The following is a 56,395-nucleotide window of genomic DNA, read 5'->3' on the forward strand; positions in this document are numbered from 1 at the left end:
TAACGAAAACGCGTGTTCATTGAATGAACGCAGCGCTCTTGAGTCCATCGCGAGCGAGCTCGCTCCTACAGGTGAGCTGCGTCAATTGGCGAAGACCATGGCGAAGTAGCCGAGGACCGTAAGCAGGATTCCCGAGACTGCAAACGCCACGGGAAAACCGACCCACGGTACGTTGCTGCCGATCTCTGTCGCGGCCTCTTGGCACGGTCCGGAATGACTGCGGGCGCCGGCCATGCCGCCCATCAGTACCGCCGGATTGATTTTCATCAAGTGATAGCCAACCACCCAGACGGCGAACGGCGGCAGCATGCAGGCGACGAAGCCCACGAGGAATATCTGCACGGCAAGCGTTCCCGTCAGTTGAGCGAGCAGGGTGGCGCCGGCATTGATCCCGACAATGGCAACGAACACCAGCAGGCCCATGTCCTCAAGGATGTTACGCGCTGCGTTTGGCGTATTGCCGAAGAAGCGCAGGCGCGAGGACAGTGACGAGACGATGATTCCCGACACCATCAGGCCGCCGGCGCTACCCAGGCCGACCGAAGCGCCAAAGGCAGGGAACTGGATCAAACCGATCAGCAGCCCCAGGGTCATTCCGGCAAACAGCGTCAACAAATCAGTCAGGCTGCTGGGCCGGGCGATGACGCCAAACAACTCGCCCGCGCGTTGCACCGCGCCGGACAGGCCGGTGACGAAAAGCACATCGCGGCGTTGCAACGTGGTCTCCGGCCCTGCGGGCAGTGGTACACCGCCGCGCTGGATGCGAGTCAGCTGAACCTGCCCGGCCAGGTCCAGTCCGCGGAACTCCTTGAGCTTCTTGCCGATGACGGCTTTCTCGGTCACCAGGATCTCCGCATGATCCAGTGTTACCGCGAGCGCCTTGGCGTCATCGACTTCCGGGCCGATCAGGCCGATGTTGGCGGTGAGTCCCGTACGCGTGCCTCCAAGGGTAATCACATCCCCCAACTGCAACCGGATATCAGCATCTGCCCCGATCGACTCATTGCCGCGATGCACATTGACGACACGATATTCAGGGAATCGAGCGAGCAGCTGGCGGATGGTGAAGCCGGCAGTCGTGCGGTTATCCAGGCGATAGGCACGCAATCCGAAGGCCTTGTCAGCGGTGAGGCCGTCGTCCTCGAGATCATGCATCCCATGCTGTTCCTCATAACGACGGGCTGCCGCCTTGGCATCGACACCCCACCAGCGCGGCATGTATTTGCACATCAGTACGATGCCGACGGTGCCCCAGATGTAAGTAATGCCATAGGACAGGGTAATCATCGCGGACACCCCCTCGACCGTGTCACCCGGTGCGAGGTGGACGGCACCTGAGGCCACCGCCTGTTCGGCCGAGCCGATGGCGGAGGACATGGTCGTGGCCCCGGCGAGTATTCCGCCGGCCGCGCCTGTCGGCAAGTTCAAGAGACGAGTGCCCACAACCACCACGGCCAGGCTGAACACACTGCAAATGACCGCCAGGAGGGTGAACTTCAGCCCGTCATCCTTCAGGCTATTGAAGAAGGAGGGACCGACGCGCAAGCCGACTCCATACATGAACAGGTAGTAGAAGAGGTTCATGGTGAACGTGTCGAGCTTGAACGTGATGCCATAGAGGGATGCGGCAATGGCGATGCCACAGCCAACCACGATGGCGCCGCCGACTGTACCCAACCCATAACCCTTGATGGTGAAGCGGCCAATCAGCACCGCCAGGCTCACCACCAGGAACAGCAGCATGTAGGGGTTGGCATTGAGAAACGCAAAGAGTGCCTGCACGGGCTGATTCCCCCTTTTTCGCTACGTTAATGCCTGATGTCCGGAAACCTCAGGCAGTAGCGTAGCGTGTGAATCCGGGGCGGTTGACCCGCAACGCCATTTTCAGGCCGCAGCGCTCACGCTTGCGCCTTTCTCCTGCGACGCAACGTCATGCAGGGAAATCCTTGAAGTCTCCGGTAATGCCAGCCCGCCCGCCAGCGCGAGCAATGCGACCGCGATCAGGTAGAACGCCGGCGACAGGTTGCTGCCGGTGGTGCTGATCAGCCATGTCGCCACCAGCGGAGCGGTGCCGCCGAAAATGGTATAGGACATGTTGTAGGTAATCGCCGAGGCGGTGTAGCGGGTACGGGTAGGGAAGGTTTCCGAGAGCAGGGCCGCAGTCACCACGCCACACAACACCGCGCCGATCGCCAGCAGCATGACGCCGACGATGGAGGCTGCGAACGAGCCCGAACTGGCCATCAGGAACGATGGATACACGACCACGATCAACAGTGCGCAAGCCGTCACCACTGTCATTCGACGTCCGACCCGGTCCGAATACAGCCCGGCCAACGGGCAGATCGCCGCAGCGAACAGCAATGCAATCAGTGACACCAGCAACGCCGTGGCGCGACTCAGGCCACCGGCGACTTGCAGGTAGGTCGCGAAATAGGTGGTGAACATATAAAACGACAGGGCCGTCAGTGACACAAAGGCGCCCAGGCAGCAGATGGCCGCACCATGGTTGCGCAAGGTTTCCTTGAGAGGGGAGTGTGCGACCGCATGTTCCTGGGTCACCGCCTGGAATGCCGGCGTCTCATCGAGCTTCCAGCGCAAGTAAAGACCTACCAGGCCAAGGGGCGCGGCAATCAGGAACGGCAGACGCCACCCCCAACTGCCCATCGCCTCGGCCGACAACGACGCCTCGAGCGCGTAGGCCACCACGGCTGCCGCGGCAAAGGCGGAAAATGTCGACACCGGGATGAAGCTGCCGTACCAGGCGCGTTTGTCACTCGGTGCGTGCTCCATCAGGTAGGCGCAGGCACCGGCGTACTCGCCACCGGCGGAAAAGCCCTGGGCGCAACGGATCAGGGACAGAAGAATCGGCGCCATGACTCCGATCGCCGCATAAGTGGGCAGCAGACCGATCAAGGTCGTCGCCCCGGCCATCAGCAGTATGGTCATCGCCAGGGTTCGTTTGCGGCCGATCCGGTCGCCGAGCATGCCGAAGAAAATCCCGCCCAGGGGCCGAAACGCAAAGGCCACGGCGAATACCGCAAAGGTCTTGAGCAGCGCGGCACTGGCATCGCCGCTGGGGAAAAATTGCTGGGCAATGGTCGTGGCCAGAAAGCCATAGACGGCGAAGTCGAACCACTCGACGAAATTGCCGATGCCGGCGGCCACAATCACTCTTCTCAGCGTTTGCGGGCTGACTTGTTCCATCGTTGCGTTCGTCATGCTTGACCTCGACAATTCGTCAGTAAGCTATCGATTATCGGGGCAGACACTGAGGTGGCTCACTTCAAAAGTGTCATCCACATAGTCAGCACCGACTTCATGCCACTGAATGACGCATGATTCGCGCCAGATTGGCCGAAGGAGAGCAAAGGGCAATGTCTTCTCGAATTTGAAAAGCACCGAGGGTATTGTCGGTCGCCGGGACCCGTTCGATTTTTAAGGAATGAAAATGACATTGACTGTCGAAAGCCTCGTCAGGATCGCAATGACCAACCCGGTAAACGCAGAAATTTCCGCTCGCTTGCCTGAGCTCGGTTTGAGCCAATGCATGCTCACTGCCGGTTGCCTGTTCCAGGCCGTGTGGAATCATCAGTCTCAGCGACCGCCAGAGTGGGGCGTGAAAGACTACGATGTCTTTTACTTCGATGACGACCTGTCGTGGGAAGCCGAAAATGAGGTCATCCAGTCAGGTCAGCATCTGTTCCGGGACCTCGACGTGAACATTGAGATCAAGAATCAGTCTCGCGTTCACCTGTGGTATGGCCAGCGGTTTGGTGGGGATTATCCAAAGCTTGAGTCGGCCAGGGACGGGATTGATCGCTACCTGATTGCCGGCACCTGCATCGGTCTGGATGTTGAAACGGGCGAGGTCTATGCGCCCAACGGCCTGGCCGACACAGAGCACGGGCTGCTGCGTATCAATCCAGGGAACCCCAAGCCAGTCCTGTTCGATCAGAAGGCGAAAAGTTATCAGGCTCGCTGGCCCTGGCTCAGGATCATCGAGCCGCAAAGTTGAATCGGTTGAATGTCTCAAGCTGATATCATTCAAGAATTACAGGCTGAGTAGAACAACATGAACCGTCAAAAGAAACTGAAGCAGCTGTTCAAGGAGAAGGCCAAAAAGGCCAGTGCCAAACTGGCACCGAAGAACAAGCCTAAATACATTTGTAAAGCCGACCGATTGAAACTGGCGGCTGAAGCCAGTCACGAGCCAGTCAATTCCTCTGAGAGCTGATCCTTGTAGCTCGCGCACCACTCGAACACTCAAGCCCCTGGTTCTCGCGAGCCGGGGGCTTTTTTATGCATCATCGATGCGTTGCATCACCGCAGACCTAGCGAATACCGGTACCCGCCATCGACTCTGGCACCCACTGCGCCGTCGATAGCGGCTCGATGTAGCGGATGCCACCATGGGGACCGACCACGCCGTTGATGTTATAGGTGCCACGCGACAGGTCGTAGGTCATGAACGGGGTGGCATCCGGGACTTGCTGGTCATAGCTCTGGCTGAAGAACGCGAAGGAACCACGGTATAGCTGGCCACTGGTGTCGTACTGATCGGAGGCCAACGCGGCCCAGGTATCTTCATCCAGGTAAAAGCGGCGCTTCTGGTAGATGTGCGTCGCACCGGGCTTGAGGTTGCCCTCCACGACGTAGACCCGGTGTTTTTCCCAGCGTACGAAATCCGGGGAAACGAAATTGGGGGTGGTCAGCGATTTGGCGCTGCGCGCGTAAGTGAGTTTGTAGGTGTTGTAAGGCACGATCATTTCCTGCTTGCCGACCAGCGTCCAGTCATACAGTTCGAGCGCACGGGCGGTGCCGGGGTTGGGTGTGTCGTAGGCCAGGATCGAAATCTGTTTGACCCGGCGCTGGGCAGGCATGTACTGCCAGGCGCGGCCAGGAAACTCTGTGGCATTGGTGGCGTTCTTGAGCATGATCGACTCGCCGGCTCGGCGCGCAGGCCCGGTGTAGGACAGTTTCAACTGATAATAAATGTCCGAGCTGCTGAACGGCTTCGACAGGTTCTCGTAAATCGGGAAGGACACGTATGCCTCGCCGGTGACAGCCAGGCTCGGCACACCCGCCGTGTCGACGCTCCAGGAGTCGTACTTGGAGTGGATGTTGACGCCCTGGTAGCGCAGCAGGAAATTCCACATCGCTTCGGCGCCGGATTGCGGGATCGGGAAGGGCACTCCCGGCATCACATTGTCGATGGCGATCCCGCCGTTCAGGGACCTGGCGTTGGTGGCATTTGTGCGGCTGTTGTCCAGGATCGCCTGTGGTAGCGATGCGGTGCGGTGGGTCGGGTACACGTCGATGCGAAAGCCGGGGTAGCGCCTGGCCAACGCTACGGTGGTGGCGGTCAGCAGGCCTTTGTACGAATCGACGTTCCTGCCGTTGATCACCAGCAGTGGTTTTTCGTCCGCAAAGGGGTCCGGGCGCATGCTGTCGCCGGTCTTGAAACTGGATGGGGCCGTGGTCAGGCCACCGTTGTAGGGCGGGATGGAGCCATCGGCATTGCCGGCCTTTTCGGCACCCACCCAGGTCAGGCTGGTGCCCAGTCGCTCGGCTTCATGACCTGATACGTAGGCATGAGCATCGATGGCCAGCGCCATCAGGGGGAGGCCAGCCAGAAGACTTTTCACGAATTTCATATTGTTATTCTCCTGCCTGGCGTACCAGGCAACTCGTGACTCAGGCGCCGCGGATAAATCCGTCGGCTCAATCGCCAGAGGCTTTTTTCAGAACCTCCATTAAAGAGCCCACGATTAGGGGGCGCTTTTCATTTGACGACAGTCCCTTGGCTATTCATGACAGCCCCGGACGTTTGTCGAGGGGGGCGAGCAGAAACGGTTGTACCGGGCAGCCGGTAGCGAATAACTTGTGGTCCGTCTCAAAGTTGGCTTTAAAGTGAACAAAATCATTAAAAAACCCTTTATAAGTTATTGACGGGAGGCTCATGGCACATTGCTATCTATCAGCAAGTGAGTTTCGGCAGTTTTGGCTCAGGGAGCGCTGATGAGTTTTCGTACATTGACCGATTACCCGCAGCAAACGAGCCATTGCAACGTTGCCGCACTGCAGCCACCAGGGAACCCGGATACTGTCAGCATGGCTTACGCCGGCAACGACGACACGATCGAACACTTGCTGGATTCAGCACGCAATTGGGCCCATACCACCGCCTGGGCGTTTTATCGCGCCGGTGAACAAATGCATTGGGTCGGGCAGGGCGACCCGCGGGCGCAATGGCCTTCAAGCGTTGCGAATGAAGAGTTTGAAGCCTTTTGCCTGACCTCGAACCTGCACCGTTGGCCGGCCGGCAGAGGCGAAAGTGTGCTGGGTTGGCTGCTCGCGCCAGTCAAAGATGCTGCGGAGACTGCGTTCGCCGAGTTTGCCCAGCGCCTGGGCATTGAGCTGCAGACCAATACCCTTGCCCGCGCGCAGATCACTCAGCGAGTGCTGTATGAAATTACCTATCTGGCCAGTTCGACCCGTGACCGGTCGGTGTTTCTGGTGGGGGTTCACCGGCTGCTGGCCAGCCTGATCGACGCCGAAAACTTCTATCTGGCGCTGTATAACCCGCACACGGGCAAGATCGACTACCCGTATTACGTGGACATCATCGACGTTGATGCCCTGGAATCCGAAAACTACGAATACCTTGACCGTTCGCGCCTGTCGCTGACCGGGCAGGTGTTGACCACTGGCCAGCCGTTGTTGATCGACGCTGCTGGCATTCTCGCGGCCCAGGCCGAAAAGCGATTCTACTGCGTGGGCGATCGTCCCGAGTTCTGGATGGGCGCACCGCTGAAAAATGCCTCGGATGAGGTGTTTGGCATGCTGGCGATGCAGGTCTATGACGTTTCCCGTATCTACAGCGCTGAAGACCGCGCGCTGTTTCTGGTGGTAGCCCGCCACGTGGCCATGGCGCTGGACCGGATTCTGCACCGAGAGGACCTGGAAGAAACGGTGATGCGTCGTACCCTGGAACTTTCGGCACTCAACGACGCATTGCGCCAGGAAGTGGCAGACCGGGAGCGTGCCGAACATCTGCAGGGCGCGTTGTTCCAGATTGCAGAACTGTCCAGCCAGCCTGGCGATATGGCTGAGTTGTTTCAAACCTTGCATGGCATCGTCGGTGATCTGCTGTTCGCGCAGAACTTCTACATTGCACTGTTCGACGACGCGACCGGTGAAGTGACCTTTCCCTATTACGTGGATGAACGGCAGACGACCATCCCGGCGGCACGGCGTGGGCGCAGGGGCTTGACTGAATATGTGATTCGTCAGCGTCGACCTTGCCTGATTGATGCCGGCGAGGCCGAGCGGCTGTCCGCGCAGGGTGAAATCGAAATTGCCCACGAGTCTGTACGCTCCTACTCCTGGCTGGGCATCCCGTTGTTCGAAGACGACGTGGTGCGTGGCGTGCTGGCGGTGCAAAGCTATACCTCGCAGGTGCGCTATACCCTGCGTGACCAGGAACTGCTGACTTTCGTATCGCGGCACATTGACACTGCGTTGTCCCGACGCACCGCGGCCGAAGCGATCCATGCCGCCAACCTTCAGCTGGAAGCCCGGGTGCAGAGCCGCACCCGCGAGCTCGATCACGCCAATGCCAAGTTGCAGCACGAAAACGCTCACGATGCGCTGACCGGGTTGCCGAATCGCACCTATCTGCAACAGCGCCTCAATCTGGCCTGGTCACGGTTCGGCAGCGAAGGCGGGCACCTGGCGGTGATGTTCATCGATCTCGACCGCTTCAAGATGGTCAACGACAGCCTCGGCCACCATTTTGGCGACCTGCTGTTGATGCAGGCGGCCCAGCGTCTGCGCGGTTGCCTGCGTGACACCGACATGCTGGCGCGCCTGGGGGGCGACGAGTTTTCGGTGCTGGCCCCCGAGGCCCCGCTGGAGGTGATGATCGAAATCGCCGAGCGGATCCTGGTGGCGTTCGACCTGCCGTTTTTCATCAACGGCCATGAAGTTTTCTCCTCGTGCAGCATCGGTATTGTCAGCGCCGACAGTCAGTTCCACCACGAGCCCGCCGACTTGTTGCGCGATGCCGATGCAGCGATGTACCGGGTCAAGAGTGCGGGGCGCGACAGCTACGCGGTGTTCAACCAGGAAGTGCGCCGTGAAGTCTCGGACCAGGTCGAGCGTGAAGGCGCCTTGCGCAACGCGCTCAAGCGTACTGACGAACTGCTGCCGTATTTCCAGCCGATAGTCAGCGTCGAAACGGGTGAGCTGTTGGCCCTTGAAGCGCTGATCCGCTGGCATCAGCCGGGTGGCCGGGTGATCGCGCCGGGCGAGTTCTTGCCGGATGTCGAGGGTTTGCGCCTGATCGGTCGACTGGACCTGTACATGCTGGGCAGCATTGCAGCGATTCTCGCACAGCCCGAACATGCCAATTGGCCTGCGGTGCACGTCAATTGCTCCAGCTACAGCATGACGCGTCCCGACTTTGCCAGTGAGGTGCTGGCACTGTTGGCGCAGCACCAGGTCTCGCCATCGCGAATCTGCCTGGAATTGACCGAAGGGGCACTGGTCGCCGAGCCGGCGATTGCCCGCCAGACCATGCAGCAACTGGCTGACAATGGCATGTCGGTGGTGCTCGATGACTTCGGTGCAGGGTTTTCCTCCCTGAGCTATGTGCATCAATACCGTTTCAGCGGCTTGAAAATCGACAAGTCGTTCATCCTCGAACTGACCACCAGTTCCCGCAGTCGCGCGATCGTCCGGGCGATTGTGCGGATGGCCGAATCGCTGGACCTGAGTGTGGTGGCCGAAGGTGTCGAGGATGAAGCGACGCTGGATCTGCTGCGTGAGATCGGGGCAGGGCAGGCCCAGGGTTATCATTTCGCCAGGCCGATGGCGTTGAAGGCACTGTTGGCGAGTTCACTGCTCGATCGCCAGGATTGTTGATGTTTCGAGGCACAGGCATTGACGCCATGCCATGGTATGAACAACGCTCGGAAAAATCTGGAGCGCCCAATGCCGCCCATCACCACGCGCCTGTTGGCATTGTCTGTTCTTTGCCTGGCACTTGAAGTCCCGGCCCAGAGCAACGGCTGCCCGGCTGGCGAGAAACAAGTGTGCCTGGACGGCTGCATCTGCCTGCCGGACCTGGTGCCTGATGACGTCTACCAGATCGCGGCACCTGCCCTGGCCCTGTGGCTGACCCAGGCCCGCGCCGAAGCCGCCAGCGCCGGCCTTCAACCCGTTCCAGCGCACATCCGCGAGCAGCTGCTGCACTGGTACGACCCCGGTGTCCTCGATACCGCGCGCTACAAAATCAGCGACAACGGCCAACTCACCGCCGCCAATGCCATGCTGCAAAACCCCGATGTCGGTGCCGTGACGCTGATCGATGTCATCCTCTTCCGGGACGCTCAATCCGCCGAACAGGACATCGCGCTCTGGGCTCACGAACTGAAACATGTGCAGCAGTATCAGGAGTGGGGAGTGCAGGGATTTGCCCAACGCTATACCCAGGATTTCAATGCCGTGGAGGCGCCGGCTTATGCCATACAGGCTGAGGTCAGGCGCTCGCTGCGCAAAGAAACTTACTGAAGGGCAGCGTATTTCCCCGTCATTTCCGTGTACTACCCCTTTGGGAGTACTCACTCCGCGTGATAGGAAGTTTTTCCACGATACGCATACTTGTCGGGCCTTTGACAAAGTCATCCGCTTCCTGGCCAGGACGCTTTTTACCCGAAAGGTCTGACAATGAAACTTGAACTCTTACAGTTGGCGGGTCGCGATGGCGATGTCGCTTACAACCTGGAACGCATTCTACGGGCGATTGCCGAAAGTGTGCCTGGCACCGATATCCTGATGTTCCCCGAGTCGTTTATCACCGGCTTTCTCGACCACGGTAATATTGCCCGGCTCGCCGAACCCGTTTCCGGTCCCAGCGTCCAGGCAATCTGCGCTGCTGCCCGGCAGAGAGATGTCGCGGTAGTTGTGGGTTTGATCGAGCGCGATGGCGAGCGCTTTTACAACACCACGTTGTTCATTACCCCGGAAGGCGTGGCGCTCAGTTATCGCAAGACTCATCTGTGGGTCGGTGAACCTGGCCTCGTGCTGCCTGGCGACCGTTTTTCCACCGTGCAATGGCGCGGGGTGCGTATCGGTTTGTTGGTCTGCTACGACATTGAGTTCCCGGAAGGCGCGTGCGCATTGGCGGCACTCGGCGCGGAGCTGATTCTGATCACTGACGGCAACATGGAACCTTACGGCCACGTTCACCATACCGCCGTTGCCGCCAGAGCCCAGGAAAATCAGGTCTTCGCCGCCATGGTGAACCGCGTCGGCGAGGGTGCAGGCGAAGTCTTCGCAGGGGGCAGCAGCGTAGTCGATCCGTTCGGCAAGCGACTGTTTGAAGCCGGATCCCAGGAGTGCCGGCATGTCGTCGAACTGGACATGACGCAGATCGCACCGGCACGCGCGCTCTATGACTATCGCGCGCAGAAGCGCTTGCAATTGCACGGTGCGCTCAATGAGCAGGCGGACGGTCGCCGTGAGTTATTGATCCCCTGAGCGACGAACCCTGTTTCGCTTCCCAACAAGAACAATATCGCGGCGGACCGCCAATCGATGGCCGATTCGCCAGGAGCACCCCATGAAAGCAATGCGATTGCTGCACCTTGGCTTGTTCACTTTTTGCGGGCTGGGCACAGCCGCCAGTTGGGCGCAGGCCCCCAGCGTGAACTTGTACAACTGGTATGACTTCATTGCCCCGCAGGCGCCGAAGGAATTCGAGCAGGAGACCGGCACACCTATGGTGCTGGATACTTTTGATAGCTCTGAAGTCATGCAGAGCAAGTTGATGGTCGGACGTAGCGGATACGACGTAGTGGTGGTGACCAACAGTGCGCTGCCCAACCTGATCAAGGCCGGCGTACTCCAGGAGCTCGATGGCAGCCAATTGAGCAACCGCTCGAACCTTGATCCCGAGATTCTCGCCAAGGTCGCGCAGAACGATCCCGGTAATCGCTATGCAATCCCCTACATGTGGGGCACCACGGGTATCGGCTATGACGTGGATCAGGTGACCAAGGTACTGGGGGCGGCTGCCCCGGTGGACTCCTGGGATCTGATCTTCAAAGAAGAAAATATCGCCAGGCTCAGCCAATGCGGCGTCGCGATGCTCGACTCCCCCAGCGAGATCATTCCGATCGCCTTGCACTATCTCGGCTTGCCGCCCGACAGTAAAAATCCCGATGACTATGCAAAAGCCGAAGCGTTACTGCTGAAAATTCGTCCCTACATCACCTATTTTGATTCGTCACGGTTCATCACTGACCTGGCCAACGGCAATATTTGCGCTGTAGTGGCCTGGTCAGGTGGGGTGTACGACGCAAAGATCAACGCCGAACGCGCCAATAACGGTCGCCACCTGGCCTATCGGATTCCGCGCGAGGGCTCGTCGGTCTGGATGGAAACGCTGGTGTTGCTCAAGGATGCCCCTCATCCGCGGCAAGGCTTGAGCTTTATCAACTACATGATGCGCCCCGACATCATCGCTAAAAGCTCCAACTACCTGGGTTATCCCAACGGCAACAAGAGCGCCATGGCGTATGTCGATGAAGGGTTGAAGAACAATCCTGACGTCTATCCCCCGGCGGCAACACTGGCCACGCTGTTTCCCGACCAGCCACTGCCGCTCAAAATCGAACGCATTCGGACCCGGGTCTGGAGCAAGGTTAAAAGCGGGACCTGAATCCGTACATCAAGGGTGAACCGCAGCCGCGGTCCGGAAAAGAAACCGCGGCGACGGATCAATCAGGCGGCAGGGAGCAGGCCTTTCTGTCTGGCGACATGAGTCGCCATTGCGTCCATCAAATCCGGGGACAGGCAGTCATAGGGTTCCAGGCCGATCGAGCGCAGGCGCTCGCGAATAGCCTTCATTTGCGCTGGCGGTGTGCCGGTTTCGATGATGGAGGACACGAACGCCGCGAATCCCGGCGCAGCCCATCCGCTCTGTGGCGAAAGCTCGGTGTGGACGAAGTCCAGACCATAGAACGCATGGTTCTTGTTCTCGATGCGCCCAAAGAGATGGGCGTGACACTGCTTGCAGGCGTGGCGCTGGATGGTGGCGGTTTCGTCGACAATCGCCAGTTTTTCGCCGTGGGCAATGACGCTGACCTTATCCCGAGGCACTACGGCGATGACGGCGAATATCGCGTTTTTCGGTTTCCAGCATTTGCTGCAACCGCAGGCGTGGTTATACAGGGTTTGCGCGTCGATCCTGACCTCGACCTTGTCGGTCGCACACAGGCATTGCAGGGTGCCACCGGTGAAATTCGCGGCGGCGGGCTGGATGCCATTGTCCAGTACAGGGTGAAGTTGCAAGGTGCTCATGCTGGCTTCTCCGTTTCAGGGTGTCAGACAAAAGTGCCCGGGGCCGTGCCCCAGACTGGTAGTTCATCGGATTTCGAAAAGGACACAGTGCATAAACGGGTGACCTCCTTCGGTGCGACCGGTCGGTTCTCAATGCTCATGGGCATGTGAATGGATGGAAAGGGCCCCCGGTACCTTGGTGCGTTCGAGCCCTCCGCGTTCCAGCCACCGCAGGGTCTGCACATAGGCGCGCTGCAGCAAGGACTCGGTCTGGTCAAAGTTGAACACCGAGACATCCACGGGGCACAAGGGCGGGACGATGTGCAGGCTGGTGAGCGTGCGGAAGTGTTCGATGTCGTTCACCAGTTGGCGCATGCTCATCAGATTGACGGTGTGCAGGGCCAAGGCGACCAGGCCTCGGGGCGGTTGTGTCAGGGCGCAACTTATGCCGGTGGGGATGACCACGACGTTGGTGGCTCCCAAGGCGACGGCAGTCGAAATGGGTGTATTGCTTGCCACACCGCCGTCAACCAGGAACCGGTCGGCGATTTGTACGCAGGGGAACACCAGCGGGATGGCTGCGCTGGCCAGTAACGCCTGCTCGAGTTCGCCACTGGACAGAACGGTCTCGGCACCACTGAGCAGGTCGGTGGTGACGATGTGCAGGGGCAGCGCCGCCTCCTCAATGCGATGAATGGGCAGTGCCTGACCCAGCAATCGGTTCAAGGCCGCCGGTTGCAACAGAAAGCCGCGCCGCTTGATCAGTCCTCGACAGGTATCGAGCCAGGAGAGGGGAAAGATGTCGGTTTTACTCAGCCCCCGCCAGAATCCGGCGAGCGCCTCAACGCCATCGGAATCGGGCCTTGCGGCAAAGTAGGCACCGTTGATGGCGCCTACCGAAGCGCCAACCACCATGTCGAATCGAACATTGGCCTCGACCAGGGCCCGCAACATGCCGACCTGCACCGCACCCAGGCTGCCGCCACCAGCGAATACGATTGCGGTTTTGGTCGCCATGGCCGAAGTCTCGGTGCAGAAATGTATCGAGTCAGTGTAGCTGAGGGATAACTGTTACTTGCAGTGCTCGCCGTTGAGGCGGTTTTCAGCGCTTGCTTATGGCCAACCGAGCTGCGAACAGCACAAAGACCAGGCCTGTTGTGCGATCCATCCAGGTGATGACCTTCTCACGCCGCAGAACGCCGGCGAGTTGTTGAGTTGCGCCAATCAACGTCGACGACCACAACAAGCCGAGCACTACGTGAATGCTCACCAAACCGAATGTCCAGGCAATCAGGTTGTGCCCTTGGGGAATGAACTGAGGGAGAAAGGAAACGTAGAAAATCCCGATCTTGGGATTGAGGACGTTGCCCATCATGCCCTTCAGGAACCAGTTTGCATTCGGCCTTGCGTCCGCTTCGACGGGCGATAATGAGTTGCGCGGGCGCAGCAACATGTTCAGTCCGAGCCACGCCAGGTAAGCGGCGCCGCAGTACTTCAACAGGCTGTACGCCAGCCCCGATACTGCAATCAGAGCACCCAGGCCAAAGGCGACGGCAGCGCCCCACAACAAGCAGCCGGCATTGATACCCAGGGCTGCGCGAAACGCCTGCTGTTTGCCTTCCACCGTTGCGGTTCGCAAGACCAGGGCGGTATCGAGGCCCGGTGTCAGCGTCAGCAGGGTGGCGGCAAAGGTAAAGGCAAGGAGGTTGTCGGCAATGGACATCGGCGTATGACTTTAAAGTGATGAAGCCCGAACGTTAGCACATGGCTGGCAGGCTTCAGATTTCGTTGAGTGCTCTAAACGCCGCTCTTGCGTCCAGAGTCAAGAGCGTGCTGACGCGGCCAGACCTGTCCCGCTGGCTCAACCGGGTGGTGGGATCGACCTTCATCTGCTTCGGCGCCGCCATCCTGACCATGCGTCGACAGGCTGTATAAGAGGAGGGCGGCTACCAGCACAGTGCAGCCGATCAGCAGAAACTGAACCGGGTGCACTCCAATGTGTTTTTCCGCTTGTCAGCCGACGTGGCCGGTCACCTGAGCGCATAGCCTTGTCAACTGTTCGGCCAGATCGATCACTCGGCGTGGTGCGTCGGGGCGCAGGTGGAGCGCGATTTCCAGTGGCGCCAGTTCGGCGAAGGACTCGGCCACGCCCAACCGTCGGTGGCCGGGCAGTGCAAGTCGCGAGGGGAGCACGCTGACGCCGAGACCATCGGCGACTGCCGAGCGGACACTCGCGAGGCTCGCACTGCTGTAGCCGATGCGCCAGCGTCGGCCGGCGCTCTCCAGTGCGTGGATCATTTCATCGCGATACAAGCCGCCGACCGGAAACACCACCAGTGGCAGCGGGTCGCGCTCGTATGTCGGTTCGTTGAGGCTGTCGAACCAGGCGAGCGGTTCGGGCCAGGCGGCATGTCCCACAACCTGTCCAGGGCGCTGCTTGATCAGCACCAGGTCGTAGTCGCCGGCACAAAACTGTTGCCATAGCGTGTTGCTCAGCCCACTGCTGATCTCAAGCCTTATCGACGGGTGCGCGCGTGCGAAGGCGCCAAGCGTTGGCGTCAGCAAGTCCGAGGCGAAGTCTTCTGGCACGCCGATGTGCACCTCGCCCTGTGCGTGGCCCTTGCGTAACTCCTCCACTACCTCTTCCATCAGCCCCAGAACCCGGCGCGCATAGCCGAGCAAGCGCTCGCCGTCCTCGGTGGTGACGACGTAGCGCCCGCTGCGGTTGAGCAACTCACAGTCGAGTTGCTCCTCGAGGCGCTTCAACTGTTGGCTGATGGTCGACTGGCTCAAGTGCACGCGTTCACCGGCGCGCGTGAAACTGCCGCTCTCTACCACCGCGACGAAACTCTTGAGCAGCAACGGATCGATCAGCGTCGAAGTCATTACATTCCCCACTAATTGCCATTCGAACATTTAATTTCCGAATGATAGCACCTGCTCTTAATCTTGCAGCACAGCCTCTGACGCGGCCTGTTGACCAGAATCTCCAAGGTAAATGTGATGACAAGTGACGTGACGCTGATGCAAGAGATGCTGCCGAACCGGCATTCGCACCGGCCGCAAAGAAGTGCCCGCCATGACTGACCATGAATCGGCTTGCATCGCTACGAGCGTGTCGCGCGCAGGTGAAGTATCACTGACGGCACTGGTGCTCATGGTGCTGCTGGGCTTGAATTTGCGGCCATTCCTGACTTCGGTGGGCCCGGTGCTCGATCTGGTGCGCGCTGATATTGGCCTCGATTTTCGCGCCGCCGCGATGTTGACCACCTTGCCGTTCGTGCTGATGGGCCTGATTGCCTTCATTGGCATCGGTGTCGCACGCCGCTTCGGCGAAAGGCGGGCGCTGGCCGGCGCATTGGTGCTCTTGATGCTCGGGTGCGCGTCACGTGCCGTGGTCAAGGACGGCGCGCAGTTGATTATCGGCGCCGGTATCGCCGGCACCGGTGTGGCGGTGATCCAGGCCTTGATACCGGGTGTCGTCAAACGCTGGTTTCCTGAACGGATAGCGATGGCGATGGGGCTCTACTCGGCGGCATTGGTCGGTGGCGGGGCGCTGGGCTCGCTGGCCAGCACGTGGCTGAATACGTATGGCGGCTGGAGGCTGGGGCTTTCCATGTGGGCGTTGCCAGCGCTTGCCGTGCTCTTGCTTTGGCTGGTGTGCGCGCCACGCACGCCGCCGATAGAAGCTCGCGGACCTGTACCGGCCTTGACCGGCAGCTTTTTCAAGAATCGGCGTGCCTGGCAGTTGGCCGCCTACTTTGGGCTTACCAACAGCGGTTACTCGAGTCTGGTGGCATGGCTGCCTTCCTTCTACCAGCAGCAGAACATGGGCCTGCAGGCCTCGGGCAACTTGCTCGCGTGGCTGGCGATGTTCCAGGCGACGGCGGCGTTCGCCATGCCGATGCTCGCCCGCCGCAGCGCTGACCGGCGCGGAGCCTTATGGCTGACGATCGCGCTGCAGGCCGTAGGCTTCGCCGGTTTCGCGCTTGCCCCCAACGCAGCGCCGTGGTTGTGGGTCGCACTGGCCGGTTTCGGCCTCGGCGGGTTCTTCTCGCTCAGTCTGATTGTCAGCCTCGACCACTTGCCCAATGCACAAGCGGCCGGGACCTTGGCGGCCTTCGTTCAGGGCATCGGTTTCCTGCTCGCATCGAGTGCTCCCTGGTTGATCGGCTGGCTACGCGACTCCGGCGGCAGCTTCATCACCGGTTGGTGGTTGCACATTGGGGTGCTCGCGGCGATGGCGGTGCTGACGATCAAGTTCTCCCCGGCGAGCTACCGACGCAGCATGCAAGCGGTGTGATGAATACTTGTAGGAGCGAGCTCTGCTCGCGATGGTCGTTAACGATTACGCGTGTTTACTGATTAAACGCGGCGCTCTCAAGTACATCGTGAGCGAGCTCGCTCCTACAGGGAGCGGTATTACATACAGGATCAGCCATTTTTTATAACCGCAATACCCATGTGCTTACGGAGAATAATATGAAGAAGTTCGCAGTTTCAGTTGTTCTGGCCTTGGCCGCCAGCGGCGTCTACGCGAAAGACTTGCAAGTCATTCGCTTCGGTGTTGACCCCACTTACGCCCCGTTCGAGTCGAAGGCGCCCGATGGCAGCCTTGTGGGCTTCGATATCGATCTTGGCAACGCGATCTGCGAACAGCTGAAGGTCAAGTGCGTATGGGTCGAGAACTCCTTCGACGGCATCATCCCGGCGCTCAAAGCCAAGAAGTTCGATGGCATTCTTTCCTCCATGAGCGTGACCGAGAAACGTCAGGCGCAGATAGCCTTCTCCGACAAGATCAGTAATGTCCTGCCTCGTCTCATCGCAAAAAAAGGCTCCGTTCTGCTGCCAACGGCCGAATCCCTCCAAGGCAAGCGTGTCGGAATCGAGCAGGGCTCCACGCAGGAAACCTATGCCAGGACTTACTGGGCGCCGAAAGGCGTCACCGTAACGACCTACCAGAACCAGGATCTTGTTTACCAGGACTTGATCGCCGGCCGCCTGGATGCAGCGCTGCAGTCTTCAGTCCAGGCCGACCTGGGTTTTTTGAAAACCGAGAGCGGACGTGATTTCGCTTTTGCCGGCCCGGAATTGCGCGACCCGAAAACGCTCGGTGTGGGAGCGGGAATCGGCTTGCGCAAGGAAGACAATGAACTACGCGAACAGATCAATGGGGCGCTTGCCGAGATTATCAAGGACGGCACTTACCAGAAAATCTCCGATAAATATTTCTCCTTTGATATCTACAACTAATCGATTGCAACGTCAGCCCGCGATGGAGTCATTCGGCCTGAATGTATTCGAATCAATTACGAATCCATATTTTTTGCGGCATTCAAAAACAAGAAAAACACGATTGAACAAGACAGGCAGCATCGGCTGACCTTTCGAGTTCAAGGAGAATGTAATGTCCTTGGCAGACTATGGGCCGCTGATCGCGAGTGGCACCTGGATGACACTGAAGCTGGCCACATTATCGCTGCTGGCCTCGGTACTGATTGGATTGGCGGGCGCCAGTTCCAAGTTGTCGGGTAATCGGTGGCTGCGCAATATCGCCACCCTCTATACCACGATGATACGCAGTGTCCCCGACCTGGTGACCATGCTGTTGCTGTTCTACAGCATTCAGATCCTCCTCAACCAGATCACCGAAGGGCTTGGAATGGATCAGATTGATATTGATCCTTTTCTCGCGGGAGTAGCGACGCTTGCGTTTATCTACGGTGCTTATTTTACCGAGACGTTCCGCGGTGCTTTCCAGGCAGTCCCACGCGGTCAGACAGAGGCGGCCATGGCCTATGGCCTCAGTCGATGGCAGGCGTTCTATCGGGTCCTGTTCCCGCAAATGATGCGTTTTGCCTTGCCCGGTATTGCCAACAACTGGCAGGTCATGATCAAGGCAACCGCACTGGTGTCCATCATTGGCCTGTCCGATATCGTCAGGGCCACCCAGGACGCCGGCAAGAGTTCCATGCAGCTGTTTTACTTTACCGTGATCGGTGCACTGATTTATCTCGTCATTACCACGGTCTCAAACGGCGTCTTGATATGGCTCAAGCATCATTACTCCGTCGGTGTTCGGGAGGCTGAACTGTGATCGCGATTATCCAGGAATATTGGCAAGCGTATTTGTGGTCGGACGGCGCCAACTTTTCCGGCCTGGCAATCACCTTGTGGCTGCTGGTGCTGTCGATCGCGATCGGATTCGTGCTGTCGGTGCCGCTGGCCGTGGCTCGGGTTTCAAAAAACAAGTTCGTCCGACTTCCCGTCTGGTTCTACACCTATGTGTTTCGTGGCACGCCGCTCTATATACAACTGTTGATCATCTACACCGGTGTCTACAGCCTGAGCGTGGTGCGCGAGCATGAATTCCTCGACATGTTCTTTCGCGAAGGCTTCAACTGCACGGTGCTGGCGTTCGCGCTCAATACCTGCGCTTACACCACGGAAGTCTTCGCTGGCGCGATCAAGTCGGTGCCGTACGGCGAGGTAGAAGCGGCCCGGGCCTTCGGCATGTCGAAGTTCAACCTGTACCGCCGCATCATCCTGCCCTCGGCGCTGCGTCGCGCACTGCCGTACTACAGCAACGAGGTGATCATGATGCTGCATTCGACCTCGGTGGCGTTCACCGCCACGGTGCCCGACATCCTGAAGGTCGCCCGCGACGTCAACTCGGCCACCTATGCAGCGTTCGAGGCTTTCTTCATCGCCGCACTGTTGTACGCAGTGATAGCGCTGTCACTTGTCTGGCTATTTCGTCGCGGTGAAACCCGCTGGCTGGCCTTCCTGAAACCCCAGGCCGCCTGAAGGCCGCATACGCAGGGTCAACACCATGTACAAACTGACCGTAGACGATCTGTACAAGAAATATGGCAATCACGAGGTGCTCAAGGGCGTGTCGATCAAGGCCAAGGCAGGCGACGTGATCAGCATCATCGGCTCCTCAGGTTCAGGCAAGAGTACCTTCTTGCGCTGCATCAACTTCCTCGAACAACCGTGCGCCGGCCGAATCACGGTGAACGCCGAGGAAATCCGCACCGAGAAGGACCGGAACGGCGGGCTGCGCGTGGCCAGCCAGAAGCAGCTGCAAAGCATGCGCACCAAGCTGTCCATGGTGTTTCAGCACTTCAACCTGTGGGCGCACATGTCTGTGCTGGAAAACGTGATCGAGGCGCCGATGCATGCGCTTGGCCTCAGCCGCGATGAGGCGGTGGCTCGCGCACGCAAGTACCTGGCCAAGGTCGGCCTGCCGGCCAGCATGGAGGCAAAGTACCCGTCGCATTTGTCCGGCGGTCAGCAGCAGCGAGTGGCGATCGCCCGGGCCCTGGCGATGGAGCCGCAAGTGATGCTGTTCGACGAGCCGACCTCGGCGCTCGACCCCGAGCTGGTCGGTGAGGTGCTGAAGGTGATGCAGGCCCTGGCCGAAGAGGGCAGGACCATGGTGGTGGTCACGCACGAGATGGCCTTTGCCCGCGAGGTGTCCAACCACGTGATCTTCCTGCACCAGGGCAAAATCGAGGAAGAAGGCAGCCCGGAGCAACTGTTCAGGCACACCAGGAGTGAGCGACTCAAGCAGTTCCTTGCCGGCAACTTGAAGTAGCCCTTTGGGTAACCCCTTAAAGAGTGCCCCGTTGGCCATCTGGCGGCGGGGGCACGCTCAAACCGTGATGAGGTTCAAATGACGTTCTGGTTGCGTAATGTCCGCCCCTATGGCGGCGAAATCGAAGATGTACAGATTGTCGAGGGGCGTATCGGCGATCGTCGGCCAGCCAGTGGCAATCCAGTCGCCGGTCCTGACCTTGACGGACAGGGTCAACTACTCGTTCCGTCACTGGTAGAAAGCCATATCCATCTGGACAAGACCCTGTGGGGACAGCCATGGCGGCCACACAGTGCAGGCCCAAACCTCAAGGCGCGCATAGCGAACGAACGGCAAATCCTGCGCGAGCTCACATCACCCATTGCCGAGCGCGCGGGTGCCCTGCTGGAACAATGCATCGCTCGCGGCTCGCTGTTGTTGCGCTGTCATGTCGACGCCGATCCGGAGTTGGGTATCGAGCATGTGGAGGCCATGCTGGAGCTGCGCGAACGCTACGCCGACCTGGTGGATATCGAGTTCGTCACCTTTCCTCAGGTTGGCCTGGTCAACCGCCCCGGGGTTGAAGCATTGATGCGAGAAGCCCTGGGTCTGGGGGTTGAGGTAGTAGGGGGGCTGGACCCCTGCGGCATAGACAATGATCCGATCGCGCACCTGTCGATCCTGTTCGAGCTCGCAGACAGGTTTGATCGCGGTATCGATATCCACCTGCATGACGGTGGGGAGCTGGGGCTTTGGCAGATTGCTCGCATCATTGATTTCACAGAGCGTTATCAACGGCAGGGGCGAGTCATGATCAGCCATGCCTTTTGCCTGGGCATGAAAGACTGGGCTCAAGTGCTGCCGTTGGCTGAACGCCTGGCTGCCAACAAAATTTCCCTGATGACCACGGCGCCATCTGATATTGCCATCCCGCCCTTTGCCGAGCTGCGCTCAGTGGGGGTAAACGTCTGCCTCGGTTCAGATGGCATTCGCGACGCATGGACTCCAATGGGCAATGGCGACATGCTCGAACGCGCGATGCTGCTCGCGTTGCGCTGCGGCATGCGAACGGACCCTGAAATCTGCGCAGCGTTCGAAGCCGCTGCCGGCAATGGGGCCCAGGCACTGGGGCGAAGTGATCATGGATTGGCGACAGGGCAAACAGCCAACTTGTTACTGTTGCCCGCAGAGACACTGAGTGAAGCCGTTGTCGCTCGGCCGCTGGCGCGGACGGTGATCAGCCGCGGCATCGTCGTGGCGAAAAATGGCAGCCTGCTGCAGAGCCGCCTGTGACCCAAAACACTTTGCCCCCAGCCTCAACCGGATGCCCTGTATGACACATCGTGACGCCCCCCTCAACAAAGCAGACCTGCTGATCGAGCATGGCGTGGTCATCACCGTGGACGACCAACGGCGCGTCATTGAGGACGGCGCAGTGGCCGTGCTCGGCAACCGCATCGTAGCGGTGGGGCGCACGGATGAACTGCGGGCTCGCTTCACTGCTGAAAAAGTCATCGATGCACGCAACAAGGCGGTGCTCCCGGGCTTGATCGACAGCCACGCCCATGCCGGCCACGCGATGCTGAAAACCATCGGCGGCGGGGAGGGCGATGCCTGGATGAAGGCTTGCGAGACCATTTACACCTCGGCCTCCGGAGTCGGGTTCTGGGAGGTCGACGCCAGGTTGTCAGCGCTGGAACGGCTGAAATGCGGCACCACCACCGGCGTGTCGCTACTGGGCGGAGGCGATTCGATCATGCGGGTCGACGACCCGGTCTACGCGCAACGCCACGCCCAGGCCATTGCCGAAATCGGTACCCGCTCGGTGGTAGCCGTCGGGCCGTCGCGGCCGCCAGCGCCGCGCACCTACCTGGACTGGTCGACCGAATCGCCCACTCGGCGCGAAGTCAATTTCGAGACCATGTTCGAGGTCTGCGAAGAAATCGCCAGGAGCTGCGACGGTATGGGTGATGGCCGGGTACGCATTGCCATTACGCTGCCGGTGTACGCGCCACAATACGAGCCCGGCCATCGGGAGTTGGCACCTCTGTTCCGCCAGCAAGCACAGGATTACCTGGCCCTGGCCCACCGCCATGGTCTTACGTTCACCCAGGATGGCCACCGCGCCGGTACGCTGGCGCTGGCCCACCGCGAACTGGGCCTGCTCGGCCCGACATCCTTCATGTCGCACTGCATTGACCTGACAGAGGAAGACATCGCCCTGTGCCGCGAGACACAGACCAGAATCGTGCACAACCCGAGCGCCATCATGTCGATCCTGGGCCGCTGCCCGGTGCCGGAACTGATCGAGGCCAATGTAACCGTCGCCCTCGGCTCCGACGGCGCCGCCCCGGACCGTGGTTACGACATGTTCCGCCACATGTTCCAGTGCATGCACTACCACCGCCGCCATTTCCGCGACCCGGACATCCTGCCCCAGGGCAAGGTGCTGGAAATGGTCACTATCGATGCCGCCAAAGCACTGTCGATGGAACATGAGATCGGCTCGCTGGAAGTCGGCAAGAAAGCCGACATCATTCTGATCGACCTGTTCAAACCGCACCTGATGCCGATGAACATGCCGGTCCACCGTGTCACTTGCTTCGCCAACGGCGCTGACGTGTGTACCACTATCGTCGATGGCAGGATCCTGATGGAAGACTACGTCGTACGCGCCGTCGACGAGGCTGCTGTGCTGGTCGCGGTGCAAGAGGAGTCGGAACGCATGCTGGATCGTAGTGGCTTGCGCCATCTGACAGACGAATCGAATAACCTCTGGCGGATGGCTCGGTATCATGCGGCAGGTTGAGTAACGCGGCTGCAAATGCCGGCACAGCCTCAGGGCAATCAACCCCTGCCAAAAGCGGTCAATGAAACAGGGGCGCTTCTACCTCCAAAAATGGGGCATTTCACCCACCCAACCGGGCGTTTACCACCTGATTTGAGGAATATTCCCCGCCTCACCCATTCTCTCGCTCGAAACACCCGGAAACATCCTGTTAATTGATTTGAGCTTTTTCTTCGCTCGATTGAAATGGCTCATTAGTTGCAGCCCCCAGTTACCCGCAACAACTTTCGTCCCGCACATCATGGAGACAACGGGGCTTGCCAGGTTCGGCATGACGCGAGGGGTGAAAAATGAAAAACGCGACACCACCAAGCAGCTCCGTCGCTTCAAATGAGGAGCTTCTTATGAGTTCCATGATCAGGATTGGCATCGTTGATGATCACCCGCTGTTAAGGGATGGGGTCACGATGGCGCTGAAGAAAATAGCTGATTTTCAGGTAGTCGAGCAGGGTGGGTCTGCCGACGATGCCCTGGAAATTGCCGCCCGTTTTGCTCCGAATGTGTTGCTGATGGATGTAAATATGCCGGGCGACAGCTTTGCTGCCGTGCGAGCGATCTCGGCTTCTTCGCCGGCAGTCAAGGTTTTGATGCTGACGGTATCCGAGTCCATCGAGGACGCCTATTCCGCCCTCGAAGCGGGCGCGCAGGGATATGCGTTGAAAGGCATAAGCGGTCGTGAGCTTGTACAGATCATCAGAAACGTTGCCGCTGGTGAAACCTTCATTACACCCAGGCTTGCCAGCAAGCTGTTGAGCAATTTCAGAAAGCACGCGGATGACAAGCAAAAGGTCGAGCTGACCCATCGCGAAGAACAGGTTATCCGGGAAGTATCGAAGGGCCTGACCAACCGCGAGGTTGCCATCAAGCTCGAGCTCTGCGAGAAGACCATCAAGCACTACATGACGAATGTCATGTACAAGCTGCGCGTTCGCAACCGGACGCAGGCAGTCGCAGCAGTGAGACGGCATTGGGAGAGTGACCATATACCTGGCTTGTGTGGGGCTCTTCAACGCCGCGACTTGAATGACAATGGTTAGCCGGATAACGAGTCATAAGCGCTTGCGGTGACTTGAATGCAACGATCATGTTGGCACGGGTGATCAGATTCTGAACTGCGCCCTGACTTTGGTTCCGGCATGGGGCGCCGATTCAATGGTGAATATTCCGCCGAGGGATTCGACGCGATAGCGCATGCCGACAAGGCCCAGATGAGTTCTGCCTCGCCCCGGCACACTCGGTTTCTCGGTTGGAATACCCACTCCCGCATCCTCGACTTGCACTTGCAGCAGGCCTTCAGAGTGCGAGGCGCTGAGCTTTTGGCCTTTTCCTCCGGCGTGGATATAGGCATTGTTCAATGCTTCCTGGGCGAACCGGTAAATACAGATTTTATGCGCTATCGGTACATCGTCCGGAAGCGTATCAAGCTGCAGATCGACTCGTGTCTCGGTTCGCTCTTCGTGCCGCTGAACAAGCAATACCAGCGCATCGTGCAGGGTCAGGTCATTGACTTCGGGAACCGCCAGGCCAAGTGATATTTCCCGCACTTCGTTTAAAGCATCCTCGCCGGCACGTCTGATCATTTCGAGGGCTTCCCCATCCGAGGTGCCTGCCGAATCTTCGAGCTCTTCAAGGCGAAGGAGAATAAGTGACAACAGCTGGGCAGGACCGTCATGAAGATCGGCCCCGATCCGGCGAAGGGTGAGTTCATTGATTCTGGAGAATTCGCGATTGGCTGTAGTGACCTTGTGCTGAAGGGCGGCATTATTGGAGTGCAACCTGGCTTGCTCTTCCATTCGCCATTCAAGTGCTGTTTCCTGCAGCTTTATTATCTTGTCGCCACGCCGAACGATAAAAAACAAAAGCAAAATCATCGCCATCGTTGCTGTACCAACAACCGCCCATACTTTTTTGCGAACGTTATTGATTTCGCGCTGTAACGCTTGCGCGGTTTCGTAGAACTCACCAACCGCAATAATCTTTCCAGTACCCGCTTCGCGCAGTGGAGCAAAAATTTCATAGAACGGAATATTCAGGCTTCGCTCAAAAGCGTCCTCGGTATCATCATCAAGATCATCGTTCAGTTCTGTATAGATCTTGCCCGCCAGCGCCTGTGAGATCTCCTCTGTCGGAAAATTTTTATTGAACGTGGATTTGTCGGTGCTGTAGACAATCGTGCCGTCCGGGAGCCAGATCTTCACCGAGACAACATGTGTACTGAACGAGGTGCTGGACAGCAGGTTATCAATGGTCTGGATAGTTCCATCGGGGAGTTCCCTGGCAGTGGTCAGACCCTGGACGAAAGGTTCGAGAAAGTTCTCCATATACCGCGCCCCGGTCTCTGCCGCAGTTTGAACCGTTGCATCTTCGATACTCTGGCTTACGAGGTTTCCAACGAACGTCATGGTCAAACCCAGAATTACTGTGGCGCAGATCACGAACTGGGTTGAGCGGCTTAAATGGCGCAGTTTCGCAAGGGGGCCCTGTCTCCCGGGCACTCCACCACTGGACGTTTGGCCGACGTCTGATTCGACCAAGGTCTGATCCGATTCACTGACCAAGGTCTCAGAATTTGATTGGCCTTTCGTCTCTGTACACATCCGGGTAGCACCTCAATACTCATTTTCAATGGAGTGTAAAGCTGGCGGTAGAGGATGAAGGCGGGAGGCGCGATGAATAGTTTAAAAAGATTCTCGACCACTCTGGATAATCGCTATTTCCGGCAACAACAGCCGGGGGTCATTACCAATAGCGTGGTCGTCCATTCGCGCCTTGTACTGTCACCTTATGGCCATACAGACCAGGATGGAAACGTCAGCACGCTTGGTACTCAAGTCAAACCCGGTTCACCACCAGGCGTGTGGGAGCAGTCTCCAATACATACTAGTCAATTCGTGGTCGATGCCAGTTTTCTCCTGGATAAAAGGCTTGTTGACGAAGCCGCATGGACGCAGAACCGTGCCATCACCCCTCAGGAAGTCCCGGACTATGGCGATCTTCGCCAGCATTTTCCGGCCAATGACTCCGGTCGCTGGATGTGTGGCATCTGTGACAAGCCCACTATGCCTGAGAGAGCTCCATGGACAAATGCATAGAGCCCCGATACGTGACGGGGCGTTTAGCAAGTTGCACCTTCTATTCAACCTGCGTTCACGGGCCGTCGCCTCCTTGAGGCGCAATACCAGCCTGTAGGTACGGTTACCACGGGGAATTGACCCTTAGTTGAGCACTGCTGATTGCACGCCATTCAGCAAGGGCTCGGTGCGCCCGTACGACCAGGTCCCGTCGTTCAATTTTCGATTTTCATTTATGGGGTCCAACACTAAACCATGCGCTTGCAGCCGTGTTTCATGCGTGTGGTTTCCTGATTAGTCGAGCATCGAGGAATCAACCATGGCCAGCTTCATCAAGTCCGATCTCGAGTTCATTCTCGAACAAATTTTCATCGCCGAACGGCATGCGGCAGGCGTGAGTCTGGCTGACATGCTGCCGAACGTAGAAGTACCTTTCGGCCTGCGCACCGTCTCCGGCATCTACAACAATCTGGCCAATCCCCAGTTCGGTGCCGCCGACAACATCTTCCCGCGCATGACGCCGCCGGTGTTCAATACCGCGCAGGTACAGCCGGCCGGCTTCTTCGGCCCCACCGATCCTGGCGGAACCACGCCGACTTCCTACCAGCAGACCAGCGGTTTCGTCTTTGACTCGCAGCCGCGCACCATCAGCAACCTGATCGTCGACCAGACCGCCAACAACCCGGCGGCGGTCGCGGCCGCAGCGTTCAATCCGGATTCACAGACTGTCACCAGCCCCGGTCTGGACGGGCTGTTCGGCACCGCCGACGACGTTTCCGTCTTCAAGATCCCCAATATCACGCCGGACGCGGGCCTGACCGTGCCCTTCAACGCCTGGATGACCTTCTTCGGCCAGTTCTTCGACCATGGCCTGGACCTGGTCACCAAGGGTGGCAGCGGCACAGTGTTCATTCCGCTGCAGCCCGACGATCCACTGTTCGTGCCTGGTAGCCCGACCAACTTCATGGTGTTGACCCGGGCCACCAATCTGCCCGGTCCCGATGGCATCCTCGGCACGGCCGACGACATCCACGAACAGCAAAACACCACCTCGCCGTTTGTCGACCAGAACCAGACCTACAGCTCGCATCCCTCGCACCAGGTATTCCTGCGCGCCTATGAGATCAACGCCGCCGGCGATCCGGTCGCCACCGGCAAGCTGATCACCAATCGTGACCTGGGTGCCGATGGTGTGTTCGGCACGGCCGACGATGTCGAAACCGGTGGCATGGCCACCTGGAAGGTGGTCAAGGCCCAGGCCCATGATCTGCTCGGCATCAACCTGACCGATGCCGATGTGTTCAATCTGCCGCTGCTGGCGACCGACGCCTATGGCAACTTCATCAAGGGGCCCAACGGTCTTCCGCAAGTGGTGATGTTGGGCGCGGATGGCATTGCCGGCACCGCCGACGACATACTCGTCGAGGGTAACCGCGCCGCTCCCATCGACCTGACGAACGCCGTGCGCACCGGCCACCAGTTCCTCATCGACATTGCGCACAGCGCCGATCCGACTGGCGGCCTGACGCCCGACGCGGACAACGTCATTGGCGGCCCGCAAGCGCCCGGCACCTATGACAACGAGTTGCTGGATGCGCACTACATCGCCGGCGATGGCCGCGTCAACGAGAACATCGGCCTGACCACCGTTCACTCCGTTTTCCACCACGAACACAACCGGCTGGTTGATCAGACCAAGCAGACAGTGCTGGCTTCCGCCGACCTCGATTTCCTGAACAAGTGGCTGATGCCCGATGCCCAACTGACAGCGTTGCCAGTGACGCCGGCCGACATCGCGGCCCTGCACTGGAACGGCGAGCGGTTGTTCCAGGCCGCCAAGTTCGGCACCGAGATGCAATACCAGCACCTGGTGTTCGAGGAGTTCGCGCGCACCATCCAGCCGCAAGTGGACGTCTTCCTGGCACCCATGGGTAACGACACCACGATCGACCCGTCGATCGTCGCCGAGTTCGCGCACACGGTCTTTCGCTTCGGTCACTCGATGCTGGTGGAGACGGTCGATCGTTTCGATGCCAACTTCAACGTCGTCGGCGACGGCAATCCGACTGACCCGGGCAATCAACAGACCGGCCTGATCGCGGCCTTCCTCAACCCGCTGGCATTTGCTGCGAGCGGCCCGACCGCTGAGCAGGCGACAGGCGCCATCGTACGCGGCCTGACCCGCCAGGTCGGCAACGAGATCGACGAGTTCGTGACCGACGCGGTGCGCAACAACCTGGTCGGTCTGCCCCTGGACCTGGCCGCCCTCAACCTGGCGCGCGGCCGCGACACCGGCATCCCGTCGCTGAACGCGGCGCGGCGCGAGTTCTACCACATGACCGGCGACAGCCAGTTGACCCCCTACACCAGCTGGGCCGATTTCGTGCAGCACATGAAACACCCGGAATCGCTGATCAATTTCATCGCCGCCTACGGTACGCATTCAACCATCACTGGCGCTACGACGCTGGCGGCCAAGCGCGCCGCGGCTGCGGATCTCGTGCTCGGTAGCGCCACGGCACCGGCTGATCGCCTGGACTTCCTGCACAGTACCGGCGCCTGGGCCAGCACCGCCGGTGCGGACGGCATTCTGCACACTGCAGACGACGTGACCACCACCGGCCTGGACAACGTCGACTACTGGATCGGCGGCCTGGCTGAGGAGAAGATGCCCTTTGGCGGCCTGCTGGGTTCGTCCTTCAACTTCGTCTTCGAAACCCAGTTGGAAAACCTGCAGAACGGTGACCGCTTCTACTATCTGGCCCGCACCGCGGGACTCAACTTCGGCACTGAGCTTGAGAACAATTCGTTCGCCAACCTGGTGATGCTCAACAGCGACGCAACACACCTGCCGGCCAACATATTCCAGACGCCGGCCTTCATCCTCGAGACCGACCCGTTGCACCAGTTCAACCAGAGCGTGGTGGCCGGGCCGGACGGAATCGTCGGCACGCTCGACGATCTGCCTGCCAACGCCGATCCCTTCGGCCCGTCGGACCACCCGATAGGCTCACCTCGGATTGACCATTTCACGCCACTGGTGATCCGCGACAATCCCGACACAGTGGGCCCGGATACCAACTACCTGCACTACACCGGCGGTGATACGGTCGTGCTCGGCGGCACAGCCGGCAACGACATCCTCATTGCCGGCGACTCGGACGACGACACCGTCTATGGCGACGCCGGCAACGACCGGCTCGACGGCGGTTACGGCAACGACAACCTCTTTGGCGGCGCCGGTGACGACATCATCACTGACATCGGCGGCGCCGACGTCATCCACGGTGACGACGGCAACGACGTCATCCAGGCCGGCAACTCGATCCTCGCCGGCAACAATCTGGTCCTCGGCGGTGCGGGTAAAGACTTCATCATCACCACCGAAGACATCACGATGACCTTCGGCGGCGCGGGCGACGATTTCATCCTCGGCGCCAAGGTCAACCTGGCGCCCACCGGCAACGAAGGCGATGACTGGATCGAGGGCGGCACCCAGGACGGTGCACCCGGCGATAACATGAGCCCGACATTGACCGACGATGTGCCCGGCAACGACATCTTCATCGGAAAGGGTGGATTCGATGAAATGATCGGCGAGGGCGGCGATGACGTCTTTGTCGCCAGCGACGCGCAAGACAAGATGGACGGCATGTCCGGGTACGACTGGACCACCTACAAGAATGACCTGTACGGCGTGACCGTCGACATGGTCGTTCCCTTCTTCAGTCCCTATCACCCGGTGCCCGATGCCGCGGGCAATATCGTGGGTGCATTCGCGCAATCGCCCGATGCGGTCTATGACCGGTTCGCGGAAGTGGAGGGCCTGTCGGGGTCGGCCTTCTCCGACTTCCTGCGCGGCGACGAACAGAACGCAGCCATCATCGCCAACATCACGGCCAGGGGCAGCATCCTCACCAACTTCGATCTCGTCAGTGGCCTGCGGGCCTTCGTCGGCAGCGCCGGTTTCGGTGCCGACGGTATCGGCGGGACGGCTGATGATCAGTTCGGCGCGGGCAACATCATCCTCGGCGGCGATGGCAGCGACATCATCGAAGGCCGTGGCGGCAGTGACCTCATCGACGGCGACAGTTGGCTCAACGTGCGCATCAGCGTGCGGCAGAACATCGATGGCACCGGGCCGGAAATCGCCAGCTTCGACAGCATGACGCAGATGATCCCGCTTATGCTGAACGGCACCTTCAATCCTGGCCAGCTCGTCGCCGTGCGTGAGATCCTGCCCGGTACATCCACAGGCGGGGCTGCGTTCGACACGGTTAACTTCCTGGGCCCTCTGGCGAACTACACGATCGCCGTCAACGGCATCGTCGTTGATCCCGCCGCTCCCCTCAATATCGTCGGCACCGACGTCGTCACCGTGACCGACAATGTCGGCAAGGAAGAAACCGACCGTCTCACCAACATCGAGCGGCTGCAGTTCTCCGATCAGGCAGTGGTCCTCGTGCAGGGGGTCAACGCCGAGCCTGTGGGTGCGCTGACGGTGAGCAACACCGCGCCGACCGTAGGCCAGACGCTGACCGTGTCGGCGGCAGGCATCACCGATGGCGACAACGCGGGCGGGGCGATCAACAATGCCATCAGTTACATCTGGCAGTTTGAAGCGGCGCCGGGCTCGGGCGTCTTCGAGGACATCATCCTCGGTCCAGGCCGCATCGGTATCGGATTTACCAGAGCGGACCAGCCCACTTTCACGGTGACGCCGGATCTTGCCGGCCTGGCAATCCGCGTCAAAGCCTTCTATGCGGACGATCATGGTGTGACCGAGCAGGTATTCTCGGCACCCACTACCGCAGTAGTGGCTGCGGCGCCGGCCCCGGTAGTGGCGCCTTCGCTGATCGATCCGCAGACCACTGCCCCCAGCAACGGTGTGCGTTACACGCAATCGGACCTGGCGTTCATCCTTGACCAGATCAAGATAGCGGAACACAACGCGGCCGGTGAGAACCTCAGCTCGCTGCTCGACAACGTACGGATGCCGTTCGGTTTACGCACGGTCGAAGGGACGGACAACAACCTGCTCCATCCCGAGTTCGGTGCCGCCGATAATGCATTCCCGCGCCTGACCACGCCGAACTTCCGCCCGGCCGATGCCGGCACGAGTTACACCCAGACCAGCGGTCTGGTGATCGACTCGCAGCCGCGCACCATCAGCAACCTGATCGTCGACCAGACTGCGCACAACCCGGCGGCGGTCGCGGCCACCTTTGATCCCGGTGTGGATGGCATCCTCGGCACGCCTGACGATGTCCTCAAGGCCGGTGCTCAGGTGGTTACCGGAACCCGTACGGACGGCACGACGTTCCAGACCTTCTTCGACCCGAACGTGAGCCCCGACGCGGGCCTGACCGCGCCCTTCAACCAATGGATGACCTTCTTCGGCCAGTTTTTCGACCATGGCCTGGACCTCGTCACCAAGGGCGGCTCGGGCACCGTGTTCATTCCGCTGCAGCCGGATGACCCGCTGTTCGTGCCAGGTAGCCCGACCAACTTCATGGTGCTGACGCGCGCCACCAATCTGCCCGGCCCCGATGGCGTTCTGGGCACGGCCGACGACATCCACGAGAACACCAACACCACCTCGCCGTTTGTCGACCAGAACCAGACCTACAGCTCGCATCCCTCGCACCAGGTGTTCCTGCGTGCCTACGAGCTCAACGCAGCTGGTGATCCGGTGGCCACCGGCAAGTTGATCGAAAATCGTGATCTGGGCGCCGATGGCGTGTTCGGTACGGCCGATGACGTCGGGATCGGTGGCATGGCCACCTGGAAGGTGGTCAAGGCGCAAGCCCATGATCTGCTCGGCATCAATCTCACGGATGCCGATTTCAACAACGTGCCATTGCTGGCGACCGACGCCTACGGCAATTTCATCAAGGGTCCGAACGGTTTTCCACAGGTAGTGATGTTGGGCCCGGACGGCATCGCCGGTACGGCCGACGATGTGCTCGTTGAAGGCAATCCGGCGGCGCCCATCAGCCTGGTCAATGCCGCGCGCACCGGCCATGCCTTCCTCAACGACATCGCGCACACCGCCGTTCCGGTGGACGACCAGACCGGCGCAGCACTGCTGCCCGATGCGGACAATATCGTTGGCGGTACACCTGCGCCTGGCTTCTACGACAACGAACTGCTGGACGCGCACTACATTGCCGGCGATGGCCGGGTCAACGAGAACATCGGCCTGACCACCGTCCATTCCATCTTCCACCATGAACACAACCGCTTGGTCGATCACACCAAGGACGTGGTCCTGGCGACAGCCGCAAGCGGCGATGTATCGTTCCTGAACGAATGGCTGCTGACGCCTGTCACTGCCGTTCCCGCCGACACCTCGACCCTCGACTGGAACGGCGAGCGCCTGTTCCAGACCGCGAAGTTCGGCACCGAGATGCAGTACCAGCACCTGGTGTTCGAGGAGTTCGCGCGTACGATCCAGCCGATGGTCGATCCGTTCTTCGCCCCGGGGCAGGTGTACGACACGGCGATCGATCCAAGCATCGTTGCCGAGTTCGCGCACACCGTCTATCGCTTCGGGCACTCGATGCTGCTGGAGCAGGTCGACAGGCTTGATCCGAACTTCGCCTCGAGCGACATCGGGCTGATTCAGGCCTTCCTCAACCCACTGGAGTTCGCAGGCAGCGGTCCCACTCCGGAACAGGCGGCCGGTGCCATCGTGCGCGGCGTGACCCGTCAGGTGGGCAACGAGATCGACGAGTTCGTCACCGAAGCCCTGCGCAACAACCTGCTGGGTCTGCCGCTCGATCTGCCCGCCATCAACCTGGCGCGCGGTCGCGATACCGGCATTCCGTCCCTGAACGCGGCGCGGCGGGAGTTCTATCTGCCCACTGGCGACGCAGAGCTCAAGCCCTACACGAGCTGGGCCGATTTCGTGCAGCACATGAAGCATCCGGAATCGCTGATCAACTTCATCGCCGCCTACGGCACGCACCCGACCATCACCGCCGCCACCACGCTGGCGGACAAGCGTGCCGCGGCTGCGGACCTGGTGTTGGGCGGCGCGACCGCACCGGCCGATCGTGTCGACTTCCTCAACAGCACCGGCGCCTGGACCAGCACCGCTGGTGCGGACGGTGTTTTGCACACGGCAGACGATGTGACCATCACCGGCCTGGATAACGTCGATTTCTGGGTTGGCGGGCTGGCCGAGGAGAAGATGCCCTTTGGCGGCATGCTCGGCTCGACCTTCAACTTCGTCTTCGAGAACCAGATGGAGAAACTCCAGGACGGTGACCGCTTCTACTATCTGGAGCGCACCGCCTCGATGGACTTTGGCGCCGAGCTTGAGAACAACACGTTCTCCGCGCTGGTCATGGCCAATACCGACGCAACACACCTCCCGGGCAGGGTTTTCCTGACGCCGGCCTACACTCTGGAGGTCAACCAGGCGAACCAGTACAACCCGAGTGTGATTGCCGGGCCGGATGGCATACTGGTCGACAATCCATTGACGCCAGTCAATGAGGCCGCCGACAACCTGCCGGCCAATGCCGATCCGTTTGGCCCGTCGAACCACCCGATTGGCTCACCACGCAGTGACTTCCTCACGCCACTGGTGATCCGCGACAATCCTGCCACACCTGGCCCGGATACCAACTACCTGCACTACACCGGCGCCGATACGGTCGTGCTGGGCGGTACGCCCGGCAATGACATCCTCATTGCAGGCGACTCGGACGACGATACGGTCTATGGCGATGCCGGTAACGACCGGATCGATGGCGGCTACGGCAACGACCAACTCTTCGGCGGTACCGGTGACGACATCATCACCGACATCGGCGGCGACGACGTCATCCACGGCGAGGACGGCAACGACGTCATCCAGGGCGGCAACGGCCTCAACCTGATCCTCGGCCAGGCCGGTCAGGACTTCATCGTCACCGGCGAGGACGCGGCCGATACCAGCGGCGGCCTGGGCAACGACTTCATCCTCGGCAGCAAGGCGAACGAATTCGCGCGCGGCGGCGAAGGTGACGACTGGATCCAGGGCGGATCCGCCGATGGTGTTGCCGGCGACAACTTCGACGCATTCGGCAACGATCCGATCAATGGCAACGATGTGTTCATGGGCGATGGCGGACCGGACAACTTCGACGGGGAGGGCGGTGATGACATCATGATCGGCAGCCCCAGCGAGGCGGACCGTTTCATCGGCTTCTCCGGTTACGACTGGGCGACCTACAAGGACGACCCGGCCGGCGTGACCATCGGCCTCAACTCCAGGCTGCGCTTCTTCGATCAACCGGCGGTACCCGGTTCCACCGCGTCGATCCTTGCCCGGCTGGACCTGGTGGAAGGGCTGTCGGGATCGTCACACGCCGATTTCCTCAGCGGCGACGATTCCACCGCGGCATTGCTCGCTGTGGCAGGCGCCAAGGGCAGCGTGCTCACCAACTTCGACCTCATCAGCGGTCTGCGGGCGTTCGTCGGCGCTGCCGGCAACGGGGTGGATGGCATCGCCGGTACGGCCGACGATAAGTTCGACGCGGGCAACATCGTCCTGGGCGGCGCTGGCAGCGATGTCATCGAAGGCCGTGGCGGCGATGACCTCATCGACGGCGACAAGTGGCTCAACGTACGCATCAGCGTGCGGCAGAACATCGATGGCACCGGCCCGGAAATCGCCACCTTCGACAGCATGACGCCGCTGGTCCCGCTGATGTTGAACGGCACCTATAACCCCGGCCAGCTCCAGATCGTCCGCGAAATCCTGACGGCGACCGGTCCCGACTTCGACACGGCGTTGTTCTCCGGCAATCTGGCGGATTACACCGTGGTCAATAACGCCAACGGCACCTTTACGGTCACCGACAGCGTCGCTGGCAGGGACGGGACTGACACCCTCAGCAATATCGAGCGGTTGCAGTTCGCCGATCAGTCGGTTGTTCTCGGCGGTGTGAACTCGGAGCCAGTCGGTTCGCTGAGGATCGATGATCCCACGCCCTCCGTCGGCCAGACGCTGACCGTCTCGGCGGCCGATATCACCGATGCCGACAATACCGCGACTGGCGGCGCGATCACCAGCCCCATCAGTTACTTCTGGCAGTTCGAAGCACGCCCGGGCTCGGGAGTCTTCGAAGACATCACCTTCTTTGCCGCCGGTGAGGTCACGCGTGCGGAGGGTACGACTGTCACAGTGGGCACGGAACTCAGAGTCGCACCACCGGCGACCCTTATTGGCGCCGTCCCGGCTGTTCCGCAACTTGTCGTGGCAACCGGATTGGCTCTGCGCGTCAGGGCGGTCTACCAGGACGCCAATGGCGTGCTGGAGGAGGTATTCTCGGCGCCGACCGCACCGATCGCGCCGGCCGGTACCGGCACCGTCAATGTCCTGCCGGTCGGAACGGTGCTGATCAGCGATACGACTCCGACGCCAGGCTCGGCCTTGACCGCCACGGATGCGTTCACCGACGCCAACGGAACCACGACCTCGGTGATTAACCATCAGTGGCAGGCGGGGAGCGGTGCGATCTTTACCGACATCGCCGGTGCTACGGGCACGACCTTCACGCCCGACACGACGCTGTCCGGTCAACAACTGCGGGTCGTCGCGAGTTATACCGATGACCTCGGCACACTTGAGCGAGTCACCTCTGCGGCAACGACAGTGGTCGGTGATGTATTTGTCGGTACCGCCGGTGCCGACATATGGACCGGCACCGCAGGCGACGATGTGGCCAGCGGAGGTGTTGGCAACGACCTCCTGAACGGCTTGGGCGGCAACGACATCCTCAATGGTGACGCGGGCAATGATGTGCTCATCGGGGGTACAGGTGCCGATACCATGGCTGGCGGTCTTGGCGACGACATCTACGAAGTCACCGACACTGGGGATGTGGTGACCGAGCTCGCCGGTGCTGGCAATGACTCGGTCTGGACCTCGCTCGCGAGCTACACCCTGGGGGCCAACGTCGAGAATCTGTATTTCGGCGGCAGCGGCCACTTTGCGGGCACCGGCAACGCGCTCGACAACACGCTCGTGGGTGGTGCGGGTAACGATGTCCTCATCGGTGGCGCAGGTGCCGACACGATGGCCGGCGGTGTCGGCAGCGACATCTACGAAGTCACCGACCTTGGGGACGTGGTGAACGAGCTCGCCGATGCCGGCAACGACTCGGTGTGGACCTCGCTGGCGAGCTACACCCTGGGTGCCAACGTCGAAAATCTGTATTTCGGCGGCAGCGGCAACTTTGCGGGCACCGGCAACGCGCTCAACAACACGATCGTGGGCGGTGCGGGTAACGACGTCCTCATCGGCAGTGGAGGTAACGACGTCATCATCGGTGGCGCAGGTGCCGACACGATGGCCGGCGGTGTCGACAACGATGTCTACGAAGTCACCGACCTTGGGGACGTGGTGACGGAGCTCGCCGATGGCGGCAGCGACGCGGTCTGGACCTCGCTCGCCAGCTACACCCTGGGTGCCAGCGTCGAGAATCTGTATTTCGGCGGCAGCGGCAACTTTGCGGGCAGCGGCAACGAGCTCAACAACACGATCATGGGCGGTACGGGTAACGACGTCCTCAGTGGTGACGCAGGTAACGATGTCATCATCGGTCACGCAGGTGCCGATACGATGGCCGGCGGTGTCGGCAGCGATATCTACGAAGTCACCGACCCTGGGGACGTGGTGAACGAGCTTGCCGGTGCCGGCAACGACTCGGTGTGGACCTCGCTCGCGAGCTACACCCTGGGTGCCGATGTCGAGAATCTGTTTTTCGGCGGCAGCGGCAATTTCGTGGGCTCCGGCAACGCGTTCTCCAACATGCTCGTGGGTGGTGCGGGTAACGACATTCTCATCGGCGGTGGCGGTAACGACCTGATGAGTGGCGGCGTCGCCGGCAACGATATTTTCGAGTTTGCTGCCGCGGGTTTCGGCAACGATACGATCCTGAACTTCGGCGCCAATGCGGCCGCAGGGCAGGACTTGCTCAATATCGCGGCACTGGGGATCACCAGCGCGACGTTCGCTGCCAACGTGACCATAACGGCTAACGGGGCGGACACGGTGGTCGGGATCGGGGCGGACACGATTCATCTTGTTGGTGTCAGCAGTACGACCGTTGATCAGACGGACTTCATTCTGGCCACTTGAGGTCCTGGTCAGTACCGTCGCAGGAGGGCGGAACAGTAGAGGGGAGGGCAATGGATGCCCTCCCTTTTTCCTTCCATTCAATTGCCCATCAGTTTCGCTTTCAAGAACAGGGGTAGTGATATTTCAGCAGTGCGCTGGTTGATCAAAGACCGCCGAGCGAGGAGGTATCGAGTGTCAGCCGGGGAACTGATCTCCAAACATGGGGTACCCGCCGGCGGAACCCGAGCGCGTTGCCTCGTCCTGAATCACATCCCAGTGTTCGACCATCACGCCATCCTCCAGCCGCAGGATGTCGACCACGACCCAATTCGCAGGCTGACCGATTCCAGTGAAGCGACCGTGCAACATGACGAAGTCGCCTTCAGCTACTGCCAACTGGCATTCGTAACGCATTTCGGGCGATCCTGCGGCGACCAGTTCGAACAGACCCTCGCGACCTGCGGGCACGTGTGCACTGTGCTGGATATAAGAGGGTGACCAGAAGCGCTCGGCTGCAGCCAGATCCTTGCGATTGAACAGGGTTGCGAAGCCTTCGAGGACAATGGCCTTGTTCTCGGCGGGGGTACGTGAAGTCATAGTCTGATCCTGCTTGCAATGTAAAAGATGCGGTCGCAATCAACCGAAAGCCGGTCCTTTTGCAATCATGTCGTTGAACCCATTGACCCAGGCATGCTCGTTCGGGCCAGGATTGGCGCGCATGGCTTCGGCCGGAGCGACGAGGATTTCGTCGGCACCGCTCTCGAACTGTTTCATCGCTTCTGTAATGAACTGGTCGAGGGGAATGGCACGCTCTTCCTCGCTGCTGTCGAGCAACTCGGTGCGTACCCACGGTGGTGCGATCTCGACCAGCCGGACGCCGTGTTCACGCAGCAGGTAGCGCTGTGACAGGGTGTAGGAGTGCAGCGCCGCCTTGGTCGCCGAATACACCGCCGTCACGGCCATTGGCACGAAGCCGAGCACCGAGGAGACGTTGACGATGACCGCATCCGGCCTGGCCTTCAGATGCTCGACCAGCGCCGAGGTCATGCGGATCGGCCCCAGCAGGTTTGTGGTGACGGTCGACAGGGCAAGCTCATCGTCCACCGGACCTTCTGCATGATCGAGCAGCATGATGCCGGCATTGTTGATCAGCACGTTGAGCTCAGGGTAATGGGCGATGAGGTGCTGCGCTGCAGCCTTGATGCTGGCCGTGTCGTTGATGTCGAGCTCGATGGCCGCCATGCCGGGGTTGGCGTCGAGCGTCTGCTGCAGTCGCTCCTTGCGCCGTCCGGAGATGATCACTTGATTGCCGAGCTTGTGGAAAGCTTCGGCCAGCCCTTGGCCGATGCCGGAGCCGCCGCCAGTGATGAAAATGGTATTGCCGGTCATACGCATCACGCTTCTCCTGGGGAGATGAAGTAAGGAAATGCCGCCACGAACGAACCAGTCGAGCGATGTGTCGTGCAGGCAGTGACGCTAAGTTGGCAGCTTCGGCGTGAACGGAGTAGCCACTCTTTTTCGCTATCATTTATGTAAGGTATGCATAGACATTGCTGTGCTGTGCTGTGCCGACCTGATGCTAGCTTGAAACGCCGCTTCCCTCGCCAACCAGGCTGGCTACGAGATGCTCGATGAGGGCGCGGCCGGCACTGCGGGTTCGCGAGCCGTGGGGGAAGTAGGCATGAACAGGCACGGACTCGGTCTCCCAATCGGTGAGCAGCGCGACCAGTTCACCGCTTTCCAGTTCGCGCCGACACGCCCATGCCGTTGTCGAGGTGATACCCAATCCGGCCGTGGCCGCCGCGACCGCCCCTTCGTTTTCGTCGGTCGAGAAGTGTGCCTCGAGCTGAATCGTCCTGGTCTCGCCATCGCGTTTGAACATCCACCCGCTCGGTACCGTCGAGGCTGGACCTGCAATGATTCGGTGGCATTGCAGGTCCTCAGGTGTAGTCGGCTCCCCAGCGGCGCGCAGGTAGGACGGTGAGGCAAGAATGAACCGGGAGATCGTCATGATTTGACGGCTCGTTGCACGGGAATCCACCAGCCGTCCCAGCCTTATCGCTACATCGATATTTTCCCGCACCAGATCCTGCCAATGGTCGGCGAGCAGGACCTGGATATGCAGGTTGGGATGTATCGCCGCGAACGGCGCCATGCGCGGAATGATTTCCCTTACACCGATGCTCGTAGGCATGCTGATCCGCACGACGCCACGCAGCTCCGCGCCGCCGCGAACGCTTTGCTCTGCTTCTTCCACCGCGGCGAGAATCGGCTCCATTCTCGAGAGAAAATCCGCCCCTGCCTCAGTCGGTACGACGGCACGTGTCGATCTCGCCAGCAACAGGGTGCCGAGATCGGTTTCGAGTTCGGCCACAATCCTGGAAACCTGGGATTGAGAAAGGCCCACTTCGCGTGCCGCCGCCGAAAAGCTGCCCAGTCGCGCCACCCTTGTGAAAAGCCTGTAGGAGAAAAGGTCCTTCATGCGTCAGCTCCATCCAACAGCCAGCATGTACCTTGAGTCCGTTGGCAGAAGCTACGGTGAAACGGGCAGCAGGCTGGCGGATCGCTACTTGGGTGAGTGTTTTTTTGGAGGAGGGGTAGGTAACCGGGGCACTATGCCCCCGGTTACCCGTGGTGCAAATCATCATGCAACTTCAGTATGGAAAGGATAGTCCGTGTAACCCGCTTGCGTGCCGCCGAAGAACGACTCGCGGTCGTACGGGTTCAGTGGCCAGCCATTGCGCAGGCGCTCTGGCAAGTCAGGGTTGGCGATGAAGTGGCGGCCGAAAGCGACCAGGTCTGCATCGCCGGCCTCGAGGATCGCGTTGGCCGATTCACCGGAGAAACCGCCTGCCGCGATAAGGGTGCCCTTGTAATGCTGACGGATGAGTTGGGACGCCACCGGATTCTGGTCGCGGCGCTCGTCTTCGATGAGACCCAGGATGCGCGGCTCGATCAGGTGCAGATAGGCAAGGTCCAGCTTGTTCAGTTCGCGTGCGACATAGGTGAACAGGCCAACGGGGTCGCTGTCGGACATATCGCCGAAATTGCCGCTCGGGCCCAGGCGCACCGCCACCCGATTGCTGCCCCAGACGGAAATCACCGCCGCTACCGCTTCCAGCAGGAACCGGCTGCGGTTCTCGAACGAACCGCCGTAGATATCCGTACGTTTGTTGCTGCCGTCCTGGAGGAATTGGTCGAACAGGTAGCCGTTGGCCGAGTGCAGCTCCACGCCGTCGAATCCGGCGGCGATACCGCGTTCGGCCGCGGCGCGGAAGCTTTCCACCAGCCCGTGGATTTCCGCGATGGTCAATTCGCGCGGCGGGCTGCCGGGGGTCCAGCCGGTCTCGGTGAAGGCGAGGCCACCGTGTTCGACGACGGAAGGTGCCACCGGCTGGGCGCCGTTCGGCTGCAAGAGGCTATTGGACTGGCGCCCCGCATGATAGAGCTGCAGAAAGATTTTGCCGCCCTTGGCATGCACAGCGTCGGTCACGAGTTTCCAACCGGCGATCTGGCTGTCGTCATACAAACCGGGAGCGCCGAGGTAGCCATTACCATTGGCTGCGGCGATAGTCGCTTCGCCGATGAGCAGGCCACCGGCGCTGGTACGCTGGGCATAGTACTCGGCCATCAATGGGCCAGGGATGGCACCCGGCTCGGCACGCATACGGGTCAGTGGCGCCAGAACGACGCGATGGGAAATCCGGTATGGGCCGATCTGGATGCTGGTGTGCAGTTTGGACATGACAACGATACCTATCAATGTTGGGATGGGTGCAATCTAGGCGTAAAGTCCGTGGAGAAAAACATCCCGCGATGCCGAACATTTCGGATGGTTTTTCCGTAATCCCGCCCTGTCGGTGGGGCTCTGCCGGAGCAAGCAGAAAAGTGATGGAAAATCTGAGTGGCATCTCGATGTTCGTGCAGGTTGCCGAAACGCGCAGCTTTAGCGAGTCCGCCCGCCAGTTGGGGGTGTCGTCCTCGACCGTGGGCAAAACCATCGCCCGGATGGAGGAGCGCTTGCATGTAAGGCTGTTTCATCGCAGCACACGCAGTATCACGCTGACGGCCGAGGGGACCCTGTTCCTTGAGCGATGCCGCCGTATCCTCAGTGAGGTCACCGCTGCCGAGACCGAGCTGTCAGGCCTGGCTGGCAGTCCACGTGGGCGGCTTCGGGTGGGCTCGCCGCTACTGGGCGACCTGATGATGCCGGCCTTTGAAGGGTTCATGGAGCGGTATCCGGAAGTCGAACTGGATATCGATTTTTGCGACCGCATGGTCGATGTGATCGAGGAGGGGTTCGACGCGGTGATTCGGACCGGCGAGCAAACCGATTCTCGCTTGACTGCGCGCCGTCTCGGTTCCTGCGCACATGTGCTGGTGGCGTCGCCGACTTACCTCAAGCGGCATGGTGTACCCGCTTATCCGCGTGAACTGGAGCGCCATGCATGCCTGCAGCACAAATTCCCCGCAACGGGAAAGCTGGAGCGTTGGCCTCTGCGGCTCGAAGCCTCCGAGGCGGAATTGGTGCTGCCCGCCACGATGACTTCGAACACGATCGAACCTCTTGCCTATGCCGCAGTCCGTGGCAGGGGCATCGCCTTTCTACCAACCTTCCTGGTGCGCGACGCGCTGGAAAGCGGCCAGCTGGTCACCGTGCTGGACGATTACATTGACCGCCAGGTCGTCTTCTGGATGCTGTGGCCAGCCAGCCGATATGCCTCGCCCAAGTTGCGAGTTTTCATTGACTACATGAGTGCGCACTTGCGCATCTGATTGCTCACGCCGGCAGCGATCGGCGCACGCCGTCGCGGATTGAGCCTGATATCGCTTACGCCCTTTCGAGCAAGTGCTCCAGGAACAATCCCGCCGCGACCGACAACGCCTCTCGCGACCTTACGCACACGCTGAGTTCGCGGGAGGCCCACGGCTCATCCAGCCTGATTGCCTTCGCACCGTCCATTTTGTAAATCGCCGCGCTCCCCTCGGGCATGATGCCAATGCCCAGGCCGGCCTGAACCATCAGGCATAGCGCGTCGTAGCTGGAGACTTCCATGCGGATTTTCAGCGAACGCCCCAGGTCGTTGGCTGCCTTGATCAACTGAAAGTTGAGATGAGTGCCACTGCGCAATGCAATGTATTCGTGATCCAGGGTTTCGCTGAATTTGACCGAGCGGCGTGTCGCCAGCGGATGCCCAAGGGGCACAAGCAACACCAGGCGATCGGTACGAAACGGGAAAACCTCGATATCGGCACCGTGCGGAAGACGGGTGAAGATGCCAATGTCGGTGCGATTTTCCGACACCGCCTTGGTGATGGCCAGGCTTTGTCTTTCTTCGAGGCTGATGTTGATCAGTGGGTACAGTTCCATGAACGACTTGATCAGGCCCGGGAGGAATTGGGTGATGGCGGAAATATTGGCCAGGACATGCACCGAGCCACGGCGGCCATGGGAGTAGTCACGCATCTGCACGACGATTTCATTGAGGTTGTTCAATGCACTGCGAGCCATGAACAGCAGCGACAGACCGGCGTCGGTCGGGGTGATGCCTTTGTTGGTGCGGTTGAGCAGTTTCGAGTCGAGCAGTTCTTCCAGCTCGCTGAGCCGTTTGCTGACCGCCGCCGCGGCGATGTGTTCGCGTTTGGCGGCGGCAGCAATGGTGCCTTCTTCAACGACGCTGACAAACAGTCGCAACGAGACCGGATCGAGTTTCATGGGAGGTACCGGTTAGGCCTGAATGGCCAGCATAGTACCTCCTTGGGCATCGGCTCAAAACGCCCCGGACAACAGATGGCCGGCGTTGGGTACTTGCGCCTTGAGGCCAAGGGTTTTCAACATCTGGTAAACGGTGGCGACCGATGCCGACAGCACCGGTTTGTCGAGGCGATCCTGGACAAGCTGGATCGCCGGTAGCGACGGCATTTGCACGCAGCAGGACAACACCACGCCATCGGCCTGGCCGATGCTCAGCCGGTCGGCGTGGGCCAGCAGATTCATCGGGTCCAGACGCCCGACTTCGAGGTTGTCGCAAACCTCCAGGCTGATGGAGTCGACCACTTCGATGCCGGCCGCTTCGATGTAGTCGATGACCTGTTGGGTCAGCGGCTTCATGTACGGCGTGATGATCGAGACTTTCTTGTAGTCGAGCATCTGCAGGCTATCGATCAGCGCACCGGCGGAACTGAGTACCGGGGCGGTCGATTGATTGGAGGCCACGGTTTTACTCAGGCGCTCCTGCGAGACTTTGTGATAGCCCGCGCCTTGGCACATGATCGCCACCAGGCAGGCATAGGCCATGACATCCACTCGCGCATCGCTCAGCTCCAGCGCGCAACGGTCGCTGTCGATGTCCATCTTCTTCAGCTCTTCGGGGCTGACGTGCATCATGCGCATGCGTGAAGAGTGAAAGGTAAAGTGTTCTTCGGGAAACAGTTCGTAGCGTGAAGTCAGCATGGCCGGGATTTCGGTTTCCATCGTCGTGTTGGAGCTGGGGACGATTTGGCCGATGCGAAAATTTTTCATGGTTTTTTTCCTTTGAACGGTCGGTTCAGTTGCCGCTGGTGAGTTGAACGCCTTTGGTTTCCTGCAGCGTGAACACCATGACGGCGGCGATGACGTAGGAAACGGAGGCAAGGGAAATGGTGGCGGTAAAGCCGATGAGCGGGATCAGTACCGGGACCAGCTTGATGCCGGCGATGGCGCCGACCCGGCCGAAGTTGAAACAGAAACCCGAGGCGGTTGAACGAATGCTGGTCGGGAACAACTCCGAGTACCAGGCGCCGAACCCGCTGAAATAACCGGTGAAGAAGCCCAGCAGTGCCGCCAGCGAACCGAGGGCGATGACGTTCTGGGTGGTGAACAGCAGTTTGCCGTCCGTCAATGGCATCAAGGTCGCCGAGTAGGCAAATACCGGCACCATGATCGCCATGCCGCCAAAAAACACCGCGAACGACAAGCGACGACCGATGCTTTCCGCCAGGTAGCCGTAGGCCAGGTAACCGATGGTGGCGCCGATGCCGATCCAGATGACAAACACCGGGGCCTGATCGATGCGCACGTTCAGAATGCTCTGCAGGTAAGCCGGCATGAACGTGGTGATGATCCAGTAGCCGTACATGCCCAGGACCGAAATGCTCAGGCCCAGCAGGGTCACTTTCAGATACTGCGGACGGAAGATTTCCATCAGCCGGCCCTTGTCGGTGTTAAGGCGCATGAACTCGCGGTTGGCCAGCCACACCGGCGACTCCTTGACGAACAGCCAGATGAACACCAGGGTGAAATAGGCCGGGATCGAGGCGTAGATGAACAAGCTGCGCCAGGATTCAGGGTTGCCGCCATCAAGGAACGTCCAGGCGAAAATCGCTGCCAGCAGACCACCACCCGACCAGCCGGTCTGCATCACCGCAAAGGCCTTGGCGCGACCGGCCGCCGGCCAGATCTCGGACACCAGCGCCGCCGCGGCGGACCACAAGCCACCGACGGCGATACCGACACAGAAGCGGAACACATTGAGCTGCCACAGGCTGTCGGCAAAAGCACAGAGCAAGGTGCCGGTGCCATAGACGAATACCGACAGCATCATGGTTTTCTTGCGGCCGATCTTGTCGGAAATATTGCCGAGGAAGAAACCACCGATACCGGTGGCCAGCAGAAACCAGGCAACCGTGGAGACCACGTCGCCCAGGCCGACGGCGAAGGTCTTGGCAACCGCCAGCAGGACAAAACCGAAGACGGTGGCATCCAGCGCATCAAACAGCCAGGCGGCCCAGGAGCCTCCCAGCGTCACGTAGCGCTGGTTGGCGGTCAGTTGACCGACTCTGTCGACGACAGGAGCTTGCGCCGTGGAAGTGGCAGCCAGGGTTTTCATGGTTCAACCTCGCAGGTTTGCGTTTTTATTCTTGGAGCTCGTGTGCCGAATGGAGATCGGCACACGAGTGGTCATGTGCGACCGATGTTAGGAGAGGTAAAAGCCGTTCGTACATCAGCCATTCACGAGCCTGCCATCGCGGCTGACGATGGCAGTGGGGGAGGAGAAGATCGTTGTGAATAGGGGGAGGGCTGGTTGATTAGAGTGGTCGGTACATTTGGAATAGCTCGCCCAGCTCAAAATAATCGACCGGGCCACCATCCGGACGCCCGTGAGGTCATGGCGACATGTTGCTCCTGCAGGTCCGCCTCGAATTATTCCATGGATGCTGTGAAAGTTCTGAACGTGGCTGCGGCAGAGGTTGGTAGACAAACGACACCGGCCCGGGATCTGGAAACCATCATCACTCACTGAATCAAAGCAGGTATAGGATAACAATGGTAATCAACCAGCCGGCACTGAGGGTGATAGTCAGGTAGGCAACCGCGAGCATCAGAGGGTGAGTCCACATGACACCAAACTCCCATAATCGTTGTTTTTATATTGGTGCCTGGTAAGTTGAGAGCTGCGAAATTCATGAGCTCGTATGAGTAGTGAGGCAATAATTAAGCCATTTGAGTGAAGGGCACTTGGGTGCAAGCCTTGGGCCTGTAATGCTGCGTTCCAGGCTACTTCTTTCAGACGAAAACTGTCCCTGAATCCACCCCCAAAAAATGAGATTCCCCACATACGGGGGTACATTCGTCCGGATGCCACCCAGCGGGATTGAAGTCCCAGGCTGACGTTTTGCCACTGGGGCGGGAGGCGCATGGCAGAACAGGGTCGATAGGAAACCCGGGGCCGATTTAGCAGACGGACAATGTTAAATGGCTGCTATTGTCAACGGCGCTTCATGACAGGCCGCTATCAGCTGAAAGCAGTCTGGCTTTAACTTCAACGGTTGAGCTGCGTTTGGTGAAGCGGGGAATCAAACCTCCATTCATCGACTGCGGTTTTACCACTGTCAAGCCTTGGCGGCGCGTCCTGTGCCTTACATCCGCAGACGCAACGTTTCGAAGAGTTGCCGATCTTCCTTTCTGGCCGAACGGGCATGACGCCGAATGACCTGCAACAGGCAATCGGTAAAGCAGAGTGCCGGGTTGCTCAACGACCCGTTGCGTCGGGTGACGATGCTCAGTTGTCGGGGCTCGAATTGCTCGGTCAGCCCCAGGGACACCACGCGCCCCAGGAATGGCGGGGCTGTGCTCACAATGGACGGCCCCCAGGTGCACATGTCGGCCCGCTCGACCATCATCTGCAAAATGGCCAGCGAATGGGCGCGCACGATTCGGTTCTCATCAATTTGCGCGCCGTGTTTCCAGAACAGTTCCTGCATCAGCCCATCGTGCCCGTCCGGCGCGTAGTTCAGGGTCCAGTTTTCCTCCAGTAACTCGTGGATCGATCGTGCGTGCTGTCGGGCGTGACCCTCGCGGACCAGCACCGAAGTCTGGTAATCGAGCAGGGTTTCGCAAGCGAATTCCTGGGTCGATTGTGCTGGATGCAGCTGGCCGATCGCGAAATCCATGCTGCCGTCGCGCAGCAGCGGCTGGGCAACGGCCATCAGGCTTTCAAACAGCTCCAGCTTGATTTGCGGCATGCGCTCGCGAAAAGCCAACACCACTTCGGGCAGGAAGGTCAGGGCGATCCATGGGGTGATCCCGACGCAGAGCCGGCCCTGGGCCTTGCCACGCATATGGTCGAGCTCGGTCTGCGCATGTTCGAGCTGCTTGATCACCAGCCGCGCGTGGGTCAGCAGGACTTTTCCGTATTCGGTGAAGTGCAGGCCGTTGGGGGTTCGGGTGAACAACGGCAGCTGTTGACTGGTTTCCAGTTCGCGCAACGCTTTGGTCACGGCAGCCTGGGAAATCTCCAGCGAGCGCGCGGCTGCGCGGATGCTGCCGGTTTCGGCGCTGGCAATCAGCGCCTGTAATTGATGCAGTTTCATCTGACCACCTTTGCGACAACCATTGGTTGTCATCATAACCAAACTGCGCCTCCCCAGCCCAGCGCCTGTTCCCTAAGATCGACCCCAACAGCGCTTTCGCTGCTGCTCAGACCCTGTCCAAGGAGAACACCCATGAATGCCGGCCTGGTCCTGCCTGGTATTGCCGCGATGCAAGATGAAATGATCGCGATACGTCACAGCATTCACGCGCACCCTGAACTGGGTTTTGAAGAGTTCGCCACCAGCGAGCGGGTTGCGCAGTGTTTGACCCGATGGGGTTATGAGGTCAGCACCGGCGTGGGCAAGACCGGGGTCGTTGCCACCCTGAAAAATGGCGAGGGGCGATCCATCGGTTTGCGCGCCGACATGGATGCGTTGCCGATACAGGAAGCCACCGGCTTGCCCTATGCCAGCGGGATCGACGGTGTCATGCATGCCTGCGGTCACGACGGTCATACGGCAATCCTGCTGGCAGCAGGTCAGTATCTGGCCCGGACACGGGCGTTCAAGGGCACGCTGCACCTGATTTTCCAACCGGCGGAAGAAGGGCTGGGCGGTGCCAGGAAAATGCTCGAGGAAGGGTTGCTCGAACGGTTCCCGTGTGACGCGATCTTCGCCATGCATAACGTGCCGGGCTATCCCGTCGGGCATTTGGGCTTTTACAGCGGGCCGTTCATGGCGTCTGCCGACACGGTGAACATCAGAATCATCGGCAATGGTGGTCATGGTGCGGTGCCGCACAAAGCCGTCGACCCCGTGGTGGTTTGTGCCTCGATCGTGATGGCCCTGCAAAGCATCGTTTCGCGCAATGTCAATCCGCAGGAGATGGCAATTATCACGGTGGGCTCCCTGCATGCCGGAAGCGCCTCGAATGTCATCCCGTCCTGTGCCGACATGAGCCTGAGCGTGCGCGCCCTGACCCCCGAGATTCGCCACTTGCTGGAGGTTCGAATCACTGAGCTGGTCAAGGGCCAGGCCGCGAGTTTTGGTGCCCAGGCCCACATCGATTATCAGCATTGCCATCCGGTGTTGATCAACGATCCCGAACACACTGCATTTGCCCGTGAAGTCGCCCGTGACTGGCTGGGGGAGGAGCACCTGATTGATGACTTGCGGCCGTTCACGGCCAGTGAGGACTTTGCCTTTGTCCTGGAAAAATGCCCCGGCAGTTATCTGGTGATCGGCAACGGTGAGGGAGAGGGCGGGTGCCTGTTGCACAATCCCGGCTACGACTTCAACGATGGCTGCCTGCCGGTGGGCGCGAGCTACTGGGTCAAGTTGGTCGAGCGTTTTCTGTGTTGATACGGCGCTTTTTTGCGCGTCATTCTGGTAAAAAATCTGCGGCCTGAAGAGGAATAAAAATGAACAAGATGATTGCAGCCGTTTCCCTGGTGTTCCTGACAGCATCGAGCCTGGCCGGTGCAGCTGACTGGTCTGGCAAAGTGTTGAAGCTGGGGGTGGACCCGACGTACCCACCACTGGAATACAAGAATCAGGATGGCACGCTGACCGGCTTCGGGGTCGACATCGCCGAGGCGCTCTGCGCCGAACTGAAAGCGCGATGCGTCTGGGTGGAAAGCAGCTGGGACGGGATGATCCCGGCGCTGCTGGCGCGCAAGTTCGATGCGGTGGCGTCTTCAATGACCATCACCCCCAAACGTCTGGAGCAGATTGCATTCACCGACAAGGTGTCCAATGCACCGGCACGGTTAGTGGCTAAACGCGGATCGGGATTACAGCCGACCCTCGAATCGCTCAAGGGCAAGCGCATTGGTGTGGAGCAGGGCTCGACCCAGGAGTCCTACGCCAAAGCGGTATGGGGTTCCAAAGGTGTAGACGTTCTTTCCTATCAAAATCAGGATCAGGTGTACGCCGATCTGGTAGTGGGGCGACTGGATGCTTCGTTGCAGGGTTCCATTCAAGCCAGCTACGGCTTCTTGAAAACAGCGGTGGGCCAAGACTATGAGTTTGCCGGTGCCACCCTGGATGATCCGGGCTTCTTCGGCGTGGGTGATGGCCTCGGTCTGCGCAAGAACGATGTCGCCTTGCGCGAAGACTTGAACAAAGCCCTGGCAACCATTCTCGCCAACGGGACCTACGCACGGATCAACAACAAGTACTTCGATTTTGACGTCTATGGCGCCAAGTAACCCACGGCTGATTCGTTGAGCAGGGCGCTCGATCGAGCGCTCTATTGCCCCCTTCACATCACCCTGGGGAGGAAAAGGGTGGGGCCTGCTTGCCGGAAGTCGATGTATGGCAACCGCCGGCAAGCTGGTTTCAGCAGATCTACCGGTTACATGCCGAGCAGCCGCTCGACGATCCGCTCGGCCGCCGCTTCCGGCGACTCGCGCTGTGTGTCGATATGGATGTCCGGCGCCACCGGTGGCTCGTAGGGTGAGTCGATGCCGGTGAAATTCTTCAGCTCGCCGCGCCGGGCCTTCTGGTAGAGGCCCTTCGGATCGCGCTGTTCGGCCACCGCCAGCGGCGCGTCGATGAAGATCTCCAGAAAGTTGTCTTCTCCGGCCAAGCCGCGCGCCATGTCGCGCTCGGCGCGGAATGGCGAGATAAACGAGACGAGGGTGACAAGCCCTGCATCCAGCATCAGCTTCGCGACCTCGGCGACGCGGCGGATATTTTCCACCCGGTCGGCCTCGGTGAAGCCCAGGTCGCGGTTCAGGCCGTGGCGCACGTTGTCGCCGTCGAGCAGGTAGGTGTGCCGGCCAAGGGTGTGCAGCTTGCGTTCCACCAGGTTGGCGATGGTCGACTTGCCGGCTCCGGACAGCCCGGTGAACCAAAGCACACGGGGTGTCTGGCCCTTGAGTGCGGCGTGCGCCTCGCGGTTCACATCGATGGCCTGCCAGTGCACGTTCTGCGCACGGCGCAGGGCGAAGTGCAACATGCCGGCGCCTACCGTACGGTTGTTCAGCCGGTCGATGATGATGAAGCCACCGGTGTCGCGGTTATCCGCATAGGCATCGAAGGCGATGGAGCGGTCCAGGTTGAGGTTGCACACGCCGATTTCATTCAGGTCCAGGGTGCGCGCCGCCAGGTGCTCGAGGCTGTTCACGTCGACCCGATGCTTGAGGTTGGCGCAGCTCATGCCAACCGTACGGCTGCCGATCTTCATCAGGTACGGGCGGCCGGGGAGCATGGCTTCCTCGTCCATCCACACCAGGGTCGCCTCGAATTGGTCGGCCACCGCTGGTGGTGCGTCGGCGAGGGCGATCAGGTCGCCGCGGCTGATGTCGATCTCGTCTTCCAGGGTCAAGGTCACCGCCTGGCCGCAGAAGGCTTGTTCCTGCTCGCCGCCGGCGCCGAGGATGCCGGTCACGACGCTCTGCTGGCCGGACGGCAGCACGCGGATGCGCTCGCCTACACGAACGCTGCCGGCAGCGATGTTGCCGCTATAGCCGCGGAAGTCGAGGTTCGGCCGGTTGACCCATTGCACCGGCAGGCGGAACGCCGCCTTGCTCTGTTGCGAAGCTTGCAGTGGTACGTTTTCCAGGTACTGCAGCAGGGTCGGTCCCTTGTACCACGGGGTATTCGGGCTGGCTTCGAGCATGTTGTCGCCGCGCAGGGCAGACAACGGGATGCACTGGATGTCGGTGAGGCCGATCTGTTCGGCGAAAGCGCGATAGTCGGCCTCGATGCGCTCGAAGACTTCCTGCGAGTAGTGCATCAGGTCGAGCTTGTTCACCGCCAGCACCACCTTGCGGATGCCCAGCAGGGACACCAGGTAGCTGTGCCGGCGGGTCTGCACCAGCATGCCTTGGCGCGCATCGATGAGGATCACCGCAAGGTCGGCGGTGGAGGCGCCGGTCACCATGTTGCGGGTGTACTGCTCATGGCCGGGGGTGTCGGCGACGATGAACTTGCGCTTATCGGTGGCGAAGAAACGGTAGGCCACGTCGATGGTGATGCCCTGTTCGCGCTCGGCGGCGAGGCCGTCCACCAGCAGGGCGAAGTCGAGTTCGTCGCCCTGTGTGCCGAGCTTCTTCGAGTCAGCTTCGAGCTGGCCAAGCTGGTCCTCGAACAACACCTTGGATTCATAGAGCAGACGGCCGATCAGCGTGCTCTTGCCGTCGTCGACGCTACCGCAGGTGATAAAGCGCAGCAGTTGTTTGTTCTGCTGTTGCTCCAGATAAGGCTTCAGGTCGTCGCTAAGCAGTTCGGAAATGGCGTTCATCAGAAATACCCCTCTTGTTTCTTCTTCTCCATGGAGCCGGCCGAGTCGCTGTCGATCAGCCGACCCTGGCGTTCCGAGGTTCGACTCGCGAGCATCTCGCGGATGATCGCCGGCAGGCTGTCGGCGTCGCTTTCGATTGCGCCGGTGAGCGGGTAGCAGCCGAGTGTGCGAAAGCGCACCTTGCGCATCTCTGGCGTTTCACCCGCCAGCAGCGGCATGCGCTCGTCGTCGACCATGATCAGCGTGCCGTCGCGGCGCACCACCGGGCGCTCCTGGGCCAAATACAGCGGCACGATGGGAATCTGTTCGAGGTAGATGTATTGCCAGATGTCCAGCTCGGTCCAGTTCGACAGCGGGAACACCCGCAGGCTCTCGCCTTTGCGTTTGCGCGTGTTGTACAGCCGCCAGAGTTCCGGGCGCTGCTGCTTGGGGTCCCAGCGGTGTTGCTCGGAACGGATCGAGAACACCCGCTCCTTGGCCCGCGACTTCTCCTCGTCGCGGCGGGCGCCACCGAAGGCGGCATCGAAGCCAAAGTGGTCGAGTGCCTGTTTCAGGCCTTGGGTTTTCCACACATCGGTGTGCAGTGCCGAGCCGTGATCGAACGGGTTGATGTTCTTTTCCACGCCTTCGGGATTGACGTGTACCAACAGATCCAGGCCCAGGCGTTGAACGGTCTGGTCACGGAAGTCGATCATCTCGCGGAACTTCCAGGTGGTGTCCACGTGCAGCAGGGGAAAGGGCGGCTTTCCGGGGGCGAAGGCCTTCATCGCCAAGTGCAGCATGACCGCACTGTCCTTGCCGATGGAGTAGAGCATCACCGGGTTCTCACACTCGGCAACCACCTCACGGATGATCTGGATGCTTTCCGCTTCCAGCCATTGCAAATGAGTCAACATCGAATACCTCCTCGTGTTCTGCCGGGTTCCTCCCCGGCGTGGCATCACGGTAGGTAATGCGCCATCGCCGATTCTTCGTCTGACTGGACGAGAAGACTGCCGGGCGATTCATGCGCTGGCCGCCGCATGAGCCGGGGCATGGCGTCGATGCGGCGACCTTAGTCCGCTCGGACGAAGAATCGGAATCGGTGTTCTCTCTAAGGTCTGCGCAGGCCCACAGAGGAGACCGACATGGCCACAGAAAAAATCGAACAGGAGGTGATCAGCGGCGAGAGCTGGAACCTCTTCTGCGAACAGCTGCGCCGCAGCGGCGAGCAGATTCTGCGCCCGGAAGCCCCGGCCGACGCGCAGACCCGCGCCGAAGGCTTCCGCTATCTGACCCGACTGCTGCGCATCGCCCTGGAGATGCACCTGGAGTTCGCCGACCCGGACTTCCCCGGCTTCATCACTCCGTCCCACGAAACGGCGAAGATCGGTGCGGACAACCCGGACAACCTGTACCGCTATGCGCGCCTCAACGGCGAACACCGCTATCGCGTCAGCGGCAATCGTGGCAGCGTCTTCTACCTCAGCTTCGGCACCCAGAAGGGCGGCTACGAGAGTGACGGCAAGATGATCCAGACTGGCTTCGTCGATGCCCCACAGCTGCAACTGGATGCCGACGGCAATTTCGAGATCATCCTCAGTCAGCACCCGCCGGCTTCCGGCAACTGGCTGCGCATGGAGCCGCAGAGCAACGCACTGATCGTTCGCCAGACGTTCCTCGACCGTGCCAGCGAACAGCCGGCACCGCTGCGCATTGAACGCCTGGATGCCGGCGAGACTCCCGAGCCGCTTGACCCGCTGCGCCTGCAGCAGGGCCTGCAACGCGCCGCCGGCTTTGTCGAGGGCACTGCGCGGCTGTTCGCCGACTGGGCGCAGGGCTACCAGCAACATGCCAATCAGCTGCCGCCGGCGGACCAGGCGGTGTGCCAGGCGGTGGGCGGTGATCCGAACATCTTCTACTACCACTCCTACTGGGCGCTGGCAGACGACGAAGCGCTTCTGATCGAGGTCGATCAGGTGCCGCAGTGCGATTTCTGGAACCTGCAGATCAACAACTACTGGATGGAGTCGCTGGACTACCGCTTCCACCGCATCTGTCTGAACAAGCACTCGGCGCGCCTCGACGAGCGGGGCGGAGTGCGAATGGTGCTTAGTGCCCGCGACCCTGACCTGCCGAACTGGCTGGAAACCGCCGGCCACCCCCACGGCACCCTCTGCCTGCGCTGGGTCGGCGCGAAGCAACCGGTGCACCCGACGACCCGCGTGGTCAAGCTGACCGACCTGAAGGAACTCACCCGATGAACGAATTCGCACCTGACAGCCTGCTGGCCGAAGCCAGTGCCCGTACCGGCGGCCTCGACGACTTCGGCCCCGGCGATTTTCGCGAAGCCCTGGCCGTGCTGGCCGACGCGCTGCGCGATGAAGCTCGCCTGTCCGGACAGGGCCGTGCCGTGCTGCGCGAAAAACTGCTGGCACAGCTGGCCAACCGGTTGGTGATCGAGGATTACTGCAGGCGCCATCCGGAAATCCTCGAACAGGAAATCGACGACCCGCTGGTCATCGTCGGCCTGCCGCGCACCGGCACCACGCTGTTGCAGCGCACGCTGGCGGTGGACCCGCAGTTCAGCAAGGCGCAGTGGTGGGAGACCCGCTATCCGGCACCGCTGCCTGGCGAGGCAGTGGAACAGCCGGGCCTGCGCATCGAGCGCGCGCGCGCCGAAGTCGCCGGGATGATCGGGTTCCTGCCGCAACTGCTCGCCATCCACCCGCTGGACGCGGAGCAGCCGGACGAGGAATTCATGCTGATGGAGCATTCCTTCCTCTGTGCGATGGATTCCTACGTCGACGTGCCGACCTATACCGACTGGCTCGACCGCCAGGACCAGACCCAGGTCTACCGGTACCTGAAAAAGACCCTGCAGTTTCTCCAGTGGCAGCAGGCCCGCCGCGGCATCGCCCCCGGCCGCCGTTGGCTGCTCAAGAGCCCGCAGCACCTGCACACCCTGGAGCTGCTGTTCGAGGTGTTCCCCCGTGCGCAGGTGGTCCTCACCCACCGCGAACCGTGCAAGACCATCCCCTCGCTGGCGAGTTTCATCCATACCCTCTGGCAGCTCTACAGCGACCACGCCGATCCGGCCCGTGTCGGCGAACAGTGGAACAGCCGCATGGCCCGTGCGCTGAAGCACTCCATGACGGTGCGAGAAGGTTTGCCTGCCGGGCGCTTCCTCGACGTGCGTTTCGAGGACACGGTGGCCGATCCGTTTGGCGTGGTGGAACGCATCTACCGCTTCACCGCAATGGAGCTGAGCGACGAGGTACGCGATTCGATGCGTCGCTGGCTCGCCGACAACGGCCGCGAGAAGCGCGCCCGGCACAGCTACAACGCGGAACTCTTCGGCCTCGACGCTGCACGCCTGGAGCGCGACTACGCCGAATACCGCGCGCGGCATATCCAGGCATAACCGTTGCCACCGCCGTCATTTACAGGGGCCTGCAAGCTGGCTCCTGCATAAAACAAGCCCTGATAACAACAAGAGGATTTTCCCATGCTGCTCAAAGACAAGGTCGTGATGGTTTCCGGAATCGGACCGGGTATGGGTATCAAGCTCGCCCTGGAAGCCGCCCGCGAAGGTGCGCGTGCCGTGGCCATTTGCGCGCGCAGCGAGGCGCGGCTGGTAGAGGCCGAGCAACGCATCCGTGCCTTCGCCCCTGGCTGCGAGGTCCTGCGCATGCCCACCGACGTCACCGAACCCGCCGCCTGTGCGGAATTCGCCCAAGCCACCGCCGAGCGCTTCGGCCGTATCGACGCGCTGATCAACAGCGCGTTTTCCCACGGCGGATTCCAGGCCGTGGAGGCGGGTGACAACGACCCGCTGCGCGAGGCGCTGGAGGTCAATCTGATCGGCTCGCTGAACATGAGCCGTGCGGTGCTGCCGCAGATGAAGGAGCAGGGGGCCGGTGCCATTGTCATGGTCAGTACCCTTGGTGTTCGCAAGCCCTATTTGGGTGGCGCTGCCTATTGCGCATCGAAAAGCGCATTGGCTGCGTCCGTGCGCTATCTCGCCACGGAGCAGGCTGTCCACGGCATACGTGTCAACGCTGTGGCCTGTGGCTGGATGTGGGGTGAGCCGGTGCAGGCAGTGGTACGCCAGACCGCTGACGCGCGCGGTGTCGGCGAAGAGCAGGTGCGCGCCGAGTTCAGCGCCGGCATCCCGGGTGGGCGCATGCCCGGTGACGAGGAATGCGCCCGCGCCGCACTTTTTCTCGCCTCGGACTACGCCAGCGCGGTGAATGGCGCACAACTCGACGCGAACGGCGGCGAAATCATGTACTGAACCTCCACTGGCGCTAAAGGGTGTGATCGCGGACCCGCTGGAGGGCCCGCGATCGCATGCACCTAACCGCGTGCCGCAAACAACGCCTCAGCCTGCACCTTGACTGCCAGCGCGACGGCGTCGAAGCCCTGCTTCACCCAGGGGCCGTGCATCTCCATTACCTGGTCGGCGGTGGGGCCGAGGAACTTATCGGTGGTGTGATAGCGGCAACTCGCCGGGCCAGTGCTCTCGATGATCTGTTCGCGGCGGGCAGCATCGGGATTGTCGACGCTGGAATGCATTTCCCAGGCGAGCAGGCGCGGCGGATCGAACTCGGCCAGGTGCTCGACCACATGCAGCAGTTCACCGGGCCGGGCCGGGTTGGGCAGGAACAGGTTCACCGGTTCGCCGAGGCGCAGGCTCGACTCGACTTTGACGGTATAGGGGTTCCACTGCGGATAGCTGGCCAGATCGACCAGCACCGACCACACCCATTCGGCGGGGGCGGCGATTTCCACGGTCAGCGAGCGGACCAGATTCTTTTCTGCGGACATGGGATTGCTCCGGGATGGCTCCGCGCCGCACCGTGCGGCGGGATCATCCGGATACTCGACGCATTTGCCACTGCGCTCCTCGTCCAGTCGGACGAAGAACCGGAGATTGCGCACTCCCTAAGGTAGCCGACAGGTAAATAGAGGAGACCGACATGGCCACAGACTGGATCGATCATTGCGCCTTCAACGGCGACGCGGATGGCCTTTGTGCCCTACAGCAACTGCGCTTGGCCGGGGAACTGAGCGACTGTGTACGGCTGATCAGCGGGGTCAAGCGCGACATCGACCTGCTGCGCCGCGTACTGGCCGGCCGTGGCGAGAGGGTCACGGTACTGGATATCTCCCACAGCCAGAACCGGGACGATACCCAGCGGCTGCTCGAAGGGGGCGCCCGGTTGCGCTACTTCGACCACCATCATGCCGGCGAGGTGCCGCAGCACCCGGCGTTCGAGTCGTACATCGATACCGCCGCCAACGTCTGTACCAGCATCCTGGTCGACCGCTACCTGCAAGGCCGCCATTACCGCTGGGCGGTGGCGGCGGCCTTCGGCGACGGCATGGCTGGCCCGGCGCGGGCCCTGGC

42 protein-coding genes and 2 pseudogenes are annotated in these 56,395 nt (G+C 60.5%); 24 read left to right on the top strand and 20 right to left on the bottom strand.

Annotation, left to right across the window (positions count from 1 at the left end; all coding sequences use genetic code 11):
- Positions 1-81: 81 nt before the first annotated feature.
- The 3 genes from ACCD00_RS15660 to ACCD00_RS15670 form a co-directional block, all read right to left on the bottom strand.
- A complete protein-coding gene (locus ACCD00_RS15660; RefSeq protein WP_413425860.1) occupies positions 82-1,782 on the bottom strand; it encodes an aspartate:alanine exchanger family transporter in 1,701 nt (566 codons plus the stop codon).
- Positions 1,783-1,884: 102 nt separating this feature from the next.
- Entirely contained in the window at positions 1,885-3,222 is a 1,338-nt protein-coding gene (locus ACCD00_RS15665) for an MFS transporter (RefSeq protein WP_413425862.1), read from the bottom strand.
- 97 nt (positions 3,223-3,319) lie between these two features.
- Positions 3,320-3,592 carry a hypothetical protein gene (locus tag ACCD00_RS15670; protein WP_413425943.1) on the bottom strand — a complete coding sequence of 91 codons (273 nt, stop codon included), beginning with the start codon at positions 3,590-3,592 and terminating at the stop codon, positions 3,320-3,322.
- On the opposite strand from ACCD00_RS15670, the gene ACCD00_RS15675 reads away from it, so the two are divergent.
- Together ACCD00_RS15675 and ACCD00_RS15680 are read left to right on the top strand one after the other, a co-directional pair.
- Entirely contained in the window at positions 3,488-4,018 is a 531-nt protein-coding gene (locus ACCD00_RS15675) for a nucleotidyltransferase family protein (RefSeq protein WP_413425939.1), read from the top strand. The genes ACCD00_RS15670 and ACCD00_RS15675 overlap by 105 nt on opposite strands.
- 57 nt (positions 4,019-4,075) lie before the next feature.
- Positions 4,076-4,237, top strand: a complete 162-nt coding sequence (locus ACCD00_RS15680) for a DUF2986 domain-containing protein (protein WP_413425864.1) — start codon at positions 4,076-4,078, stop codon at positions 4,235-4,237.
- Positions 4,238-4,334: 97 nt separating this feature from the next.
- Here ACCD00_RS15680 and ACCD00_RS15685 read toward each other — a convergent pair whose 3' ends face one another.
- Positions 4,335-5,657 carry a DUF1329 domain-containing protein gene (locus ACCD00_RS15685; protein ID WP_413425866.1) on the bottom strand — a complete coding sequence of 441 codons (1,323 nt, stop codon included), beginning with the start codon at positions 5,655-5,657 and terminating at the stop codon, positions 4,335-4,337.
- A 364-nt stretch (positions 5,658-6,021) separates the two neighbouring features.
- On the opposite strand from ACCD00_RS15685, the gene ACCD00_RS15690 reads away from it, so the two are divergent.
- The 4 genes from ACCD00_RS15690 (at position 6,022) to ACCD00_RS15705 (ending at position 11,728) form a co-directional block, all read left to right on the top strand.
- Positions 6,022-8,928 (top strand): EAL domain-containing protein, encoded by a 2,907-nt coding sequence (locus tag ACCD00_RS15690; RefSeq protein WP_413425868.1) that lies wholly within the window; start codon positions 6,022-6,024, stop codon positions 8,926-8,928.
- 69 nt (positions 8,929-8,997) lie between these two features.
- Entirely contained in the window at positions 8,998-9,576 is a 579-nt protein-coding gene (locus tag ACCD00_RS15695) for a DUF4157 domain-containing protein (RefSeq protein ID WP_413425870.1), read from the top strand.
- Between the two features lie 156 nt (positions 9,577-9,732).
- Complete coding sequence (locus ACCD00_RS15700; RefSeq protein ID WP_413425872.1) at positions 9,733-10,545, top strand: carbon-nitrogen hydrolase family protein; 813 nt, start codon at positions 9,733-9,735, stop codon at positions 10,543-10,545.
- 82 nt (positions 10,546-10,627) lie between these two features.
- A complete protein-coding gene (locus ACCD00_RS15705; protein ID WP_413425874.1) occupies positions 10,628-11,728 on the top strand; it encodes a polyamine ABC transporter substrate-binding protein in 1,101 nt (366 codons plus the stop codon).
- A gap of 62 nt (positions 11,729-11,790) precedes the next feature.
- On the opposite strand, the gene gfa is transcribed toward ACCD00_RS15705, so the two are convergent.
- The 3 genes from gfa to ACCD00_RS15720 form a co-directional block, all read right to left on the bottom strand.
- Positions 11,791-12,369: an S-(hydroxymethyl)glutathione synthase gene (gfa, locus tag ACCD00_RS15710; RefSeq protein WP_413425876.1), complete on the bottom strand. Its 579-nt coding sequence runs from the start codon at positions 12,367-12,369 to the stop codon at positions 11,791-11,793.
- 129 nt (positions 12,370-12,498) lie between these two features.
- The gene (locus ACCD00_RS15715; protein WP_413425878.1) at positions 12,499-13,365 is read right to left on the bottom strand and encodes a patatin-like phospholipase family protein; all 867 of its coding nucleotides are present in this window, start codon (positions 13,363-13,365) and stop codon (positions 12,499-12,501) included.
- An 85-nt stretch (positions 13,366-13,450) separates the two neighbouring features.
- Positions 13,451-14,071 (bottom strand): LysE family translocator, encoded by a 621-nt coding sequence (locus ACCD00_RS15720; RefSeq protein WP_413425880.1) that lies wholly within the window; start codon positions 14,069-14,071, stop codon positions 13,451-13,453.
- A gap of 80 nt (positions 14,072-14,151) precedes the next feature.
- Here ACCD00_RS15720 and ACCD00_RS15725 point away from each other — a divergent pair.
- Positions 14,152-14,283 (top strand): annotated as a pseudogene (locus ACCD00_RS15725) (LysE family translocator); the annotation flags it as partial.
- Positions 14,284-14,361: 78 nt separating this feature from the next.
- On the opposite strand, the gene ACCD00_RS15730 reads toward ACCD00_RS15725, so the two are convergent.
- Positions 14,362-15,234 carry a LysR family transcriptional regulator gene (locus ACCD00_RS15730; protein ID WP_413425882.1) on the bottom strand — a complete coding sequence of 291 codons (873 nt, stop codon included), beginning with the start codon at positions 15,232-15,234 and terminating at the stop codon, positions 14,362-14,364.
- Positions 15,235-15,427: 193 nt separating this feature from the next.
- Between ACCD00_RS15730 and ACCD00_RS15735 the strand changes: the two genes are divergently transcribed.
- The 8 genes from ACCD00_RS15735 (at position 15,428) to ACCD00_RS15770 (ending at position 23,812) form a co-directional block, all read left to right on the top strand.
- The gene (locus ACCD00_RS15735) at positions 15,428-16,651 is read left to right on the top strand and encodes a cyanate transporter (RefSeq protein WP_413425884.1); all 1,224 of its coding nucleotides are present in this window, start codon (positions 15,428-15,430) and stop codon (positions 16,649-16,651) included.
- Positions 16,652-16,830: 179 nt separating this feature from the next.
- On the top strand, positions 16,831-17,601 hold the full coding sequence (locus ACCD00_RS15740) for an ABC transporter substrate-binding protein (RefSeq protein ID WP_413425886.1): 771 nt from the start codon (positions 16,831-16,833) through the stop codon (positions 17,599-17,601).
- A 154-nt stretch (positions 17,602-17,755) separates the two neighbouring features.
- Entirely contained in the window at positions 17,756-18,445 is a 690-nt protein-coding gene (locus ACCD00_RS15745; RefSeq protein WP_413425888.1) for an ABC transporter permease, read from the top strand.
- The gene (locus ACCD00_RS15750) at positions 18,442-19,155 is read left to right on the top strand and encodes an ABC transporter permease (protein WP_413425890.1); all 714 of its coding nucleotides are present in this window, start codon (positions 18,442-18,444) and stop codon (positions 19,153-19,155) included. The genes ACCD00_RS15745 and ACCD00_RS15750 overlap by 4 nt, the downstream gene beginning before the upstream one ends.
- Positions 19,156-19,180: 25 nt before the next feature.
- A complete protein-coding gene (locus ACCD00_RS15755) occupies positions 19,181-19,948 on the top strand; it encodes an ABC transporter ATP-binding protein (protein ID WP_413425892.1) in 768 nt (255 codons plus the stop codon).
- 78 nt (positions 19,949-20,026) lie between these two features.
- Positions 20,027-21,220, top strand: a complete 1,194-nt coding sequence (locus ACCD00_RS15760) for an amidohydrolase family protein (RefSeq protein ID WP_413425894.1) — start codon at positions 20,027-20,029, stop codon at positions 21,218-21,220.
- 40 nt (positions 21,221-21,260) lie between these two features.
- Complete coding sequence (locus ACCD00_RS15765; RefSeq protein ID WP_413425896.1) at positions 21,261-22,736, top strand: amidohydrolase family protein; 1,476 nt, start codon at positions 21,261-21,263, stop codon at positions 22,734-22,736.
- Between the two features lie 383 nt (positions 22,737-23,119).
- On the top strand, positions 23,120-23,812 hold the full coding sequence (locus ACCD00_RS15770; RefSeq protein ID WP_413425898.1) for a response regulator: 693 nt from the start codon (positions 23,120-23,122) through the stop codon (positions 23,810-23,812).
- Between the two features lie 63 nt (positions 23,813-23,875).
- On the opposite strand, the gene ACCD00_RS15775 is transcribed toward ACCD00_RS15770, so the two are convergent.
- Complete coding sequence (locus ACCD00_RS15775; protein ID WP_413425900.1) at positions 23,876-25,372, bottom strand: sensor histidine kinase; 1,497 nt, start codon at positions 25,370-25,372, stop codon at positions 23,876-23,878.
- 72 nt (positions 25,373-25,444) lie between these two features.
- Here ACCD00_RS15775 and ACCD00_RS15780 point away from each other — a divergent pair, with 72 nt between their 5' ends.
- The gene (locus tag ACCD00_RS15780) at positions 25,445-25,867 is read left to right on the top strand and encodes a hypothetical protein (RefSeq protein WP_413425902.1); all 423 of its coding nucleotides are present in this window, start codon (positions 25,445-25,447) and stop codon (positions 25,865-25,867) included.
- A gap of 298 nt (positions 25,868-26,165) precedes the next feature.
- Entirely contained in the window at positions 26,166-36,983 is a 10,818-nt protein-coding gene (locus tag ACCD00_RS15785) for a peroxidase family protein (RefSeq protein WP_413425904.1), read from the top strand.
- Positions 36,984-37,157: 174 nt separating this feature from the next.
- Here the strand turns inward: ACCD00_RS15785 and ACCD00_RS15790 are convergent, their stop codons facing one another.
- From ACCD00_RS15790 to ACCD00_RS15805, 4 genes are all read right to left on the bottom strand, one after another.
- Entirely contained in the window at positions 37,158-37,559 is a 402-nt protein-coding gene (locus ACCD00_RS15790) for an ester cyclase (protein ID WP_413425906.1), read from the bottom strand.
- A gap of 39 nt (positions 37,560-37,598) precedes the next feature.
- Positions 37,599-38,357, bottom strand: coding sequence for an SDR family oxidoreductase (locus tag ACCD00_RS15795; protein ID WP_413425908.1), 759 nt, complete (start codon positions 38,355-38,357; stop codon positions 37,599-37,601).
- Positions 38,358-38,541: 184 nt separating this feature from the next.
- Positions 38,542-39,444 (bottom strand): LysR family transcriptional regulator, encoded by a 903-nt coding sequence (locus ACCD00_RS15800; RefSeq protein ID WP_413425911.1) that lies wholly within the window; start codon positions 39,442-39,444, stop codon positions 38,542-38,544.
- Positions 39,445-39,606: 162 nt separating this feature from the next.
- Complete coding sequence (locus ACCD00_RS15805) at positions 39,607-40,707, bottom strand: alkene reductase (protein WP_413425913.1); 1,101 nt, start codon at positions 40,705-40,707, stop codon at positions 39,607-39,609.
- A gap of 146 nt (positions 40,708-40,853) precedes the next feature.
- Between ACCD00_RS15805 and ACCD00_RS15810 the strand changes: the two genes are divergently transcribed.
- Complete coding sequence (locus ACCD00_RS15810; protein WP_413425915.1) at positions 40,854-41,738, top strand: LysR family transcriptional regulator; 885 nt, start codon at positions 40,854-40,856, stop codon at positions 41,736-41,738.
- A 55-nt stretch (positions 41,739-41,793) separates the two neighbouring features.
- Here the strand turns inward: ACCD00_RS15810 and ACCD00_RS15815 are convergent, their stop codons facing one another.
- From ACCD00_RS15815 to ACCD00_RS15830, 4 genes are all read right to left on the bottom strand, one after another.
- Entirely contained in the window at positions 41,794-42,678 is an 885-nt protein-coding gene (locus tag ACCD00_RS15815) for a LysR family transcriptional regulator (RefSeq protein WP_413425917.1), read from the bottom strand.
- A gap of 54 nt (positions 42,679-42,732) precedes the next feature.
- Entirely contained in the window at positions 42,733-43,485 is a 753-nt protein-coding gene (locus ACCD00_RS15820; protein WP_413425919.1) for an Asp/Glu racemase, read from the bottom strand.
- 25 nt (positions 43,486-43,510) lie between these two features.
- Positions 43,511-44,830: an MFS transporter gene (locus ACCD00_RS15825; protein WP_413425921.1), complete on the bottom strand. Its 1,320-nt coding sequence runs from the start codon at positions 44,828-44,830 to the stop codon at positions 43,511-43,513.
- A 1,030-nt stretch (positions 44,831-45,860) separates the two neighbouring features.
- Entirely contained in the window at positions 45,861-46,814 is a 954-nt protein-coding gene (locus tag ACCD00_RS15830; RefSeq protein WP_413425923.1) for a LysR substrate-binding domain-containing protein, read from the bottom strand.
- A gap of 132 nt (positions 46,815-46,946) precedes the next feature.
- Here ACCD00_RS15830 and ACCD00_RS15835 point away from each other — a divergent pair, with 132 nt between their 5' ends.
- Both ACCD00_RS15835 and ACCD00_RS15840 read left to right on the top strand, forming a co-directional pair.
- Positions 46,947-48,116, top strand: coding sequence for a M20 aminoacylase family protein (locus ACCD00_RS15835; RefSeq protein ID WP_413425925.1), 1,170 nt, complete (start codon positions 46,947-46,949; stop codon positions 48,114-48,116).
- A 59-nt stretch (positions 48,117-48,175) separates the two neighbouring features.
- Entirely contained in the window at positions 48,176-48,964 is a 789-nt protein-coding gene (locus tag ACCD00_RS15840) for an ABC transporter substrate-binding protein (RefSeq protein WP_413425927.1), read from the top strand.
- Between the two features lie 146 nt (positions 48,965-49,110).
- On the opposite strand, the gene cysN is transcribed toward ACCD00_RS15840, so the two are convergent.
- Positions 49,111-51,003, bottom strand: a complete 1,893-nt coding sequence (cysN, locus tag ACCD00_RS15845) for a sulfate adenylyltransferase subunit CysN (protein WP_413425929.1) — start codon at positions 51,001-51,003, stop codon at positions 49,111-49,113.
- Positions 51,003-51,944 carry a sulfate adenylyltransferase subunit CysD gene (cysD, locus tag ACCD00_RS15850; protein ID WP_413425941.1) on the bottom strand — a complete coding sequence of 314 codons (942 nt, stop codon included), beginning with the start codon at positions 51,942-51,944 and terminating at the stop codon, positions 51,003-51,005. Before cysD ends, cysN begins: the two co-directional genes overlap by 1 nt.
- Positions 51,945-52,130: 186 nt before the next feature.
- Between cysD and ACCD00_RS15855 the strand changes: the two genes are divergently transcribed.
- The 3 genes from ACCD00_RS15855 to ACCD00_RS15865 all read left to right on the top strand — a co-directional run bounded on the left by ACCD00_RS15855 (position 52,131) and on the right by ACCD00_RS15865 (position 55,279).
- The gene (locus ACCD00_RS15855) at positions 52,131-53,246 is read left to right on the top strand and encodes a DUF1214 domain-containing protein (RefSeq protein WP_413425931.1); all 1,116 of its coding nucleotides are present in this window, start codon (positions 52,131-52,133) and stop codon (positions 53,244-53,246) included.
- Positions 53,243-54,406, top strand: coding sequence for a sulfotransferase family protein (locus tag ACCD00_RS15860; protein WP_413425933.1), 1,164 nt, complete (start codon positions 53,243-53,245; stop codon positions 54,404-54,406). The genes ACCD00_RS15855 and ACCD00_RS15860 overlap by 4 nt, the downstream gene beginning before the upstream one ends.
- An 84-nt stretch (positions 54,407-54,490) precedes the next feature.
- Positions 54,491-55,279 carry an SDR family oxidoreductase gene (locus tag ACCD00_RS15865; protein ID WP_413425935.1) on the top strand — a complete coding sequence of 263 codons (789 nt, stop codon included), beginning with the start codon at positions 54,491-54,493 and terminating at the stop codon, positions 55,277-55,279.
- A 62-nt stretch (positions 55,280-55,341) separates the two neighbouring features.
- On the opposite strand, the gene ACCD00_RS15870 is transcribed toward ACCD00_RS15865, so the two are convergent.
- Positions 55,342-55,812, bottom strand: a complete 471-nt coding sequence (locus tag ACCD00_RS15870; protein ID WP_413425937.1) for an SRPBCC domain-containing protein — start codon at positions 55,810-55,812, stop codon at positions 55,342-55,344.
- A gap of 152 nt (positions 55,813-55,964) precedes the next feature.
- Between ACCD00_RS15870 and ACCD00_RS15875 the strand changes: the two are divergent.
- Positions 55,965-56,395: pseudogene (locus ACCD00_RS15875) on the top strand (acetyltransferase); the annotation flags it as partial.

Origin of the sequence: Pseudomonas sp. Pseusp3 (genome assembly GCF_047304225.1) — a bacterium.
Classification (GTDB): domain Bacteria; phylum Pseudomonadota; class Gammaproteobacteria; order Pseudomonadales; family Pseudomonadaceae; genus Aquipseudomonas; species Aquipseudomonas fluorescens_CD.

Excerpts from the sequence above, each read along its gene's own strand:
- ACCD00_RS15665 (WP_413425862.1), bottom strand. The coding sequence starts at position 3,222 with ATGACGAACGCAACGATGGAACAAGTCAGCCCGCAAACGCTGAGAAGA.
- ACCD00_RS15675 (WP_413425939.1), top strand. The coding sequence starts at position 3,488 with ATGACCAACCCGGTAAACGCAGAAATTTCCGCTCGCTTGCCTGAGCTC.
- ACCD00_RS15670 (WP_413425943.1), bottom strand. The coding sequence starts at position 3,592 with ATGATTCCACACGGCCTGGAACAGGCAACCGGCAGTGAGCATGCATTG.
- ACCD00_RS15680 (WP_413425864.1), top strand. The coding sequence starts at position 4,076 with ATGAACCGTCAAAAGAAACTGAAGCAGCTGTTCAAGGAGAAGGCCAAA.
- ACCD00_RS15685 (WP_413425866.1), bottom strand. The coding sequence starts at position 5,657 with ATGAAATTCGTGAAAAGTCTTCTGGCTGGCCTCCCCCTGATGGCGCTG.
- ACCD00_RS15690 (WP_413425868.1), top strand. The coding sequence starts at position 6,022 with ATGAGTTTTCGTACATTGACCGATTACCCGCAGCAAACGAGCCATTGC.
- ACCD00_RS15695 (WP_413425870.1), top strand. The coding sequence starts at position 8,998 with ATGCCGCCCATCACCACGCGCCTGTTGGCATTGTCTGTTCTTTGCCTG.
- ACCD00_RS15700 (WP_413425872.1), top strand. The coding sequence starts at position 9,733 with ATGAAACTTGAACTCTTACAGTTGGCGGGTCGCGATGGCGATGTCGCT.
- ACCD00_RS15705 (WP_413425874.1), top strand. The coding sequence starts at position 10,628 with ATGAAAGCAATGCGATTGCTGCACCTTGGCTTGTTCACTTTTTGCGGG.
- gfa (WP_413425876.1), bottom strand. The coding sequence starts at position 12,369 with ATGAGCACCTTGCAACTTCACCCTGTACTGGACAATGGCATCCAGCCC.
- ACCD00_RS15715 (WP_413425878.1), bottom strand. The coding sequence starts at position 13,365 with ATGGCGACCAAAACCGCAATCGTATTCGCTGGTGGCGGCAGCCTGGGT.
- ACCD00_RS15720 (WP_413425880.1), bottom strand. The coding sequence starts at position 14,071 with ATGTCCATTGCCGACAACCTCCTTGCCTTTACCTTTGCCGCCACCCTG.
- ACCD00_RS15730 (WP_413425882.1), bottom strand. The coding sequence starts at position 15,234 with ATGACTTCGACGCTGATCGATCCGTTGCTGCTCAAGAGTTTCGTCGCG.
- ACCD00_RS15735 (WP_413425884.1), top strand. The coding sequence starts at position 15,428 with ATGACTGACCATGAATCGGCTTGCATCGCTACGAGCGTGTCGCGCGCA.
- ACCD00_RS15740 (WP_413425886.1), top strand. The coding sequence starts at position 16,831 with ATGAAGAAGTTCGCAGTTTCAGTTGTTCTGGCCTTGGCCGCCAGCGGC.
- ACCD00_RS15745 (WP_413425888.1), top strand. The coding sequence starts at position 17,756 with ATGTCCTTGGCAGACTATGGGCCGCTGATCGCGAGTGGCACCTGGATG.
- ACCD00_RS15755 (WP_413425892.1), top strand. The coding sequence starts at position 19,181 with ATGTACAAACTGACCGTAGACGATCTGTACAAGAAATATGGCAATCAC.
- ACCD00_RS15760 (WP_413425894.1), top strand. The coding sequence starts at position 20,027 with ATGACGTTCTGGTTGCGTAATGTCCGCCCCTATGGCGGCGAAATCGAA.
- ACCD00_RS15765 (WP_413425896.1), top strand. The coding sequence starts at position 21,261 with ATGACACATCGTGACGCCCCCCTCAACAAAGCAGACCTGCTGATCGAG.
- ACCD00_RS15770 (WP_413425898.1), top strand. The coding sequence starts at position 23,120 with ATGAGTTCCATGATCAGGATTGGCATCGTTGATGATCACCCGCTGTTA.
- ACCD00_RS15775 (WP_413425900.1), bottom strand. The coding sequence starts at position 25,372 with ATGTGTACAGAGACGAAAGGCCAATCAAATTCTGAGACCTTGGTCAGT.
- ACCD00_RS15780 (WP_413425902.1), top strand. The coding sequence starts at position 25,445 with ATGAATAGTTTAAAAAGATTCTCGACCACTCTGGATAATCGCTATTTC.
- ACCD00_RS15785 (WP_413425904.1), top strand. The coding sequence starts at position 26,166 with ATGGCCAGCTTCATCAAGTCCGATCTCGAGTTCATTCTCGAACAAATT.
- ACCD00_RS15790 (WP_413425906.1), bottom strand. The coding sequence starts at position 37,559 with ATGACTTCACGTACCCCCGCCGAGAACAAGGCCATTGTCCTCGAAGGC.
- ACCD00_RS15795 (WP_413425908.1), bottom strand. The coding sequence starts at position 38,357 with ATGCGTATGACCGGCAATACCATTTTCATCACTGGCGGCGGCTCCGGC.
- ACCD00_RS15800 (WP_413425911.1), bottom strand. The coding sequence starts at position 39,444 with ATGAAGGACCTTTTCTCCTACAGGCTTTTCACAAGGGTGGCGCGACTG.
- ACCD00_RS15805 (WP_413425913.1), bottom strand. The coding sequence starts at position 40,707 with ATGTCCAAACTGCACACCAGCATCCAGATCGGCCCATACCGGATTTCC.
- ACCD00_RS15810 (WP_413425915.1), top strand. The coding sequence starts at position 40,854 with ATGGAAAATCTGAGTGGCATCTCGATGTTCGTGCAGGTTGCCGAAACG.
- ACCD00_RS15815 (WP_413425917.1), bottom strand. The coding sequence starts at position 42,678 with ATGAAACTCGATCCGGTCTCGTTGCGACTGTTTGTCAGCGTCGTTGAA.
- ACCD00_RS15820 (WP_413425919.1), bottom strand. The coding sequence starts at position 43,485 with ATGAAAAATTTTCGCATCGGCCAAATCGTCCCCAGCTCCAACACGACG.
- ACCD00_RS15825 (WP_413425921.1), bottom strand. The coding sequence starts at position 44,830 with ATGAAAACCCTGGCTGCCACTTCCACGGCGCAAGCTCCTGTCGTCGAC.
- ACCD00_RS15830 (WP_413425923.1), bottom strand. The coding sequence starts at position 46,814 with ATGAAACTGCATCAATTACAGGCGCTGATTGCCAGCGCCGAAACCGGC.
- ACCD00_RS15835 (WP_413425925.1), top strand. The coding sequence starts at position 46,947 with ATGAATGCCGGCCTGGTCCTGCCTGGTATTGCCGCGATGCAAGATGAA.
- ACCD00_RS15840 (WP_413425927.1), top strand. The coding sequence starts at position 48,176 with ATGAACAAGATGATTGCAGCCGTTTCCCTGGTGTTCCTGACAGCATCG.
- cysN (WP_413425929.1), bottom strand. The coding sequence starts at position 51,003 with ATGAACGCCATTTCCGAACTGCTTAGCGACGACCTGAAGCCTTATCTG.
- cysD (WP_413425941.1), bottom strand. The coding sequence starts at position 51,944 with ATGCCACGCCGGGGAGGAACCCGGCAGAACACGAGGAGGTATTCGATG.
- ACCD00_RS15855 (WP_413425931.1), top strand. The coding sequence starts at position 52,131 with ATGGCCACAGAAAAAATCGAACAGGAGGTGATCAGCGGCGAGAGCTGG.
- ACCD00_RS15860 (WP_413425933.1), top strand. The coding sequence starts at position 53,243 with ATGAACGAATTCGCACCTGACAGCCTGCTGGCCGAAGCCAGTGCCCGT.
- ACCD00_RS15865 (WP_413425935.1), top strand. The coding sequence starts at position 54,491 with ATGCTGCTCAAAGACAAGGTCGTGATGGTTTCCGGAATCGGACCGGGT.
- ACCD00_RS15870 (WP_413425937.1), bottom strand. The coding sequence starts at position 55,812 with ATGTCCGCAGAAAAGAATCTGGTCCGCTCGCTGACCGTGGAAATCGCC.